The organism is Sphingobacterium cavernae (assembly GCF_008520265.1).
GTDB classification, from domain to species: Bacteria; Bacteroidota; Bacteroidia; order Sphingobacteriales; family Sphingobacteriaceae; genus Sphingobacterium; species Sphingobacterium cavernae.
Window position 1 is genome coordinate 57,672 of sequence record NZ_VIQM01000006.1, and the last position, 43,029, is coordinate 100,700.

Consider the following 43,029-nt stretch of genomic DNA (forward strand, 5'->3'; position numbering starts at 1 on the left):
ATTGAATTTGTATCCTGAATCAAACTCTACGAATACCAAAGTGCTGATAATAAATTTTGATAAATCGATAGAGTCATTTACGCTGCCATTATTGGCTTCATTGCGTCAAGCAGGTATTCCATCAGAATTGTATCCAACTGCTGCTAAGTTGAAAAAGCAAATGAGTTATGCGGATGCGAAACGAATTCCATTTGTGTTGTTGATAGGGGATGAAGAGAAAGAGTCTGGACTTCTGAGTTTGAAAAATATGGATTCTGGTGAGCAAGTAAAAATTACAGTACAGGATTTGATTCTACAATTAAGTTCCTAGCATATGTCGGCTTCAAATATTTTTTAAAAATTTATTGATAGAAAATATTTGAAGTTAGATTTTTTATCCATTTATGACAAAAATTACTTAATTCAGGAATTAAAAGTGTCCTAATTATCGATATAAATTACTAGATTTGTAATCGGTTAAGTAAGAAACAATACTTTAAAATGAGTTCAACACCTATAACAAAAGAGACATATCTAGAGTGGTATAAATCAATGCTACTCATGCGTAAATTTGAAGAGAAAGCAGGACAACTTTATGGACAACAAAAAATCCGTGGATTCTGTCATTTATACATTGGTCAAGAGGCTGTTGTAGCTGGTACTGTATCAGCGACAAGACCTGAAGACACATTTATCACATCATATAGAGATCACGCTCAAGCTTTAGCGAAAGGTGTATCTGCAAATGCATGTATGGCTGAACTTTATGGTAAAGCAACAGGATGTTCTAAAGGTAAAGGTGGATCAATGCACTTTTTTGATAAGTCAAAAGGTATGATGGGTGGTCACGGTATCGTGGGTGGTCAGATTCCATTAGGTGCTGGTTTAGCATTTGCTGAGAAGTATTTAGGTACGGACAATGTGAATGTATGTTTCATGGGTGATGGTGCTGTGCGTCAAGGTGCATTGAATGAAACTTTCAACATGGCTATGTTGTGGAAATTGCCTGTGATTTTTGTTTGTGAAAACAATGGTTACGCAATGGGTACTTCTGTACAACGTACTACAAACATGATGGATATTTATAAAATCGGTTTAGGTTTTGATATGCCATGTGCTCCTGTAGATGGTATGGATCCAGTAGCTGTACACAATGCGATGGACGAAGCTGTTCAACGTGCTCGTGCAGGTGAAGGACCTACATTCTTAGAAATTCGTACTTACCGTTACAAAGGTCACTCTATGTCTGACCCTGCTAAATACCGTACAAAAGAAGAATTAGAAGAGTACAAAGGTAGAGATCCATTATTAGCAACTAAAGCGGCTATTTTAGAGAACAAATATGCTGACGAAGCATGGTTTGCAGAAGTAGAGGCTGAAGTTAAGAAAGTGGTTGATGATTCTGTTAAATTTGCGGAAGAGTCTCCATATCCTTCAGTTGACGAATTGTACAAAGATATCTATGTACAAGAGGACTATCCATTTGTAATGGACTAATTCAAATAATTCAAGGTTTTTATAAAAGATTTAATCTACTATAATACATGGCTGAAGTAGTAAGAATGCCAAAAATGAGCGATACCATGACAGAAGGTGTAATCGCAAAATGGCACAAAAAAATTGGTGATAAAGTGAACTCTGGCGACCTTTTAGCAGAGGTAGAAACAGATAAAGCTACAATGGATCTAGAGTCTTATGATGAAGGTACATTGTTATATATAGGTCCAAAAGATGGTGAAGCAGTAGCAATTGATGCTATTATTGCAATCTTGGGCGAAGAAGGTGAGGATTTCCAAGCCTTATTAAGCGGTGGCGAAGCTGCTCCTGTTAAGGAAGAGAAGTCTAAGGCTAAGGCAGAAGAAACTTCTGCTCCAGTATCTTCGGGTCCTTCGGTTACTGCTGAAGATTTAGGTGTAACTGTTGTAACAATGCCTTTATTGAGCGACACGATGAAAGAAGGTGTTATCGCACAATGGAACTTCAAAGTAGGTGATACAATCAAATCTGACGATGCTATTGCAGATGTAGAGACTGATAAAGCGACAATGGAAGTAACAGCATATGCTGATGGTACTTTGTTGTATGTAGGTCTTGAAGCTGGCGAAGCAGCGAAGGTTAATGATATTATTGCTATCGTTGGTCCTGCGGGAACAGATATCACGCCATTATTGAATCAACCTGCAGCATCTTCAGCTCCTAAAGCAGAAGAGAAGGCTGAAGAAAAAGCCCCTGAAGCATCTACTACTTCTGCTCCAGCGACTACTACATCTTCATCTTCGGATGATTCAAGAGTTAAAGCTTCTCCTTTGGCACGTAAAATTGCTAAAGACAAAGGTATTAACTTGAATGATGTAAAAGGTTCAGCTGATGGTGGTCGTATTGTGAAAAAAGACGTGGAGAACTTTGTTCCAGCGGCTAAATCAGCTCCTGCTCCAGCGCAAGAAGCAGCTAAATCTGAGACTAAAACTATTAGCTTACCAACTTTCGTTGGCGAGGAAAAATATACAGAGGTTGGTGTTTCGCAAATGCGTAAAACAATTGCTCGTCGCTTAGGTGAGTCATTGTTTACTGCACCTCACTTCTACTTGACTGTAAGTATCGATATGGATAATGCTATCGCTGCGCGTGCTCAAATCAATGAGGTAGCTCCAGTGAAAGTATCTTTCAATGATTTAGTTATCAAAGCGGTTGCTGTTTCATTGAAACAACATCCTGCCGTAAACTCTTCATGGCAAGGTGACAAAATCAGATTCAACCAACATACTAACATCGGTGTTGCTATGGCGGTAGAAGATGGCTTGTTGGTTCCTGTTGTACGTTTTGCAGATGGTAAATCATTATCACACATCTCAGCAGAGGTTAAAGATTTCGCTGGTAAAGCGAAAGCTAAAAAATTAACTCCAGCAGATTGGGAAGGTTCAACATTTACGGTATCTAACTTAGGTATGTTTGGTATTGATGAATTTACTTCAATTATCAATTCTCCTGATGGTGCAATCCTATCTGTAGGTGCGATCCAACAAGTCCCTGTAGTGAAAAACGGTGCAGTTGTACCAGGTAATGTAATGAAATTGACATTGGGTTGTGACCACCGCGTAGTGGATGGTGCAACTGGAGCACAGTTCTTACAAACATTAAAAGGATTATTAGAAGCTCCAATTCGTTTATTAGCGTAAAAAGATTGTTGCTTAACATAAAAAGAAGCCACTTTATAAAATAAAGTGGCTTCTTTTTTGGTTTTTAATTTAGATTCCTTTTATATTTAGTTGAATTCAAAAATCGTATCAGAAGCGTGAATAGATTAGTAAGGTTAGTAACATTTTTTGTAAGTACAATTTTTATTATTTCGTGTAAATCCGAAGCAAAGAAGCAAGAAGAAGTTAGGCAGAAACAATCCGAACTGGATAGTATTGCTTTGATTTATGATGCTAAAAATTTTGATCCTCGTGTAGATGAGTATATGCAGAAATTGCATAAACGTTCTGGATTCAATGGCAATGTATTGATTGCAAAAAAGGGTAAGATTATTTATCAAAACTCCTTCGGTTGGGCGGACTACCTGCACAAGGATAGTTTACATATAGATTCTCGGTTTGAATTGGCATCGGTGAGCAAACCAATGACTGCTTTAGCTGTTTTACAATTAATAGAAAAGGAAAAAGTCGGTATAGATCAATTGGTAAGTGATTTCTTTCCAGGATTTCCATATGAAGGTGTAACTGTTAGGCAGTTGTTGACACATCGCTCTGGACTACCAAATTACGTCTATTTTGTAGATAAGATTTGGCCTGATCGTAAGAAGGGCATGTCTAGCATGGACGCTATCAATTTGATGATTGAGCATAAACCTGCGAGATATGGGAAACCAGATGGAAGATTTCACTATAATAATTCCAATTATATGTTGTTGGGTGCCATCGTAGAGAAAGTATCTGGTCAAGATTTCGATGCGTATATGCAGGAAAATGTATTTAAGCCCGCGGGCATGAAGAATACAGCAGCATTGTCACGTGTAAAATACGATAAAATCCCGACGGATGTAATAGGGCATGATCGTGTGTGGCGTAGATCGGTGGTGCAGGATTATTTGGATGGACCATTAGGAGATAAAGGTATCTACAGTACGGTGAAAGATATGTTCCTGCTTGACAAGGCTTTGAAAGAAGGTCGATTATTGGGCAAAGAACTTTTGGATTCGGCTTATGTACCGCGTTCTGATGCTAAGAGAGGCGTATTTAGTTACGGTTACGGCTGGCGAATGTTTACTTCTGGTAAGGAAAAAATAGTTTATCATACGGGTTGGTGGCATGGCTTTAAAAATCTCTACGTGAGAGATTTAACGAATGATGTGACTATCGTGCTATTGTCAAATATGGTTAATGGAAGTATAAATCAACTGGATGAGTTGTATAAAATTCTAGAAATGCCTATATTAAGACAAAATGCATATGACGCTAATGGTGGATTTGTAGAACATTGATATTATAAATTTTAAGTATATGAAAAAGACATTGATTTTAGGTGCTAGCACAAATACGGCAAGATATTCTTATTTAGTAGCAAATAAATTAGTTAGAAAAGGGTATCCAATCGTCAATGTCGGTAGAAAGGTAGGTGAGGTTGCTGGTGTAGCTATTCAGCCTGCAGAGGAAATTCATACTGATATTGATACAATTACTCTATATGTAGGGCCAAAAAATCAGGAGCCTTATTACGATTATATTCTAAATACAAAGCCAAAGCGTGTAATCTTTAATCCTGGAACTGAGAACCCTGAACTTTCAGCAAAACTGAAAGAGGCGGGAATAGAGCCAGTAGAAGCGTGTACATTGGTCATGTTAAATACAGGACAATATTAATAGCTAGCATTATACTTGCTATTGCAAAAGGTATAACTGAGAAAATCAGTTATACCTTTTTTTATGCATAGTAGTTTTCGATCTCGGAGTTTAATAGCGCAAACTCCTTAATTCCCGATATTTATATAGTTTATCTTTTGGGTAATTTTATTAGCTTTTTAGTTAATTCTAAATCGTAATTTTAATCAACCAATTAAGTTTAGAGATTTACTATACCAATAAATTATGAGGAACTTAATAAGTATACTGTTGGCGCTAACAATTTTCAGTTGTGTAGATGTTCATGCCCAATCAGTTAGAAGAATATATGTTAGTAAAGATGGAAATGATAAAAATAGTGGAACTGTTGAGAAACCTTTAGGTACGATCCACAAAGGAATTTGTCAGGTAAGCTTCTCAAAATAGACAAGAAAGGAGACCAGTTTCGGTCTCCTTTCAATTATATGTTGGTTAGTCTAGCCTAAAATTTATACGTAATACCAGCACCTACCACTTGCTTTACCTGAAGTTTTGGTCCTTCGCCAGTTTTAACTCCATTTTCAAATGTTGGTATTTTTGTATTGTCATCGTAGATCAATTGTACACCTACGTTTACGGTAATGAATTTATTTGCTTTCATAAAGTTAGCTGTAATCTATATCGACATTTTGTGGGTTTTCAAGATAATTGGATTATAATCGCAAAATGTTTTCGACAGCAACGTTTTCCATGATGTCTTTCTTATAATAGGCATCTAATGATGCACCAAATTCAAACCTTGAATTTTACCCGCATCAAAGCCATATAATGTTTCGTCAATTTGATCATTTGTTACGAAAACGAAACGTGCAGAAGCTGGGGATAAATTAATCTTAAAATTATCAGACTCTTTATACGCCATACCAGGACCGAAACTTAAGTATGCCGGTGCTAATCATGCGGAAGTCAATTCGCCATTTCCATCTGCATCATATTTATAACCTTTGGCAAATTGCGTGTTGAAGTTCATGAAAAACGTATACAACCATTTTTCCGTCAATTGATGACCTAATAAGGAGTTGACAGCAAATCTATCATCATTCTTACGCCAATCTGTTTCTTTTTGAAAAGTTTGACCATATGCTGCTAATACTTTATTATCCCAACTCCATTTATCTTTCTTGTAATTGAAGTCGTAATTGAAAATCACATTCCCAGCAAATGAGTTTACACCACCTGCAGCCCAGGTGGTAAATGAGCTTTGATTAATAAGGAATGTGTTCTCGCCTTTTATAGTCCAATTTTTCGCTGAATCTTCTTGTGCGAAAGCAATAATACTAGTAAGTGACGCTTAATAGTGTGAAAAGAATTTTTTTCATTGACGTTAAAATTTTCGGCAAAAGTAGGTATTCAGTAAGCTAGATTACTTATTATCACCATATAATTCTTTTTGGTTTGTAGTGCTACGTTTACAAATTGTACACCTGCAAATTTTGAATTGCTTAATAAATCAATTGCTATACTATCAATAATTAGGTTGTTGACTTAGAATGTTAAATATTTAGAATTAAAGAAAAAATAATGTACTAATTATTTGATAGTTATAAAAATCTTTGTACTTTTGCAGTCCCTTATTGGGGAAAGTATGTCTTGAGCGAAGCCCTACTGCTTCGATGGACTTTAATTAATTTAATTTATAACATGTCAGGAATTATTGGTAAAAAAGTAGGAATGACCAGCCTGTTCAACGCTGATGGGAAGAACATCCCATGTACAGTAATCGAGGCTGGGCCGTGCGTGGTAACGCAGATACGTACGGTAGAGAGTGATGGCTATTCGGCTATTCAACTTGGCTATGACGAGGCTAAGGAGAAGAATACATCAGCTCCTCTAAAAGGACACTTTGCGAAAGCAGGAGTGACTCCTAAGCGTAAACTAGTTGAATTCAAAACTTTCGAAGATGAAAAACAACTAGGTGACATCGTGGATGTAACTTTATTCGAAGAAGGCGAGTACGTTGATGTAGTTGGTACTTCTAAAGGTAAAGGTTTTCAAGGTGTAATGAAGCGTCACGGATTTGGTGGTGTAGGTGGTGCGACTCACGGTCAGCACAACAGACTACGTGCTCCAGGTTCTATTGGTGCGGCTTCATGGCCTTCGCGTGTATTCAAAGGAATGCGCATGGCAGGTCGTATGGGTGGTGATCGTGTAAAAGTTCAAAACTTACAAGTATTGAAAGTTTATGCTGAGCAAAACCTTATCGTTGTTAGTGGCTCTATCCCAGGAGCTAAAGGTTCTTACGTAATCTTAGACAAATAGTAGAGATGGAAGTTAATGTATTAAATTTATCAGGTAAAGAAACAGGTGCCAAGGTGCAGCTTCCTGAGTCAGTATTCGGTGTACAACCTAACGACCATGCGATCTATTTAGATGTGAAACAATACTTAGCGAACCAACGCCAAGGTACTCACAAGTCTAAACAACGTAATGAAATCGCGGGTTCTACTCGTAAATTACACAAACAAAAAGGTACTGGTGGTGCTCGTGCGGGTTCTATCAAATCTCCATTGTTTAATGGTGGTGGTCGTGTATTCGGTCCTCAACCACGTGACTACTCGTTCAAATTGAACAAAAAATTAAAACAAGTAGCTCGTAAATCAGCGTTGTCTTACAAAGCACAAGAAAACAATGTTGTAGTTTTAGATGCAGTTAATTTTGACACGATCAAAACTAAAAACTATGTAGCTTTAGTAAACGCATTAAATGTAGCTGACGAAAAAACTTTATTAGTTTTGCCAGACTACAATAACAATGTTTATTTATCAAGCAGAAACTTAAAGAAAGCAAAAGTAATCGTAGCAGCTGAGTTAAATACATATGATGTATTAAACGCTACTAAATTATTATTGACTACTGATTCTGTTAAAACTTTGGAGGAAGCATTAGCTAAGTAATATGGAAATTATTAAAAAACCTATCTTAACTGAGAAAGCTTCATTATTAACGGAAAAATTAAACCGTTATGCTTTCAAAGTAGATCATAGAGCAAACAAAATTCAGATTAAATCTGCTATCGAAGAAATGTTTGGTGTAACTGTAGTTGCAGTAAATACTTCAGTAGTAGCTGGTAAAGCAAAAAGCCGTTACACTAAAGCAGGATTCGTTTCTGGAAGAGCTCCTAAGTATAAAAAAGCCATCATCACAATTAAAGATGGTGAAACTATTGACTTTTACAGTGTTATATAAATAAAAAATGGCAGTTAAAAGATTCAAACCGGTTACCCCTGGTACGCGTTTCAGAGTAGGCGCTGACTATTCTGACGTTACTACAAACGTTCCTGAAAAATCGTTAGTAGTAGGCGCGAACAAAAGATCAGGTGGTCGTAATAAAACTGGTAAAATGACTATGCGTTATATCGGTGGCGGACACAAGAAAGTTTACCGTATTATAGATTTCAAACGCGATAAAAAAGAAATCCCAGCAACAGTAGCTACTATCGAGTACGATCCAAACCGTACAGCACGTATTGCATTATTGCACTACGCGGATGGTGAAAAACGTTACATCATCGCTCCTACAGGATTACAAGTTGGTATGACTGTAATTGCAGGTGAAAAAGTTGCTCCAGAAGTAGGTAATACATTACCATTAGCAAACATTCCATTGGGTTCTATCATCCACAACATTGAATTGAATCCTGGTCAAGGTGGTTCAATCGCTCGTTCGGCTGGTACTTATGCTCAATTGTCTGCTCGTGACGGTAAATATGCTATTATCAAATTGCCATCAGGTGAAGTTCGCATGATCTTATTGACTTGTGTTGCGACCATTGGTTCAGTATCAAATGCTGAAAAAGCTAACCAAGTGTTAGGTAAAGCTGGTCGTAAGCGTCACTTAGGTCGTCGTCCTCGCGTTCGTGGTGTTGCGATGAACCCTGTTGATCACCCTATGGGTGGTGGTGAAGGCCGTACATCAGGAGGTCATCCACGTTCACGTACAGGTGTGTTAGCTAAAGGTTTCAAAACACGCTACAAAAAGAAAACATCGAATCGTTACATCATTGAAAGAAGGAAAAAATAATGGCTCGTTCAATTAAAAAAGGTCCTTACATCGATCACAACTTAGAAAGAAAAGTTCTTTCTCAGAATGAAACAAACAAAAAATCGGTAATCAAAACTTGGTCTCGTAGATCAATGATTTCACCTGATTTTGTAGGCCATACCTTCGCAGTGCACAACGGGAATAAATTTATTCCAGTTTATGTAACAGAAAATATGGTTGGTCACAAGCTTGGTGAATTTGCGCCTACGCGTACATTCAAAGGCCACGCAGAAAAGAAAAAATAATAGGTAATGGAAGCAACAAAAAAACTTAAGAAGTCTGTACTAATCAGACAACGCAAAGAGCAGGCAAAAGCTCAAACAGGAGGAGCTTCTACTGCCAAATTATTGAATTGCCCTACTTCACCACGTAAAATGCGTTTAGTAGTGGATCTGATCCGTGGCGAGAAAGTAGAGAACGCTCTTTACATTCTTAAACATTCAAGCAAAGAGGCAGCAGCTCGCGTAGAGAAAGTGTTATTATCTGCAATCAAAAACTGGGAATCTAGTAACGAAGGTGCATCTGTCGCTGACAGCGCTCTTTTCGTCAAAGAAGTATCAGTAGGTGGTGGTCGTCAATTAAAAAGATTACGTCCAGCTCCTCAAGGTCGTGGATACAGAGTGCGCAAACGCTCAAACCACGTAACATTGGTAGTAGATAGTTTAAATAACGTTAACAACTAATTTATTATAGAATGGGACAAAAAGCAAATCCAATAGGTAGCAGATTAGGTATCATCAAAGGATGGGATTCTAACTGGTTCGGCGGAAAGAACTATTCCGATAAATTAGTTGAAGACCATAAAATCAGAAAATATCTTTCTGTACGTATCGCAAAAGGTGGCGTAGCTAAAGTTGTTATCGAAAGAACTTTAAAACGCATCACTGTAACTATTCACACGGCTCGTCCAGGAATCGTTATTGGTAAAGGTGGTCAAGAAGTAGACAAGATCAAAGAAGAGTTGAAAAAACTGACTAAAAAAGATGTTCAAATCAACATTTTCGAGATCAAACGTCCAGAGCTAGATGCTAAATTAGTAGCTGAAGGTGTAGCTAAGCAATTAGAAGCACGTATTTCATTCCGTCGTGCAATGAAAACTTCTATCGCTTCTACAATGCGTATGGGCGCAGAAGGTATCAAAATCATGTGTTCAGGCCGTTTAGGTGGTGCTGAGATGGCTCGTACTGAGCAATACAAAGAAGGAAGAACTCCTCTACACACATTGCGTGCTGATATCGACTACGCTTTAGCAGAAGCATTAACTACTTACGGTAAAATTGGTATCAAAGTATGGATCTGTAAAGGTGAAGTATACGGTAAACGTGACTTATCTCCTAACATTGGTCAAACTTCTAACACGAAAACTCGTGGCGGTAACGAAGGCGGTGCTGATCGTCGTGACAACCGTGGCGGTAATAACCGTGGTGGTCGTCGTGATAACAACAACCGTGGTGGAAACCGTGGCGGAAACAACCGTGGTGCTAAAAAAGATTAATTAATAACAAGATTTAAAAATGTCCCGACGTCAGGTCGGGATTAAAAAAATACGAACATGTTACAGCCAAAAAGAACGAAGTTCAGAAAGATGCAAAAAGGCCGCATGAAAGGTAATGCTTCTCGTGGAGCAGAATTAGCTTTCGGTTCTTTCGGTATCAAATCAATGGAAGAAGCATGGATCACTAGCCGTCAAATCGAGGCAGCTCGTATCGCGGTAACACGTTTTATGAAACGTGAAGGTCAAGTATGGATCCGTATCTTCCCTGACAAACCGGTTACTAAAAAGCCTGCAGAGGTACGTATGGGTAAAGGTAAAGGTGCTCCCGAGTATTGGGTAGCAGTTGTTCGCCCAGGCCGTATGTTATTCGAAGCAGAAGGTGTATCTTTAGAAATTGCTAAAGAAGCTTTACGCCTTGCAGCTCAAAAATTACCGGTACAAACTAAGTTTGTAATACGTAGAGATTACGTAGAAGCATAAAAATCGTTGGTAATGTCAATAGTTTAGCCTCTCGACCGTTACTCGAGAGGCATCATACAAACAGAATTGATAACCCAGCATTAAAACTGAACAAAATGAAAAATTCAGAAATCGTAGAATTAACAACAGAAGCTTTAACAGCTAAATTAGCTGAAGAAAAAGCGGCGTTAAACAAATTAAAATTTGCACATGCTGTTTCTGCTTTAGAAAACCCTAACGTTTTAAAAGCAGCTCGCAAAAATATCGCTAAAATCTCAACTGAGGTTTCTAAGCGTAAAAATGCAGCAAAATCTGAAACAGCCTCTGAGGCATAAATTCAAGTCGAAAATGGAAAGAAATTTAAGAAAAACAAGAATCGGCTTAGTAGTTAGCAACAAGATGGACAAGTCTATCGTAGTATCTGTTGAACGTAAAGTAAAACACCCTATCTACGGTAAATTCGTTAAGAAAACTACTAAATTCAAAGCTCATGACGAAACTAATACCTGCGGTATCGGCGATACGGTATTAATCATGGAAACTCGTCCGCTGAGTAAAACAAAGAACTGGAGATTAGTTGAAATAATAGAAAGAGCTAAATAACATGGTACAACAAGAATCAAGACTAAATGTAGCTGACAACAGCGGTGCTAAAGAAGTTTTAGTAATCCGTGTGTTGGGTGGCACGCGCAAGCGTTACGCATCAATCGGAGATAAGATTGTTGTATCTGTAAAGAGCGCTATGCCTTCAGGAAACGTTAAAAAAGGATCAGTTTCTAAAGCGGTTGTAGTACGTACGAAAAAAGAAATCCGTCGTAAAGATGGTTCTTACATTCGTTTCGATGACAATGCTGCAGTATTATTAAATAATAATGATGAACCACGTGGAACACGTATCTTCGGCCCTGTGGCTCGTGAATTACGTGAGAAACAGTTCATGAAGATTGTATCACTAGCACCGGAGGTTTTATAATTATGGCTTACAAAAAAACAACAACAACTCACAAAATCAAACTTAAAAAAGGTGATTTAGTGAAAGTTATCGCTGGTAACTCTAAAGGTGTTCAAGGAAAAGTATTGCAAATTTTAGTGGATGCAAACAGAGCTATCGTAGAAGGCGCTAACATCGTAAAAAAACACACTAAACCAAGTGCAGCTAATCCTCAAGGTGGTATTATCGAGAAAGAAGCTGCTATCAACATCTCAAACTTAGCTTTGATCGATCCTAAAACAGGAGCTCCGACTCGTGTAGGTCGTAAAGTGAATGCAGATGGCAAAATTGTTCGTTACGCTAAAAAATCAGGGGAGGAAATTAAATAATGACTTACGTACCAAGATTAAAAGCAAAATATGCGGAGGAAATCCGTACTGCGCTTAAAGAAAAATTCCAGTATAAAAGCGTTATGCAAGTTCCAAAACTTGAGAAAATAGTTGTTTCACAAGGTGTAGGAGCTGCTACTGCAGACAAAAAATTAATCGATAACGCTATCGCTGAATTAACTTTGATCACTGGTCAGCAAGCAGTTGCTACCAAATCAAAAAAGGATATCTCTAACTTCAAACTTCGTAAAGGAATGCCAGTTGGTGCTCGTGTAACATTACGCGACAACAATATGTACGAATTCTTAGACCGTTTGATCGCAGTATCTTTGCCTCGTATCCGCGATTTCCGTGGTATCAATGACAAAGGTTTTGACGGAAGAGGTAACTACAACTTAGGTATCACAGAGCAAATCATCTTCCCAGAGATCAACATTGACAAAATCAATAAAATCTCAGGTATGGATATCACATTCGTGACTTCTGCTGGAAACGATATCGAAGCGTTGGAGTTATTAAAACAATTCGGTTTACCATTCAAAAATCAAAATTCGAACAACAATGGCTAAAGAAGGATTAAAAGCACGCGAAGTAAAACGTCAAAAATTAGTTGCTAAATACGCAGCTAAACGTGCAGCTCTTAAAGAAGCTGGAGACTACGCAGCATTAGATAAATTACCTAAAAATGCTTCACCAGTTCGTTTACACAATCGTTGTAAATTAACAGGTCGTCCTAAAGGATATATGCGTCAATTTGGTATCTCTCGTGTTACTTTCCGTGAGATGGCACTTGATGGTAAAATCCCAGGGGTTACAAAAGCTTCTTGGTAATCAAGAAAAAATAACTATTTTTGCCCGGATAAGTCTGAAATAAGACTTATCAGGGCTTTTGCATTGCAATTTAATTTTTAACAGACAGTAGGTCTTGTGCTCAAATGAGTATTGGAAACCATTGTCACAATATTTTTACATAATGAATACAGATCCAATAGCGGATTACCTTACACGAGTAAGGAATGCCATTAAGGCCAACCACAGGGTTGTTGAAATTCCTGCATCGAACCTAAAAAAAGAAATCACAAAAGTTCTTTTTGACAAAGGTTACATTGCTAATTACAAATTCGTAGAAGAAGGACCTCAAGGTTCTATCAAAATTGCGTTGAAGTATAACCCAATTAGCAAAGTACCGGCTATTCGCACTTTGACACGTGTGAGTAAACCTGGTTTAAGAAAGTATGCAAGTGTTGACAACATGCCTCGCGTTTTGAACGGTTTGGGTATCGCTATCTTGTCTACATCGAAAGGTGTGATGACAGATAAAGAAGCTCGCTTACAAAATGTAGGTGGTGAGGTTTTATGTTACGTTTATTAATCTAGGAAAAAAACACAAAGAAATGTCAAGAATTGGAAAAGCACCTATCGCTATTCCCGCGGGAGTAACGGTGACTGTATCAGATAAGAATCTGGTAACAGTAAAAGGTCCTAAAGGTGAACTATCACAACAAGTAGACAGCGACATTACAATCAAAGAAGAAGATGGCAACATCCTTGTAACTCGTCCTACTGAACAAAAGAAACACAAAGCATTACACGGTTTATACCGTTCACTATTAAACAATATGGTGATTGGTGTAACTGAAGGTTACAAAACTACACAAGAGTTAGTCGGTGTAGGTTACCGTGCTGCAAACACTGGTAATACATTAGAGTTAACTCTAGGTTTCTCTCACCAGATCGTTTTCGTATTGCCAAAGGAAATTACAGTTACAACTACTGCTGAAAAAGGTAAGAACCCTACTATCACATTAGAATCAGTTGACAAACAGTTAATTGGTCAAATAGCAGCGAAAATCCGCAGCTTCCGTGCTCCAGAGCCTTACAAAGGTAAAGGTATCAAGTTCGCGGGTGAAGTTTTAAGAAGAAAAGCAGGTAAATCAGCTAAAAAATAATAACCATGGCAGGAAGTAAAACATCTCGCAGAGAGCGAATCAAACAAGGAATTAGAAAAAACCTTGCTGGCACAACTGAGCGTCCACGTTTATCAGTTTTTAGATCTAACAAAGGTATCTACGCACAAGTTATCGACGATACTACAGGCAAAACTTTAGCTGCAGCTTCAAGCTTATCTAAAGATTTCGTAGCATCAGGTAATAAAGTAGATCAATCTAAAGCTGTTGGTAAATTAGTAGCTGAGAAAGCTGTTGCAGCAGGTATTAATAAAGTAGTTTTTGACCGTAATGGGTACTTATACCACGGCCGTGTTAAATCATTGGCAGAGGGTGCTCGCGAAGGCGGTTTAGACTTTTAATCAAAGAAGATAATGGCATTAAGCAATATTAAAAGAGTAAAATCAAGCGAAATTGAATTAAAAGATCGCTTAGTAAGCATCCAACGCGTAGCAAAAGTTACTAAAGGTGGTCGTACTTTTAGTTTCTCAGCTATCGTAGTTGTCGGTGATGAAAACGGTATCGTAGGTTACGGTTTAGGTAAAGCTAAAGAGGTTACTGAAGCGATCACTAAAGGTATCGATGATGCAAAGAAAAATTTGGTAAAAGTTCCTATTATCAATGGAACTGTACCTCACGAGCAATATGGTAAATTCTCAGGTGGTTCGGTATTAATCAAACCAGCTGTAGGTGGTACTGGAGTATTAGCAGGTGGCGCGATGCGTGCTGTATTAGAATCTGCTGGTATCAAAGACGTATTAGCTAAATCATTAGGATCATCAAACCCACACAACGTAGTGAAAGCAACTATCACAGCATTGGGAAGCATGCGTGATGCATATACAGTAGCTCAACACCGCGGTGTCGATTTAAATAAAGTATTTAACGGTTAATTATCATGGCAAAAATCAAAATTACCCAGATAAAGAGCGTTATCGACAGAAGCGAGCGCCAAAAGAAAACTATTGAGGCATTAGGGTTGAAAAAAATCAATGACTCTGTAGAAGTAGAAGCTACAGCAGCTATTATCGGAATGGTACGTAAAGTAAACCATTTGGTAGCTGTAGAAGCTATCTAATAAGCAAAAAATACTATATGGAAAGAATTTCGGTTCTTTCCATTAGTTGTTTATTAATATTATTTGTTAATCGTTGTTTCCTGTATAGTGAAAGCGAAGGGGCAACACAATCTTAGTTTAAAAAATGAACTTAAGTAATTTAAAACCAGCAGCTGGTTCAACAAAAAACAGAAAACGTATTGGTCGTGGTCAAGGTTCTGGTCGTGGTGGTACATCTACACGTGGTCACAAAGGTGCTGGCTCACGTTCAGGTCACTCTACTAAAATCGGTTTCGAAGGTGGTCAAATGCCTTTGCAACGTCGCGTACCTAAATTCGGTTTCAAAAATGCTAACCGCGTAGAATACAATGGTGTGAACTTAGACGTATTAGAAGCTTTAATCGTAAAACATAACTTAACTGTTATTGATTTCGATACATTAAAAGCTCATGGTTTAGCTTCTAAAAATGACCTAGTAAAAGTATTGGGTCGTGGTGAGTTAAAATCTAAAGTTGAAGTTAAAGCGCATGCATTCTCAGCGTCGGCTCAAAAAGCAATCGAAGCTGCAGGTGGTTCTATCGTAAAACTTTAATACATGAAAAAACTAATCACAACCTTAACCAATATATGGAAGATAGAAGATTTACGTAACCGTATTTTGAATACGATACTATTTCTTCTAATTTATCGTATTGGATGTCACGTGGTATTGCCAGGTGTTAATCCAGATGCGTTAGCTAGTGCTGGAGAAAAGGAAGGTCTTTTGGGAATGATCAATATGTTCTCAGGAGGATCTTTTTCACGTTCGGCAATATTTGCTCTTGGTGTAATGCCTTACATCTCGGCTTCTATCGTTGTACAATTATTGGGGATTGCAGTTCCTGCCTTTCAGAAAATGCAAAAGGAAGGTGAGTCTGGTCGTAAAAAAATGACTCAGATAACGCGTTACCTAACAGTAGCGATCACATTGGTGCAAGCTATAGCTTATGTGAAGACTCAAATTGATGCTTCTGCTAAGACTATAGAAGATCCCATGTTCACTATTCTAGCTGCTATTGTATTGTCAGCAGGTACTTTGTTTGTGATGTGGTTGGGTGAGAAAATCACCGATAAAGGTATTGGTAATGGTATCTCATTGATTATCATGGCTGGTATTATCGCACAATTACCAGGAGGCATCATTGCTGAGTGGGGTTCTCGTATGAGTCCTAGTGGTGGTGGTATTATTCCATTTATCGTTGAGTTTATTGCTTTATTCTTTGTTGTGATCTTTACTATATTGATCGTACAGGGAGTTCGCAAGATACCAGTGCAATATGCGAAGAAAATTGTAGGTAATAAACAAGTAGGTGGTGTACGTCAGTACATTCCTTTGAAAGTAAACGCAGCGGGTGTAATGCCTATTATCTTTGCGCAAGCGATCATGTTTTTGCCTATGTCATTGGCACAATTTTTCCCTAGTCTTCAATCTGACTTTTTGACTTCGTTGACTGATTTTACTTCAATAGCGTATAATGTGACATTCGCAGTGTTAATCATTGCATTTACATTTTTCTATACAGCTATCATGGTGAATCCGCAACAAATGTCTGAAGACATGAAGAAGAACGGTGGATTCGTACCAGGTATCAAGCCAGGATACGATACGAATTTATTCATTGATAATGTAATTTCTCGTATCACTTTCCCAGGTGCAATTTTTATAGCTATCATAGCAATATTACCAGCTATCGCAAGTGCTGCAGGAGTTAATAATAACTTCGCACATTTTTATGGTGGTACTTCGCTATTGATTTTGGTAGGTGTAGTTTTAGATACACTTCAGCAAATCGAGTCTCATTTATTAATGCGTCATTATGATGGATTGATGAAAACAGGACGCGTGAAAGGCCGTTCGGCTGTTGGAGTAGAGGGGTATGATCAATCAGCTATTTAATTCTTTAGATGTCTAAAGTAATTTATAAAACAGAAGAACAAATCGAGCAAATTCGAGAGTCAGCAAATGTACTCTCGAATTTACTTGCTGAAATCGCTAAGGTAATAAAACCTGGTGTCACGACTATTTCATTAGATAAGTTAGCATATGACTATATCAAAGATCACGGTGGTACACCTGCGTTTTTAAATTATCACGGTTTTCCTTATTCCCTATGTATTTCTGTTAATGATCAAATCGTTCATGGTTTCCCTAGTGACTATGTCATCAAAGATGGTGATTTAGTTTCTGTTGATGGGGGGGTAAATCTTAACGGTTTTATTTCAGATTCAGCGTATACATTTGGTGTAGGTGAAATCTCAGAAGAAGCTCAATTACTATTAGACGTAACGAAAGCTTCTTTGCAAAAAGGAGTCGAACAGGCTGTGGCTGGCAAACGTGTGGGGGATATTTCGTCAGCAATTCAAGAATATGTACAACCTTACAATTTCGGAATCGTAAAAGAATTAGTAGGTCATGGTGTAGGTGTCAACTTGCACGAAAAACCTGAAGTTCCAAATTACGGTAAAAGAGGTGCAGGTCCAAAATTAGAGTCAGGCTTGGTAATATGTATTGAACCAATGATCAATGCAGGCAAAGCAGGAGTAAAATTTTGGGACGATGGTTGGACGGTGAGTACAGTGGATGGCAAGTTGTCTGCACACTTTGAGCAGATGGTTGCGATTCGCAAAGGCGCACCAGATGTGTTGTTGAATTTTGATGAGATCGAAAAAGTTTTAAATAAAAAGTAGTTGGTATTCAGTATTTTTTATTTATCTTTGCACTCCTGTTAAGTGCAGGTTGTTACAACGTAAATTAGAATTGATATATGGCTAAACAAGCCTCAATAGAACAAGACGGAGTTATCAGAGAAGCATTATCTAATGCTATGTTTCGTGTGGAGTTAGAAAATGGGCATGAGATCATTGCGCATATTTCGGGTAAAATGCGTATGCACTACATCAAAATTCTTCCAGGAGACAAAGTAAAATTAGAGATGTCACCTTATGATTTAACAAAAGGTAGAATAACATATCGTTATAAATAAGATAGCGCTCTGTAAGGAGCTTTAACAATTTTATTACAATGAAAGTAAGAGCATCAGTAAAAAAACGTAGCGCGGACTGTAAAATCATCCGTCGTAAAGGAAAGATTTTTGTGATCAACAAAAAGAACCCTAAATTCAAACAACGTCAGGGATAATTAATTTAACAAAATCGCTTAAAAAATTATATGGCAAGGATATCAGGTATAGATTTACCTAAAAACAAAAGAGGTGTTATTGGCCTTACCTACATTTTCGGTGTTGGTCGTGCCACTGCTGCTTATATCTTAGAAAAAGCAGGTATCAGTGAAGACGTTAAAGTTTCAGAGTGGAACGATGATCAATTAGCAGCTATTCGTACTATCATCAATGATGAGATTAAAGTAGAAGGTGCTTTGCGTTCAGAGGTTCAATTGAACATCAAACGTTTGATGGATATTGGTTGTTACCGTGGCCTACGTCACCGTAAACATTTACCAGTTCGTGGTCAACGTACTAAAAACAACACACGTACACGTAAAGGTAAACGTAAGACAGTTGCAAACAAGAAAAAAGCTACTAAATAATAAGTAAGAAATGGCTAAAAGTAAAAAAGTTACTAAAAAACGTATCGTTGTTATCGAGCCTGTAGGACAAGCTCATATCAATGCTACTTTTAACAACATTATTATTACTTTGACAAACAATTCAGGTCAAACTATTTCATGGTCATCAGCTGGTAAAATGGGCTTTAGAGGTTCTAAAAAGAATACTCCATATGCTGCAGGTCAAGCTGCTTCTGACTGTGGTAAAGTTGCACATGACTTAGGATTACGTAAAGTTGAAGTTTTCGTTAAAGGACCAGGTGCAGGTCGTGAATCAGCGATCCGTACATTACAAACTGTAGGTATTGATGTAACTACTATCAAAGATATTACACCACTTCCTCACAACGGTTGTCGTCCTCCAAAACGCAGAAGAGTTTAATAATAGTATTGTTTAAGATAAGATTCGTCAGCTAAAGGCTGATTGATACTTCAAACAGAGAAAGAAATGGCAAGATATACAGGACCTAAGTCCAAAATTGCACGTAAATTCAGAGAGCCTATTTTCGGCCCTGATAAAGCGTTAGAGAAAAAAAATTATCCTCCTGGACAACACGGTCCATCTAAAAGAAGAGGTAAACAATCTGAATATGCTGTTCAGTTGTTAGAAAAACAAAAAGCGAAATACACTTACGGTGTATTAGAGCGTCAATTCGCTAACTTATTCGCTAAAGCATCTGCAAAACAAGGTATCACAGGTGAGATCTTCTTGAAATTATTAGAAGCTCGTTTAGATAATGTTGTTTACCGTTTAGGAATTGCTCCTACACGTTCAGCTGCTCGTCAATTAGTTTCACACAAGCACATTACTGTTAACGGCGAAGTTGTTAACATTCCATCATATAGCATCCGTCCAGGTGATGTTATCGCTGTACGTGAGCGTTCTCAAACTTTAGAAGCTATCACTACTTCAGTAGCTGGTAGAACAATCAACAAATACGGTTGGTTAGAGTGGGATGCAAAAACTCTTACTGGTAAATTCTTAAGCTACCCAGAAAGAGCTGATATCCCTGAGAATATCAAAGAAAACTTAATCGTAGAGTTGTACTCTAAATAATAATTAATAGATATATGCATAATCTGTATAAGATTATGCATATCCTATTAAGATATACATTGTTAAAAAATATTAAAATATTATAAATGGCAATTTTAGCATTTCAAAGACCGGATAAAGTGATCATGCAGAAATCTACGGATTTTGATGGTACTTTCGAATTTCGTCCATTAGAGCCAGGTTTTGGTGTAACAATTGGTAATGCTTTGCGCCGTATTTTATTGTCCTCTTTAGAAGGATATGCAATTACGTCGATTAGATTTTCAGGTGTCTCTCACGAATTCTCTACTATTAAAGGTGTAGCAGAAGACGTAACTGAAATCATCTTGAACTTGAAACAAGTACGTTTCAAAAAATCAGGTGAGCAAGGTGACAACGAGAAGATCTTTGTAGTTATCAATGGTCAAGAACAATTCAAAGCTGGTGATATCACTAAGTTTTCGAACAACTTTACTGTTTTGAACCCTGACTTCGTAATCTGTAACATGGAAAGCTCAGTAACTATTGAGGTTGAATTGTCAGTTGCAAAAGGTCGTGGTTACGTAAATGCGGAAGAGAATAAAGTGACTGATGGTCCTGTAGGTGTAATCGCTATTGATTCTATCTACACTCCGATTAAGAATGTGAAATATACCATTGAAAACTACCGTGTAGAGCAAAAGACTGACTACGAAAAATTGTTGTTAGACATCTCTACAGATGGTTCTATTCACCCAGAAGATGCTTTGAAAGAAGCAGCTCGTATCTTAATTCAACACTTCATGTTGTTCTCTGACGAAAATATGTTGTTAGAGTCTCAAACTAAAGAAGAAACTAAAGTTGTAGACGAGGAAATCTTACACATGCGTAAGATCTTGAAAACAGAATTAGTAGATTTAGATCTTTCTGTTCGTGCATTGAACTGTTTGAAAGCTGCAGATATTCGCAGTCTAGCTGAGTTAGTAACTTACGACGTAGCTGACATGTTGAAATTCCGCAACTTCGGTAAAAAATCATTAAGCGAAATCCAAGAGTTGGTAAAATCTAAAGGTTTATCATTCGGAATGAACTTGTCTAAATTTAAATTAGACGAAGATTAATAATAATTAAATAATTAAGCGACCTGTTGCATAATTCCCCTGAAGGAGAATTTGGAACAAAGATTAAAGAGCAAAGATTTCGTCTTTTATCATTTATCTTTGATCCTTAATCCAAAAAAGGACGGTATGCGCAAAAACAAAAACTAAAATGAGACACGGAAAAAAAGTAAATCACTTAGGCCGCACTGACAGTCACCGTAAGGCGATGTTAGCTAACATGGCGACGTCATTGATCAAACACAAACGTATTACTACTACTTTGGCTAAAGCTAAAGCATTGCGTAAATATGTTGAGCCATTGATTACTAAATCAAAAACTGACACGACTCACTCTCGTCGTACAGTATTCGCTTACTTAAAAGATAAAGATGCTGTTACTATATTGTTCCGTGAAGTATCTGAAAAAGTTGCTACACGTCCAGGTGGTTACACTCGTATCATTAAATTAGAAAACCGTTTAGGTGACAACGCTGAGATGGCATTCATCGAGCTTGTAGATTACAACGAAGTTTATGGCAAAACTGCTCAAGCTGAGAAAAAATCTACTCGTCGTCGTGGTTCTTCTAAGAAAAAAGCTACTGAAACTGTTGAAGCTACTGAAGAAGTAAAAGCTGAAGAAACAGCTGCTACAGAAGAAGCTCCAGCTACAGAAGAGAAAAAAGACTAATTTATAAGTCTTAATCTTATAAATAAAGCCTATCATCATTGATGATAGGCTTTAATGTTATACAGGAGTTCTATTTTTTGACAAAATCTTTTACCCAAGTTAGCATTTTTGTATGCTGTTCTGGATACGTCCAATGTCCAGTTTCTTGGATTAAATAAAGCTCTTTCGGTGCATTTATTTGGTTGTATGCCGCATAGTAGGACGTCGGTGGACAAGTTTCATCGTTATATCCCCAAGTGTAAAAACCAGGAACTGTAATCATCTTCGAAAAATTAACAACGTCATAATAAGCTGAAGTTTCAACCTTTTGTTTTGTTGGTATTTGTGAAGGATTATTAGATGTGAACATATGCGGCCAGCCACCAGCTCTATTGTGCATGTAACCCGTCAGATCGCATAACGCTGGATATAGCGACACAAGACCTTTCACTTTTTTGTTTAGAGCGGCAGTTGTTATAGACAATGCTCCTCCTTGACTACCTCCCCAAAGTATAATGTTTGAATTGTCAACTTCGGCTAATGAAGCAAGCACATCTACCGCTCTACTGCAACCGATGTATACTCTTTTGTAATAGTAATTGTCTTTATTGTCCAGATTGATAGTTGGATACCCTCGAAGTGCCCCTGCTGAAAGATCGTTATATAGGCTTACATCATTCGTAACTGCTATTCCATGGATTCCAACTTGTAAGGTTACAAAGCCTTGCTCTGCTTGATCGATCATTCCATTGTACGGTCTAATACCAGCACCTGGGACGTGTAAAATGGCAGGATATTTACCTGACTTTTTAGGTGTTGTTAGTATACCATACATTTGACTATTGTCAATATTTCTATAGCTAATGTGATAGACGTTTGTATTTGCAGTACATTTCTCAGGTAATAATGTGTATTTCACGTCTAATGGTATTCTATCTGATTTTTCCAATTCTGATTGCCAAAATGCCGAAAAATCGTTCGGTAGTTTTTGTGTGGGTCTGATTTTTTCTGGTGCAACGGCAGCTGTTGCTATTCCTCGGTAATCGATACCGTCCACGTTAACTTTTACCTCACAACGAATAAATCCAGGGGTATCAAGAGATAGTTGTTTACCGACCTCAACGTTTTCTTTATCAATTTTGATTGTACCTTTTTGATCGGCAGTCATTTTCTCTAGTCCAATTGTGTAACTAGCAGTCACGTTTTTCATTGGCACATGATTCTTAATTATCGTGGTTGTAAATTTGATTTTTTCACCCGGCGCATAGGTCCAATCTGCTTTATTTGGTGTCACAAGCACTTGTATAACTTGATTGTTTCGCGATTGGCTAATTCCCTTAAAATATAGACCACAACAGAATACAGAAAGTAATAGATAAGTTAGGATGTTTTTGATTTTCATAGATTTATGATTAATTTAAGTTTGCTTATAAGTAGTGATTTAAATATCAATATTTTATTGTTGCTAAATTTATTGTTTTAATATTTTTACATTCTAGTAAAGCATGTGATATCAGAATTGAGCTCAATCTTATTAATTGTTTTTTAATATAATAATGTAAAAATAGCAGATAAAGTACCCCAATTTCTTCGTACTTGAGTATATTTGCTAGCAATGTTATTTTAATATTGAAATTGCCATAAAAGACATAAAAAATGAATTTATTTAATGTTTACCCGATCAATCCAATAAACATTGTGAAGGCACAAGGATCAACTGTTTGGGATTCGGAAGGTAATGAATATCTTGACCTATATGGAGGTCACGCTGTTATTTCTATTGGACATACACATCCTCATTATGTGCAGCGTATCACGGAACAATTAAATAATATTGGATTCTATTCAAATTCTATAGAGATTCCTATTCAGCAGCAGTTAGCGGCGCGATTAGGCGAGGTATCAGGTAAAGTAGATTACACATTATTCTTATGTAATTCAGGAGCTGAGGCGAATGAAAATGCATTGAAATTGGCTTCTTTTCACACTGGTCGTAAGAAAGTAATCGCTTTTACAAAGGCATTTCACGGACGTACGTCATTAGCTGTAGCGGCTACAGACAATCCAGCAATTGTTTCACCCGTTAATGAAACAGACAATGTCGTATTTCTTCCATTCAACGACGAAGATGCTTTAACAAATGCTTTTGCTGAATTTGGAAATGAAATAGCAGCAGTTATTATTGAAGGTATTCAAGGTGTAGGCGGGATTCGTGAGGCATCGGTTTCATTTTTGAAACTAATCCGTTCATTGTGTGACCAATACGGATCAGTATATATCGCAGACTCAGTACAGTGTGGTTATGGACGTACAGGACAATTTTACTCGCACGATTATTCCGGTGTTGAGGCAGATATTTATTCGATGGCCAAAGGAATGGGTAATGGTTTCCCAATCGGCGGTATTGCTATTGCTCCAAAATTCAAAGCTTCATACGGACTACTAGGTACTACATTTGGTGGCAATCATTTGGCTTGTGCAGCAGCAGTAGCTGTATTAGATATTATTAAACAAGATGATTTGTTAGCAAATGCAGCTTCTGTGGGTTCATATTTGATCGAAGAACTAAAGAAGTTTGATAAGGTAGAAGAGGTAAGGGGCCGTGGCTTGATGATTGGTATTGACTTACCTGTGGAGTTAGCGAATGTGAAGAAAGATTTATTAGTGAAAAATAGAATTTTCACTGGAGAAGCTAAGCCTAATGTGATTCGTATTTTACCTGCATTGAATATCACAAAGGCGATTGCAGATCAATTTTTAACAGCTTTGGACGAACGTCTGAAAGCGCAATAATATATATTCATAGATAACGATATCAATGAAAAAATTCTTTTCAGTAGCGGATGTTGATAGTTTAGATGCTATCGTCAAAGAAGCTTTAGAATTAAAAGCAAATCCTAATGCAAATGAGGAATTAGGTAAACATAAAATGTTGGGCTTGGTATTTTTGAACCCAAGTTTACGTACACGTCTTAGTACTCAAAAAGCGGCTATGAATCTTGGCATGAACGTGATGGTCATGAACATGGACAAAGATGGTTGGGCTTTGGAAACTCAAGATGGTGTGGTGATGAACGGCACCACAGTGGAACACATTCGTGAAGCTGCTGCAGTAATGGGAGAGTACTGCAACATTTTAGGTTTACGTTCGTTTCCTTCGTTAAAAGATAAAGAAGCGGATTACACCGAAGATTTATTCAATAAGTTTATCAAATTCTGTGGTGTACCTGTAGTATCCTTAGAAAGTGCAACACGTCACCCATTGCAAAGTTTGACAGACTTGATCACGATTACGGAACACAAAAAAGTAGCTAAACCAAAAGTTGTATTGGCTTGGGCACCGCACATTAAGGCATTGCCTCAAGCTGTGCCTAATTCATTCGCAGAATGGATGTCGAAAGCGCAGGAGCAAGGTTTGGTTGATTTTACGGTGGCGCATCCTGCTGGATACGAGTTGTCAGAAGAATTTACTACTGGAGCGACTATTACCAATAATTTGGATGAAGCATTGACAGGTGCTGATTTTGTGTATGTGAAAAACTGGTCTTCTTACAAAGAGTACGGTCAAGTGTATCCAGTGTCTGAAAATTGGATGTTGGATAATCAAAAGTTGACATTGACCAATGATGCCAAAGTGATGCACTGTCTTCCGGTACGTCGTGATTTAGAATTGTCATCTGAGATATTGGATGGTCCAAATTCATTAGTCATTAAAGAAGCAAGCAACCGTGTTTGGGCGGCACAAGTTGTATTGAAAAGAATATTAGAAAGTCTAAATAAATAAGCAGAAAATATGTCGAATAGTACATTGAATATTATTAAGATCGGTGGAAATGTAATTGATGATGATATTCAATTAGAAACTTTCTTGGAGAAATTCGCTTCCATACCTGGGAAAAAGGTATTGGTGCATGGAGGAGGAAAGATAGCTACGCGTTTGGCGACAAAATTGGGACTCGAGGCACAGATGGTGGAAGGTCGTCGCATTACGGACAAAGATATGTTGGATGTCGTGACGATGGTGTATGCTGGTCTTACCAACAAGAATATTGTGGCTACGCTACAAAAATATAAATGTGATGCAATTGGATTAAGTGGAGCGGATGGTAATGTCATCAAAGCTGTAAAACGTCCTGTTAAGGAAATTGATTATGGTTTTGCGGGTGATATTTTAGCAGATTCTGTTAATTCATTGGCTATTAAAAAGTTTTTGGATGCTGGATTTACACCAATTTTTTCAGCTATCACACATAATGGATCAGGGCAATTGTTAAATACGAATGCCGATACCATTGCGGCAGCGTTGTCCACAGCCATGTCTGATCATTATGAGACATCCTTGATCTACTGTTTTGAAAAAAATGGTGTTTTATTGGATGTGAATGATGAGAATTCGGTAATTGAAAATATTACAGCTAAAGATTTTACAAAATACAAAGAGCGTGGAATTATCAGTGATGGTATGATTCCTAAGCTACAAAATGCATTTGATGCAATTAATAAAGGTGTCAAATCCGTTTATATTGGTAATGCATCAAATTTACATTTGTTTCAACAACAAAAATTCGGAACTTGCCTAATCAACAAGTAATTTAATCAACAGACCTAAATCATGAGTAAGATAACAATAATAGGATCGGGTAATATTGGATTTTCGCTGGCTAAGGGCTTAGTAAAATCTAATATTTACAAGGCGGAAGATATTGTCCTTACGCGAAGAACTTTGGCTTCTTTATCGGAAGAAGAAGCATTGGGATTCGGTGTGAGTGCAGATAATCCAACAGCTATTCAAGGTGCAGAAATCATCGTTTTGGCAGTATTGCCGCAACAGATTAAGAAGGTGATGGAAGATATCGCGCCCACTGTTCAGCCAAATCAAATTATTGTTTCTGTCGCATCAGGCGTTTCGTGTCAAGATGTGAAAGAAATTTTGGGTCAAGATAAAATTGTAGTTCGTGCTATGCCGAATACGGCCATAGCTATTGGACAGTCAATGACTTGTATTGCTACGCAGAATGCAAGTGCAGAAGCCGTTGGAACAGTTGAAAAATTGTTCGAAGCAGTCGGTTCTGTTGTGGTTATTGAAGAGGATTTGATGACATCAGCAACAGCTCTGTGTGCGTGTGGTATTGCATTTTTCTTGCGAGCGATTCGTGCGGCTTCGCAGGGAGGCGTGGAAATTGGCTTTCATGCACACGATGCACTTAAAATGGCTATTCAAACCGCTAAAGGCGCAGCAGATTTGTTGTTGCAAACACATAACCATCCCGAAAGTGAAATCGACAAGGTTACCTCGCCTAAAGGATGTACCATAGCTGGACTAAATGAAATGGAACATAACGGACTGAGTTCAGCGTTTATTAAAGGAATCAAATTGTCAGCGAAAAAAGCTGGCGGACTATATAATGAATAAGCATATAGATCAACTTATTGAAGATAGTAAATCTCTATTGGCACAGCTGATAGAGATTCCTTCTTTTAGTAGGGAAGAGGATCAGACTGCTGATTGCATCAGTACGTTTCTTATCGAAAGAGGAATTTCGAATAATCAAGTTGGAAATAATGTGATCGCTTACAATAAGTATTTTGATGAATCAAAACCAACAATCTTATTAAATTCTCACCACGATACCGTAAAGCCAAATCCTGGTTACACCAAAGATCCTTTCAAAGCAATTGTCGAAGACGGGAAACTATATGGCTTGGGATCTAATGATGCAGGCGGTTGTTTAGTTTCATTAATTGCTGCTTTTGTACATTATTATCAAGATAAAAATTTAGCTTATAATTTGTGTTTAATTGCTTCCGCAGAAGAAGAAATAACGGGTAAAAATGGTATTGAGGAAGCTTATAAGCATGTTGTAGATTGTGATTTTGCGATTGTAGGTGAACCAACCTTATTGGATTTGGCCGTAGCGGAGAAAGGTTTAATGGTGTTAGATTGTACGGCGCACGGCGAATCTGGGCATGCTGCACGTGAAGAAGGAGTCAACGCAATTTACAATGCTATTGAAGATATTAATTGGTTCAATACCTATAAATTTCCGAAGGAATCAGAATTCTTAGGTCCTGTTAAAATGTCTGTTACGGTTATCAATGCTGGTTCGCAGCATAATGTCGTTCCAGCAGAATGTAAGTTTGTGGTGGATGTACGTACGACAGATGTATATTCGAATGTAGAAGTTCTTGAAATCATTCAGTCTCATGTAAAATCTGCTGTTCAGGCACGTTCTACCCGTTTGAATCCTTCTAATATAGCTATTGAGCATCCAATTGTTCAAGCAGGGTTAAGCTTAGGGAAAAAGTTGTATGGAAGTCCTACAATGAGTGATCAAGCTTTATTGCCGATTCCATCAATTAAAGTTGGTCCAGGGTTTTCTGCGCGTTCGCATACTGCCGATGAGTTTATTCATATGCAGGAAATAGAAGAAGGGATAAAGTTTTATATTGAATTGTTAGGTAAAGTTCTATATAATTAAAAAAGGAAGTCTGATGACTTCCTTTTTTAATTATCTTAATTTCTTGACATCTCTTTCAGCCTTCTCAAAATCTCGTTCTAATTCCTTTAATTTAATTTGTTGTTTACTGATTTTGATAATTTCTTTTTCTCTATCAATATCTGAAATTCGGTTTCTGCGGATTTTTTTATCAAGGGCATCTTCCATTTTCTCAATTTTAGAAGCCTGCTTTTTTATATTGCTTTCTAACTTGTTTGCTTTTTTTAATGCCTTGTCATATTTTTTAGCCGCTTTCTCACGAGCTTTTTGCTGTTTTTCAAGTTTCTTAGCTTGCTTTTCGACTTGTTTCTGACGTTTTTGTAACTCTTTTTCTGCTTTTAATCTTTCTTTTTCGGCTTTTTGTGCGGCCTTCTCCGCTTCCAAATTTGCTTTCAAAAGAGCTTGTTCTTGTAGACGTTTTTGTTCTTCTGTAAGTAAAGTAGGGGCAATCGTGTCTGGCTTAGTTGATTCGATAGATGTAGTTGTGTTGACAGGTTGTTGCGCTTTCGTAATACCTGCAAATGCAACTAATACAGTAAGTGCTATGATTTTTATTGTTTTCATCATTCTTATATGTATATTTTGACTAATGAAACAGTCAAAAAGTTTAACACAAATATAAAAAACAAAAAAGAGTAGCATATGCAATTATGCTACTCTTTCAATTTTATTGTAGAGGAATCGCTATTATACTAGTTGTTCTAACAAACCTGTTAAACTAACACGCTCACCTATTATGCGGCTTAAATCAGCGATTGCAACGCGTTCTTGCTCCATCGAATCACGGTGACGAATAGTTACCATATTGTCTTCTAGAGATTGGTGATCTACTGTGATACAGTATGGCGTTCCGATAGCATCTTGACGACGGTAACGCTTACCAATCGCATCCTTCTCATCGTATTGAATATTGTAATCCAATTTCAATTTAGCCATGATTTCACGCGCTTTCTCTGGAAGACCATCTTTCTTTGTCAATGGTAATACAGCCGCTTTCACAGGTGCAATTGCTGGGTGGAATTTTAATACAACACGTGAATCTTGTTTTTCTTCTGTCGAAAGATCTTCGTGAACCAAAGAATTGGCTAATACTGTCAAGAATAGACGATCCAAACCAATTGACGTCTCAACTACATAAGGAATATAGTTTTGATTGATCTCTGGATCGAAATATTGCATTTTCTTTTTCGAATATTCTTGATGTTGTTTTAAGTCGAAATCTGTGCGGGAGTGAATACCTTCAACTTCTTTGAAACCAAATGGGAATTCGTATTCGATATCTACAGCGGCATTCGCGTAATGCGCTAACTTAGCGTGATCGTGGTAACGGTATTTTACTGGATCTGCACCTAAAGCTAAATGCCATTTTAAGCGAGTTTCTTTCCATTTTGCGTACCATTCCATCTCAGTACCTGGACGTACGAAGAATTGCAACTCCATTTGTTCAAACTCGCGCATACGCATGATAAACTGACGCGCAATGACTTCATTACGGAAAGCTTTACCAATCTGAGCAATACCAAAAGGAATTTTCATTCTTCCTGTTTTCTGAACATTCAAGAAGTTTACGAAGATACCTTGCGCTGTTTCTGGGCGTAAATATACTTTCTCCGCTCCATCAGCCATCGCGCCCATTTGTGTATCAAACATCAAATTAAACTGGCGAACTTCAGTCCAATTTTTAGTGCCTGAAATTGGACATACGATGTTGTGATCTTCGATGATTGTTTTCAAACGCGCTAAATCGTCTGCATTCAATGCATCGTCTAAGTCTTGTTGTAATTGAGCTGCTTTATCTGTTTTACCGTCTTTTTCATAACGATCGATTTTATCTTCGATCAATTGATCTGCACGGTAACGTTTTTTTGAATCTTTATTATCGATCATTGGATCGTTGAATCCATCTACGTGCCCAGAAGCTTTCCAAGTCGTAGGGTGCATGAAAATTGCAGCGTCAATACCTACAATGTTTTCGTTCAATTGCACCATGGATTTCCACCAATATGTCTTCAGGTTGTTCTTTAGTTCTGAACCTAATTGTCCGTAATCATATACGGCACTCAAACCGTCATAAATCTCACTTGAAGGAAATACAAAACCGTATTCTTTAGCGTGTGATATAATGTTTTTGAAAAAGTCGTCTGTTTGTTTGCTCATAAGAAGCAAATATATAGAAAGGTTATCAAAGTGGCAAAAGTAAAGATTATTGGTAATTAGAATTAAGCAGTGCTATGAATTTCTTAACCACAAGAGGTGTATCTTCTGTCAAATCAATAAAATAGGTTAACTGCCAATATTGGGTTTTGATAGCTTGTTTGCTGTCGGGTTTATCCCATGATGGATAAATTCTGAAACCTCGTTTGCCATCATGTATGTACTTTAAAATTTTATTTTCGAGAAGGGCTTGTTTGGAGAAGATAAAGACTCCTTTTCTAGCGTCATCATTCGTCGCTATAATGTAAAAGTCGAACGGATCTGAATAATGAAAAGGTTCTGTAGTGCCATTTGCATTTCTCTTCCATAGAGTTACAAACTGACCAATTTTTTTAGGTGTTATTTTGGCTTTTCTGAACTTATAGTTTTGGGTTCCAATGGTAAAATTGAAACCCAAATATTCATCACACTCATCTTCTCTATGGAGATTGCAAATTTGTAAATCGAGATTTTTTAAAATCTTAACATCAAGAAATAGTAATTCTTCAATCATTAGATTTACTATGATCCAGTATATAAATCCAAAATCTGCTGTGAAGCGTTTTTATTATCTACTTTTTTGATAATGTGTTCGATAATTCCTTCTTCGTTAATGACAAAAGTCGTACGCGCAGTTCCCATATATTTCTTGCCGTACATATTTTTTTCTACCCATACGCCGTAATCATTGACGATTTTTTGGTCTTCGTCTGCTAATAAGTTGAAAGGCAATTCAAATTTTGCGATAAATTTTTGATGAGACTGTTCGCTGTCGATGCTTACACCCAACACTTCAAATCCTTTGCCTAATAAGAATTGGTAATTATCTCTGAAGTTACATGCTTCAGTAGTACATCCCGGTGTATTGTCTTTTGGGTAGAAATACAATATTACTTTCTTTCCCAAAAAATCTGATAGTTTTATGGTTTCGCCTGCTTGATTTTTAGCGATTATCTCTGGTGCTTTTGTTCCGGTTTCTAAATTTGCCATGTTTTTATAGTTTTATAGTGAACTTGTTATCTAGTTAACTTGAAATAGTGTGACCTTGATAACATCATCACTTCATCACCAGTTAACTAGTAATAAAAGTGACGTAGTCCTTATTCTTTGCTCTTTAAGTCTTTATTCTTTGCTCTATCTAATAAACCTTGCTTCGTAAATTCGTTCGTTATCTTTCCAATCTTTAACAATCAATTTGAAAGTATGTTCGCCTTTGGCTAATGAGGAATCAAAACGATGCCATACATGTTTGTTTTTTGAATCGTATTCCATCAATACCCATTTGTCATCGATGTAACCATTAAAGGATTGTATACCTGAAAAATTATCTGCAATCGTAAAATCAATTTTGCTTTGTGTAGAAACATTTTTCCCATTTACCAAATTTCGAGCAGTAATTGTAGGTGCGATAGTGTCAACAGCGACATAAAAATTACCAAAATTTCTGGTGTTTACCGTTACCCAGCCGTTTTCAAATTTTCCACCTTCTGAGGCACCATCTACCGAAGCGATTAGGGCTTTGCTTTCCAAATGTGTCGGAAGATTGATAGGCTTGATTGACAACGAATACGCAGAAAATAAAGGTGTCAACGTATTGTGGACTTTATGCAAAGCAGAATAACTATTTGGTAATTGTGGTGATTCTGTGTAGACAAAATCCAAGTTGCTATATAGCGCACCTTCAGGAATTTCAACTTTTATATTTTCAGTTGTAATTGTGTGTTTTGAATTGAATTCTAAAAGTTTTCCTTTCAAAGGTGTTGGAGAAGCATTCTCCATAACTTTATTGTCGATTTTAAAATTCAATTCACTGCAATTTCCAGCCACATCTTTTACCACATATTTGATATCGTATATTTTAGTTTGATCCAACTCAATAATGCCGTCATTATTCAAGGTTTTGAATATTTCTATTCGATTTCCAGGATCTTTAAAAGATTTTTGAACTTTTGCTTTTGTTTTTTTCCAGTGTGGATAATCGATATAGGAATGAATTCCTCTAGAAGTATTGAAATCTAATTCTTCAAACACAGCAGCTGAAATAAGTTTTCCGTCCACAAAAAGTTCAATGGAATATACGCCGTTTTGAAAACCACCAGCACGGTGTCTATCCACAGAATTGATACCAAACCCAAATTTCCCAAAAGTTGGAACAGGAGAGGTTTGCGCTAAGTTGTAACGTCCAGAACCAATACTTTTGACAGCATAATATTTACGAGGTGTAAACTCATTGAATAAGTTGTCATTTAGATTGTATAGCATTATTCCGTTAATCGTCGGATTGAATTTGTCCGCAAATCGTAAACCGAATAATTGTGGATTCAAGGGACGTTGTGTCTTTGTATCGCGAATTTCAAAATGCAGATGTGGTCCGCCTGAACCACCAGTATTTCCCGCATTACCAATAAATTGACCTTTGCTAAGTTTGACTTGGTCCGTGGTCAACGTTATATCCACATCAAAACGCTGTTGCTTATATTGTTCCGCTCGAACAATCTTAGTTAGCGCTTCATTGAATGTATCCATATGCAGGTACACCGAAGAGAAGCCATTGGGATGATCAATATATACGGAATTGCCACCACCACCAATCTGCACACGCACACGCGAAACAAAACCTTCGGCTGCTGCATGTAATGGAAGTCCTATTTTTTGCTGTGTGCGGTAATCATCGCCCGCATGAAAATGGGTACTTCTTAACTCCCCAAAAGTCCCTGAGGCATCCATAGCAATATTCAGTGGATTGCGAAAATAGCCTTGTGGATATGTTCGGGAAGTGATTATGTCTTTGTTTTGTGCATGAAGTGCTAAGCATGAACTTAGTATTCCAAACAGCAAACCTAATTTTTTCATGTTATTTAATTTGTGTTGTGAACATCAGTTTGTCACCAATGTATCCTTCAAATTTGTCGCCAATTTTGATTGGACCCACACCAACAGGTGTACCGGTATAGATCAAATCACCTTTGCGAAGGGTAATAAATTTGGATATATATACGATTAATGAATCAATATCAAAGATCATGTCTCCCGTATTGCCGGATTGTACGATTTCTTCATTTTTTTTCAAGGAGAAATTAATATTTGAAAGATTTTCAAATTCTTCCTTTGGAATTAGGTGACTCATTACCGCAGAGTGATCGAAAGCTTTCGCCAGTTCCCAGGGCAATCCTTTTTCTTTGTGTTTTGCTTGAATATCCCGTGCTGTGAAATCAATACCCAACCCAATAGCATCGTAGTATTTGTGTGCAAATTTTTTGGATACATGTTTTCCTTCATTGCAAATACGATAGACGATTTCGCATTCATAATGTACGTCCGAAGAAAATTCAGGATAATAAAAATCTTTATTGTCTTTTAACACCGCTGTATCCGGTTTCATAAAGATAACAGGGGTGTCCGGAACTGGATTATTTAATTCTTTAGCGTGATCTATGTAGTTTCTACCAATGGCAATTATTTTCATGGAATATTATGTTTTAATACAAATGTACGGAAAATGAAAGAAGTTGAATTGGATGTGTAATTCTATAAATTAAAAGTTCATTTTAAGATTTCAGATGTTATCTGAGAGGAGATATTCTAGAGCTAAAAATAGCAGCATACGATCTTCTGAGACAAAATAAGGGTATTTATTTTAGTAATGGCGTAACAGAATTTACCACAGGATATAGCAATATATTGACGCAGTATTACATGTTATCACTTTCGTATTTTCCTAGAAAATTTGGATTTAAATAGTTGGTTTAAAAAAATGTGTCTTTTTCTAAGTGAAATCAGTAGATTTATGAAAAAACATTCTTCCTATGAAATCTATTCTAATGAATTTGGTCATTTTTATTGTTTTTACTAATTTTTTGTATGCACAGACAAACAAAAATATTAGTCGTGCGCAGGAAACATTAGATTCTATTTATAAATATTATAGCATCCACGATAGTCAATTGTTACGAGAGCATTATCCTTATAAGGACGACTACAAAGCAGATTATTTGGGGGGTGGTGAAAATTCTAATAAAGCAAATCCGTATGCTTACTTGTGGCCTTACTCTGGATCCTTGTCTGCAACAGTTGCTTTGTATGAAAACACCAAAAGCAAACAAGTTTTAAAAAATATCGATACAAAAGTGTTAGTTGGTCTTGCTGAATATTTTGATACACGAAAGCCTGTTGGTTATGCGTCCTATGTGAATTCTGCACCCCAATCAGACCGATTTTATGATGATAATGTATGGTTAGGTATCGATTTTACAGATCTCTATCTCCTTACTAAAGAAAAGCAATACCTGGACAAAGCACTAGAAATTTGGGCTTTTGTAGAAAGTGGTATGGATGAAAAGCTAGGTGGCGGTATATATTGGTGCGAGCAACGTCAGGAATCGAAAAATACGTGTTCAAATGCACCGAGTGTTGTATATCTTGCTAAATTGTATGAGGCGACGAAGGAAAATAAATATTTGTCACAAGCAGAAGACTTGTATAAATGGACACAACAAAACCTGATTGATTGGACAGATCATGTGTATTTCGACAATATTAATTTGAAAGGCGAGGTCGATAAGAGAAAATATGCTTATAACACTGGACAAATGATTCAAGCAGGAGCATTATTATATAAATTAACACGAAATAAACAATATCTCACCGATGCACAAAATGCGGCTAAGGGGGGATTTAATCATTTCTTTTATGATGAAAAGGATAAAGATTCAGGAAAATCCTTAAAAATCCTTCAAACAAGTAATAATTGGTTTATTGCTGTGATGATGCGAGGATACGTAGAATTGTATCACGTCGATAAAAATAAACTGTATATAGATGCTTTTCAAAAGAATTTAGACCATGCTTGGAAGCATATGCGGGAAAGTAATGGGTTATTCAATAAGGATTGGTCAGGTTCAAAACAAGAAAAATCAAAATGGGTATTAGATCAATTTGCTATTGTAGAAATGTATAGTAAGATGGCCCAAGTAAAATAATATTATACTATTACGTTTATATTTAAACACAATGCTCAGCTATTCAGCTGGGCATTTTTTGTTGTTTAATCGAGAAATAAATAATATGTATAATGATTATTAAATATTGCAATATGTAAATAAATCTTTAGTTACAAACCAATTCTTTTTTGTTGCCGTTGTTACAATTTTTGATCCTTTTATATTCTTTCAATTGTGTTTCTGAAACTATTATCACTATACGCAAAACTGTTGCTAAAGAAGTGTTTAAACAATTAAATGATTAAAATACATCTATAAACTGTGGACTTCTCTATTAGATTTGCATTCTGAATTTTGTGGAAATAATCAAAATAGTTTTGCTAAATCGATTAAATTGATTTAATTAGTGTTAATTATAAACACATTAATCTGCAATATTCATAAACACTTATTACATGCTTTGCGGCTTGTATTAGGAAAATCAATTGACTAATTAAATTATATTATGTGGAATTTAGACAAACTTAAACTTGGTAAAGGTAGGTTGTGGGTTTTCACCTTCTCCTTACTTGCCATCGGTACAAATTCAGTGTATGGAAATAGGCTTTCGCTCGAAGAAGCTTATCATGAAGCTTTAAAACAGCAGACTGTAGAAGGTACGGTTGTAGATGCTTCAACAGGACAAGGTATTTCGGGTGTGACTATTACACTAAAAGGTTCGACTGTTTCTACCCAGACTGATAGTCAAGGGAAATTTTCCTTGCAGGCTCGCAATGGGGATATTTTGGTAACAAACATTTTGGGATTTCAATCTGAGGAACGAACTGTTACTGGCACAACAATTACCTTCCGTTTGATAACTGAGCAAGCAGATATTGAGGAAGTAGTTGTCGTAGGATATGGTACTATGCGGAAGTCAGATGTTACTGGGTCTATTTCAGTGGTAAAAGGTGAAGAAATGACCAAAGCCCAAAATTTTGGGGCATTAGATAACCTTAGAGGTAAGGCCGCAGGTGTTAATATTTTCTCTAATTCGGGACAACCCGGAGCGTATGGAGCCAAAGTATTAATTCGTGGTAATGCTACGATTAATGCCTCATCTAGTCCATTATATGTTGTGGATGGTGTAGTAATGGAAAACTTTCATCTTATGAATCCCAACGATATTGAGCGTATAGAAGTCTTGAAAGATGCTTCTTCCGCAGCAATATATGGTGCCAGAGGTGCGAATGGGGTTATACTTGTCACCACAAAACGTGGAGCTTCGGGTGGAGGTAAATCTATCAGCTATCAAGGTTCAGTAGGTGTAAGTTCTGTACAGCGATATATGAATGTTTTGAATAGTCAGCAATGGGTAGATGCATTTATGATTGGATTGGCCAATGAAAATAAATACCAAGCTGATTTTCTAAAAAATAGAGATCCGAATTGGACTCCATGGTCTTTAGATAAGAAAGATTGGTTTAATGATCCTAACTATTTTGACTCTAATGGAAATCCATTGTATGATACAAATTGGCAGAAAGAATCGAGTCGTAATGGATTATCGCACAATCATCAGATAAATATTCAACAAGGGGATGAAAAATCATCAGTTGGGGCATTTTTAAATTATACCGATCAGCAAGGTGTAATCAAAAATATGTTTAGTAAACGCGTCAGCGGTAAGCTAGCATATGACACAAAAGCTGTGGATTGGTTGTCGTCAAATGTTAACTTGATGGTTAACCATAGTTTGGCAAATTTTACTCCTGAAGATGGTGGAGGGCAAGATGCTAGACGTACTATGATTGAGATGCTTCCTTGGTTGCCTGTATACGAGCCATCTGGTCAATATACAAGTTCAACAAGTTCAACAATAAATAATGTTTTGGGGTTTGAGGGAATGGCAAATCCTGTTTCAATCTTAGAATTACAAAAAAGAAATCGTTACAATACTCAGATTTTTGGTAATGCAGCTTTGACATTTCACTTAGCTGAAGGATTAGATTTAAGAACGCAGTTTGGTGTTGATAACCAACGCAGAGATTATAAAGGTTACTCTTCGGTGTTGTTAAACAATATATCAAAGCCTAATGGCTGGGCGGAGATGCAATATGAAAATGTTTTCTATTGGCAACAAGAGAATTACTTAACCTATCAAAAAACAATTGACAAGCACAGAGTTAATTTGATGGGGGGATTGTCTTGGCAAGCTAGAACATCACAGTATTCGCAATCACGAACCGAAGGTTTTGATGATGACTTCTATGAATGGAATAATATGGGAGTTGGTAGAACCCCATCTTCTCCTAATTCCAATACAGACAAGTGGGCTATGAATTCCTATTTTGTAAGGGGAGCTTATACTTACAATGACAAATATTCTGCAACTGTAACTGGACGCTACGATGGATCCTCAAAATTTGGTAAAAATAATAAATATGCATTTTTCCCTTCTGCAGGTCTAGCGTGGAATGTCTCTAATGAGGACTTCATGGCTGACAATATCACAGTTAGTAATTTAAAAGTCCACACAAGCTATGGTCGTACGGGTAATTCTGAAATCGGTTCTTATAGCTCCACTGCTAATGTTTCTGCAGGTACAACATTATTGGACGGCGGAAGACAGCCTTTCTCATGGGTTTCATCTTTGGCTAATCCAGATTTGAGATGGGAGACCTCCGATCAATTTGATTTTGGTGTAGAGATTGGATTATTTTCTAACCGATTAAATTTTGATGTGTCGGTATACAACAAAAAAACAAAGGATTTATTGTTGCAAACACCTATTCCAAGAAGTACTGGTTATTCAAGTGTAATGAAGAATATTGGTTCGGTGCAGAATAGAGGTGTTGAGTTATTAATCAATGCTTATCCTATTAAAAATGAAAATTTAACCTGGAATACCATGTTGAATATGAGTTATAACCAGAATAAAGTATTGAAACTAGGAGATAAAGATGAGGATATCCAAAGATTGTGGTGGGTTGGTGGAGCAAACCAAATCATTCGTGTTGGAGAGAATCTAAATAGTTTCTATGGCTATAAGCGTGAAGGAATTTACACACAAGCTGATGTCGATGCAGGTCAAGCGACGCTAAGTCAGGTGGGAAGACCGAAACGTTCGGCAGATAAATATATCATTGGTAAAGGTACACCAGATTGGGCGGGTAGTTTTATAAATACACTTAACTACAAAGATTTCGACCTTACGGTGGATCTTCAATTTGTATATGGTGTCGAAACGATGCAACAATTCTATCACTCTACATACGATAGATTTGGAATTACCAATGGTCTTGTGGAGATTCTTACCGATGCATACAGTGAATCAAATCCTAATACGAGACAGCAGGCTATTTATTTGACTAATAGTGGTCATGCAGGACAAGATACAAATGTTGATGATGCATGGGTTGTTAACGGTTCTTATCTAAGATTTAACTTGATACAATTAGGTTATACTTTCAATTCAGAAATGTTGAATAAACTGAGGTTAGGTGGCATTAGAATATTTGCCTCTGCTAATAATCCATGGCTGATTACGTCAAAAGACTTTAAGGGTTATGATCCGGAAAGTACATCTCAAGTAGGTGACAACTTTGGACAGAATATTACGTTTTTCTCTTATCCTAGAGCTAAGACCTTCACATTAGGAGTAAATGTTAAATTTTAGAATACTATCATGAAAAGAAATAAATTAATAATCGCGTTGGGATTAGGATTAATTATAAGTACCTCATCATGTACAAAATTTCTTGATGAAGCTCCCTTATCCTCAATAATTAAAGAAACATATTATAAAACAGAGTTACAGGCTGTAGGTAATATCAATTCTCTTTACAGAAGAGGCGCACCTACACGCTATTCTTCTGCTGGAAGTGCATATTTAGGTCCTCAAGCATCTATAAATAGCATGCTGACAGGTTATTTTACGAATAGTTACGAAGGACAAGAGTTAGTCTGCAAATATGCTCGAGAATTGACAAGACAAGGCAACGTCAGTATGATTTCAGGGACAATGGATGGTGTTTGGAATTCTGCATATGAAGTTATAAATACAGCAAATGGTGCAATTAAGTATATACCAGAAATTGCTTTTGAAGACCTCAATAAGCAAAAGCAATTAGTAGCTGAAGCCAAATTTTTTAGAGCATACAACTATTTTTATTTGGTAAAGACTTTTGGGGATGTTCCATTAGTAACTGAACCCACCGAAAATTTGGAAAATCTGGATGCATCGCGTACAGAAATTGCGAAGGTATATGAACTAATAGAGAGCGATTTGAATGAAGCTGTCACAGTTTTGCCAGCTAAAACATTTGCTAATAACAACCATCGCATTTCTAAATACGTAGCGGCTATGACTTTAGCAAATGTGTATTTACAACAAGGTAAAAATTCGCAAGCTGCAGAAATGGCTAAAGTTGTGATTAATTCACCTCATGGAATGATCCCAAATGCTGATTTGGAATCAAATAGTGCTTATAACCAACTTCGCAAAACGGATAATTTGAATGAAGTGATATATGCTATGGAATTTGATGGGGCTATTTCGACAAGTTCATGGTGGCCAACTTATGCATTTAGTTCATCAGCAGTATCCGTATTTTCTACTTATTCTATTTTCGAACGTGTGTATGGTCCTACGAGTAGGTTCTTAAATGTTTATGCTGCAGATGATTTGCGTATAAAGCCTAATCAGTTCTTCCATTGGAGTTATACAAGGCCAGACGACCCTACAAAAAAATGGACTTCCACAGAAGCGGGCGTATGGTATTATTACGATGAAGATGCCTTGTTGAATTCTGGTAGAGGTACTAAAGATTGGAATTTTTACAGGTATCCAGAAGCATTATTAATAGCTGCTGAAGCAATAGTAGCTGCTGGATCTGTCAATGCGGAAGCTGCGGGCTACTTGGCGAATGTGAAAGCCCGTGCAAATACGAAAGGTAAAACTGTTGCTACTTTTACTTCTGAGTTATTAGCTCTTTCGAAGGAAAAGTTTATAGAAGAATGTTGGAATGAGCGTTTGAGAGAATTTCCATTGGAATTCAAAATGTGGGATGATATCGTAAGAACTAAGAAGTTTCCTGTGATCTCGCCAACCTTAAAAGGAGAAATAACTTGGGTCAACCTTATTGGCGCACAGAATGGTTCTGGAGCGACTTTCAAAGAATCGGATCTATTGTGGCCAATATCAAATGATGAGTTGCAAAGAAATCCTAACTTAACACAAAATCCAGGTTATAATTAAGCAATCCATTCATTAGAAATCGATATACCCCCCAAAATTGTTAATCACTTTTTGGGGGTATTTTTATGCAATATGTGCAATTTTACTCATTTCTGTTGGAATGAGTTTTTTCGGTTTAAGCTAAAACGTTTTCCTGAAATAATTCATATATTGGGGAGACCAATTGGAAAACTGATGAAAAGAAGAACCGCCATAAAGCAACTTTTTATTCTTGCAGGAGGCATAGCGATCGCGACGTCATGTACTGGAAATCGAAATAAAGCAACTATTGCGCTATCTAATGTTGATTTCTCAAAAGATGATGAAGATTTATTAGGCGAACTTGTCGAATCCATTATTCCTGAAACAGATTCTCCCGGAGCAAAGACATTGAATCTGCATTTATTTGTCATGAAAATGGTAGATGATTGTCATCCTCCTGAGGACCAAACTGCTTTTGTAGATGGATTGAAAAAGTCAAAGATCTTAAAAGGCAAGTCGCAGCAAGAAATTCAACACTATTTATCTGCTTTGGATAAAGAAGATAAGTTTCTCTCAATTTTGAAAAGACGTACCATTATGGGCTACCAAAATTCAGAATATGTAATGAAAAACAAGATAATTTATGAATTAGTGCCAGGAAGGTACGACGGCGCAGTAAAAGTTGGTAGTTAATATGGCATTCCTAAATATAGATTCGCAAAAAAATAGAACTTACGATGCAATAGTGATTGGGTCGGGAATAAGTGGTGGATGGTCTACCAAAGAATTGTGTGAACGCGGACTTAAAACGCTTGTGCTCGAGCGTGGACGTGATGTGCAGCACATCAAAGATTATCCGACGACCAATATGTATCCTTGGGAGTTTGAACATCGCAATGAATTACCTTATCAAGTAAAGCAAGATAATCCTATTGTAAGCAAATGTTACGCTTTTCACGAAGATGCAGCACATTTTTTTGTCAAGGATGCCGAGCATCCGTACATCCAAGAAAAACCATTTGATTGGATTCGAGGCTATCAAGTTGGCGGAAAGTCATTGCTTTGGGCGCGACAAACTCAACGTTGGTCGGATTTCGATTTTGAAGGTCCTTTGCGCGATGGATTTGCTGTGGACTGGCCGATTCGGTATGCAGATTTGAAACCATGGTACGATCATGTCGAACGATTTGCAGGCATCGCTGGAGATAAAGACGGTTTGCCCGAATTACCAGATGGTGAGTTTTTGCCAGGCTATCCATTAAATATTGTAGAAAAATATTTCAAACAAGCTGTAGAAAAGAAATACAAAAGTCGCAAAGTCATTTCAGCTAGATGTGCACATATTTCTAAACCCGAACCAATACATATTCAACAAGGCCGTACGCAATGCCAAAATAGAACATTGTGTCAACGTGGCTGTCCTTTTGGTGGGTATTTTAGTTCTAATGCTTCTACCTTGCCTTGGGCAGCAAAGACAGGTAATCTGACGCTAAGACCTGACTCAGTCGTGCATTCTATTATATACGATGAGCAAAAGGGAAAAGCTATAGGTGTGAAAGTCATCGATAGAAATACCAAAGAAGAAATTGACTTCTTCGCAAAAGTTATTTTTGTGAATGCAGCTGCTATCAATACCAATTTGATTTTATTGAATTCTACATCCAATAGATTTCCGAATGGATTAGGGAATGATAGCGAAACATTGGGTAAATATGTGGCTTTTCATAATTATAGCGCACGAATATATGCAGAATATGAAGGACTTATAGACTACAAAGTCGAAGGGCGTAATCCTGCTGGTGGAGCTTATATTCCGCGCTTCAGAAATTTACATAAGCAAGAAACAGATTATTTACGAGGTTATGCGGCAGGGTTTGGCGCGTATCGTTCTTCTTATTCGGACTTATCAGGTATTGGTGATGATCTTAAAAATTCGATTCTTAATCCCAAACTAGGAAATTGGGGAGTGGGATCACATATGATGGGAGAGACTATTCCAAAAGCGTCCAACTTCGTAGCATTAGATGCGAATCAGAAAGATGACTGGGGTATTCCTTTACTAAAAATCTCAATTGATTATGATGAGAATGATGCGAAGATGAAAAAGGATTATCTCGATACAATGGAAGAAATGTTTGTAAGCGCTGGATTTACAAATATTCGACGAGATGATAGATGGCAAGCTCCAGGATTGGATATCCACGAAATGGGTGGAGTACGAATGGGGCTAGATCCTAAAACTTCCATGCTTAATAAATGGAACCAAGTGCATGCTGTTCCCAATGTCTTCGTTACAGATGGCGCTGCGATGACTTCCACTTCGACTCAAAATCCTTCTCTTACATATATGGCTTTTTCTGTGCGATCTGTAGATTTTGCTGTGAAAGAATTAAAGAAACAAAACATTTAGAGATCTATTTTGTGTGCCCAGCATGGGCAATAACTCTAGGGTGTAAGTCCCGAATACGCCTTTACAGTGGGAAGTGTTAGCTTATGACAAGGGTGTCCACTGCGAGGTGGAATCTGAAGGAAGTCTGAGGCAAAACTTCGGTCCGACGAACAGAAACTACATACAAGGCCGCAAGTGCTGGGTGAGGCTGCAACACAAGCCAAAGCCCTAAACTGTACGGAAACACTA

56 protein-coding genes (1 of these 56 cut by a window edge) are annotated in these 43,029 nt (G+C 37.1%); 45 read left to right on the plus strand and 11 right to left on the minus strand.

The window, feature by feature from the left end:
* The 6 genes from hisS to FLS47_RS00305 all read left to right on the plus strand — a co-directional run.
* Positions 1-310, plus strand: partial view of a histidine--tRNA ligase gene (gene hisS / locus FLS47_RS00280; protein ID WP_149912405.1) — the end only. The gene continues 1,073 nt to the left of window position 1, outside the view; 310 of the gene's 1,383 nt are visible here — the last part of the coding sequence; its start codon lies off the left edge, out of view; it ends in the stop codon at positions 308-310.
* A gap of 170 nt (positions 311-480) precedes the next feature.
* On the plus strand, positions 481-1,476 hold the full coding sequence (gene pdhA, locus FLS47_RS00285; protein WP_149912406.1) for a pyruvate dehydrogenase (acetyl-transferring) E1 component subunit alpha: 996 nt from the start codon (positions 481-483) through the stop codon (positions 1,474-1,476).
* 47 nt (positions 1,477-1,523) lie between these two features.
* Positions 1,524-3,155 carry a pyruvate dehydrogenase complex dihydrolipoamide acetyltransferase gene (locus tag FLS47_RS00290; RefSeq protein WP_149912407.1) on the plus strand — a complete coding sequence of 544 codons (1,632 nt, stop codon included), beginning with the start codon at positions 1,524-1,526 and terminating at the stop codon, positions 3,153-3,155.
* A 116-nt stretch (positions 3,156-3,271) separates the two neighbouring features.
* Positions 3,272-4,459, plus strand: a complete 1,188-nt coding sequence (locus tag FLS47_RS00295) for a serine hydrolase domain-containing protein (RefSeq protein ID WP_149912408.1) — start codon at positions 3,272-3,274, stop codon at positions 4,457-4,459.
* 19 nt (positions 4,460-4,478) lie between these two features.
* Positions 4,479-4,838 (plus strand): CoA-binding protein, encoded by a 360-nt coding sequence (locus FLS47_RS00300; protein ID WP_149912409.1) that lies wholly within the window; start codon positions 4,479-4,481, stop codon positions 4,836-4,838.
* A gap of 225 nt (positions 4,839-5,063) precedes the next feature.
* A complete protein-coding gene (locus tag FLS47_RS00305; RefSeq protein ID WP_149912410.1) occupies positions 5,064-5,243 on the plus strand; it encodes a hypothetical protein in 180 nt (59 codons plus the stop codon).
* A 55-nt stretch (positions 5,244-5,298) separates the two neighbouring features.
* Here FLS47_RS00305 and FLS47_RS18340 read toward each other — a convergent pair whose 3' ends face one another.
* The 3 genes from FLS47_RS18340 to FLS47_RS18350 form a co-directional block, all read right to left on the minus strand.
* Positions 5,299-5,457, minus strand: coding sequence for a hypothetical protein (locus FLS47_RS18340; RefSeq protein WP_223225063.1), 159 nt, complete (start codon positions 5,455-5,457; stop codon positions 5,299-5,301).
* Positions 5,458-5,571: 114 nt separating this feature from the next.
* The gene (locus tag FLS47_RS18345) at positions 5,572-5,718 is read right to left on the minus strand and encodes a hypothetical protein (protein WP_223225064.1); all 147 of its coding nucleotides are present in this window, start codon (positions 5,716-5,718) and stop codon (positions 5,572-5,574) included.
* Between the two features lie 33 nt (positions 5,719-5,751).
* On the minus strand, positions 5,752-6,132 hold the full coding sequence (locus FLS47_RS18350; RefSeq protein WP_394349491.1) for a DUF3078 domain-containing protein: 381 nt from the start codon (positions 6,130-6,132) through the stop codon (positions 5,752-5,754).
* 365 nt (positions 6,133-6,497) lie between these two features.
* On the opposite strand from FLS47_RS18350, the gene rplC reads away from it, so the two are divergent.
* The 29 genes from rplC to rplQ all read left to right on the plus strand — a co-directional run bounded on the left by rplC (position 6,498) and on the right by rplQ (position 21,582).
* Positions 6,498-7,115: a 50S ribosomal protein L3 gene (gene rplC, locus FLS47_RS00315; RefSeq protein WP_149912411.1), complete on the plus strand. Its 618-nt coding sequence runs from the start codon at positions 6,498-6,500 to the stop codon at positions 7,113-7,115.
* 5 nt (positions 7,116-7,120) lie between these two features.
* Complete coding sequence (gene rplD / locus FLS47_RS00320; protein ID WP_149912412.1) at positions 7,121-7,750, plus strand: 50S ribosomal protein L4; 630 nt, start codon at positions 7,121-7,123, stop codon at positions 7,748-7,750.
* Between the two features lies 1 nt (position 7,751).
* Positions 7,752-8,042 carry a 50S ribosomal protein L23 gene (rplW, locus tag FLS47_RS00325; RefSeq protein ID WP_149912413.1) on the plus strand — a complete coding sequence of 97 codons (291 nt, stop codon included), beginning with the start codon at positions 7,752-7,754 and terminating at the stop codon, positions 8,040-8,042.
* Between the two features lie 7 nt (positions 8,043-8,049).
* Positions 8,050-8,877 (plus strand): 50S ribosomal protein L2, encoded by an 828-nt coding sequence (gene rplB, locus FLS47_RS00330; protein ID WP_149912414.1) that lies wholly within the window; start codon positions 8,050-8,052, stop codon positions 8,875-8,877.
* A complete protein-coding gene (rpsS, locus tag FLS47_RS00335; protein ID WP_132777943.1) occupies positions 8,877-9,143 on the plus strand; it encodes a 30S ribosomal protein S19 in 267 nt (88 codons plus the stop codon). Before rplB ends, rpsS begins: the two co-directional genes overlap by 1 nt.
* A gap of 6 nt (positions 9,144-9,149) precedes the next feature.
* The gene (gene rplV, locus FLS47_RS00340; protein WP_149912415.1) at positions 9,150-9,581 is read left to right on the plus strand and encodes a 50S ribosomal protein L22; all 432 of its coding nucleotides are present in this window, start codon (positions 9,150-9,152) and stop codon (positions 9,579-9,581) included.
* An 11-nt stretch (positions 9,582-9,592) separates the two neighbouring features.
* The gene (gene rpsC / locus FLS47_RS00345) at positions 9,593-10,393 is read left to right on the plus strand and encodes a 30S ribosomal protein S3 (RefSeq protein WP_149912416.1); all 801 of its coding nucleotides are present in this window, start codon (positions 9,593-9,595) and stop codon (positions 10,391-10,393) included.
* A 57-nt stretch (positions 10,394-10,450) separates the two neighbouring features.
* Complete coding sequence (rplP, locus tag FLS47_RS00350) at positions 10,451-10,873, plus strand: 50S ribosomal protein L16 (RefSeq protein WP_149912417.1); 423 nt, start codon at positions 10,451-10,453, stop codon at positions 10,871-10,873.
* A 95-nt stretch (positions 10,874-10,968) separates the two neighbouring features.
* Positions 10,969-11,187: a 50S ribosomal protein L29 gene (gene rpmC, locus FLS47_RS00355; RefSeq protein ID WP_149912418.1), complete on the plus strand. Its 219-nt coding sequence runs from the start codon at positions 10,969-10,971 to the stop codon at positions 11,185-11,187.
* 13 nt (positions 11,188-11,200) lie between these two features.
* Entirely contained in the window at positions 11,201-11,455 is a 255-nt protein-coding gene (rpsQ, locus tag FLS47_RS00360; protein ID WP_046674872.1) for a 30S ribosomal protein S17, read from the plus strand.
* Between the two features lies 1 nt (position 11,456).
* Positions 11,457-11,825 carry a 50S ribosomal protein L14 gene (gene rplN, locus FLS47_RS00365; RefSeq protein WP_132777948.1) on the plus strand — a complete coding sequence of 123 codons (369 nt, stop codon included), beginning with the start codon at positions 11,457-11,459 and terminating at the stop codon, positions 11,823-11,825.
* A gap of 2 nt (positions 11,826-11,827) precedes the next feature.
* Entirely contained in the window at positions 11,828-12,172 is a 345-nt protein-coding gene (gene rplX / locus FLS47_RS00370) for a 50S ribosomal protein L24 (protein ID WP_149912419.1), read from the plus strand.
* Positions 12,172-12,741 (plus strand): 50S ribosomal protein L5, encoded by a 570-nt coding sequence (gene rplE, locus FLS47_RS00375; protein WP_149912420.1) that lies wholly within the window; start codon positions 12,172-12,174, stop codon positions 12,739-12,741. The genes rplX and rplE overlap by 1 nt, the downstream gene beginning before the upstream one ends.
* A complete protein-coding gene (gene rpsN, locus FLS47_RS00380) occupies positions 12,734-13,003 on the plus strand; it encodes a 30S ribosomal protein S14 (protein WP_149912421.1) in 270 nt (89 codons plus the stop codon). The genes rplE and rpsN overlap by 8 nt, the downstream gene beginning before the upstream one ends.
* Before the next feature lie 142 nt (positions 13,004-13,145).
* Positions 13,146-13,544, plus strand: coding sequence for a 30S ribosomal protein S8 (gene rpsH / locus FLS47_RS00385; protein WP_149912422.1), 399 nt, complete (start codon positions 13,146-13,148; stop codon positions 13,542-13,544).
* 22 nt (positions 13,545-13,566) lie between these two features.
* Complete coding sequence (gene rplF / locus FLS47_RS00390) at positions 13,567-14,121, plus strand: 50S ribosomal protein L6 (protein ID WP_149912423.1); 555 nt, start codon at positions 13,567-13,569, stop codon at positions 14,119-14,121.
* 5 nt (positions 14,122-14,126) lie between these two features.
* Positions 14,127-14,480, plus strand: coding sequence for a 50S ribosomal protein L18 (rplR, locus tag FLS47_RS00395; RefSeq protein WP_149912424.1), 354 nt, complete (start codon positions 14,127-14,129; stop codon positions 14,478-14,480).
* 12 nt (positions 14,481-14,492) lie between these two features.
* Positions 14,493-15,011 carry a 30S ribosomal protein S5 gene (rpsE, locus tag FLS47_RS00400; RefSeq protein ID WP_149912425.1) on the plus strand — a complete coding sequence of 173 codons (519 nt, stop codon included), beginning with the start codon at positions 14,493-14,495 and terminating at the stop codon, positions 15,009-15,011.
* Between the two features lie 5 nt (positions 15,012-15,016).
* Positions 15,017-15,196 (plus strand): 50S ribosomal protein L30, encoded by a 180-nt coding sequence (gene rpmD, locus FLS47_RS00405; protein WP_149912426.1) that lies wholly within the window; start codon positions 15,017-15,019, stop codon positions 15,194-15,196.
* A 124-nt stretch (positions 15,197-15,320) separates the two neighbouring features.
* Positions 15,321-15,767: a 50S ribosomal protein L15 gene (gene rplO, locus FLS47_RS00410; protein ID WP_149912427.1), complete on the plus strand. Its 447-nt coding sequence runs from the start codon at positions 15,321-15,323 to the stop codon at positions 15,765-15,767.
* Between the two features lie 3 nt (positions 15,768-15,770).
* The gene (gene secY, locus FLS47_RS00415) at positions 15,771-17,111 is read left to right on the plus strand and encodes a preprotein translocase subunit SecY (protein WP_149912428.1); all 1,341 of its coding nucleotides are present in this window, start codon (positions 15,771-15,773) and stop codon (positions 17,109-17,111) included.
* Between the two features lie 8 nt (positions 17,112-17,119).
* A complete protein-coding gene (gene map / locus FLS47_RS00420) occupies positions 17,120-17,902 on the plus strand; it encodes a type I methionyl aminopeptidase (protein WP_149912429.1) in 783 nt (260 codons plus the stop codon).
* Between the two features lie 77 nt (positions 17,903-17,979).
* On the plus strand, positions 17,980-18,198 hold the full coding sequence (infA, locus tag FLS47_RS00425) for a translation initiation factor IF-1 (protein WP_010599888.1): 219 nt from the start codon (positions 17,980-17,982) through the stop codon (positions 18,196-18,198).
* A gap of 38 nt (positions 18,199-18,236) precedes the next feature.
* Complete coding sequence (gene ykgO, locus FLS47_RS00430) at positions 18,237-18,353, plus strand: type B 50S ribosomal protein L36 (RefSeq protein WP_021071232.1); 117 nt, start codon at positions 18,237-18,239, stop codon at positions 18,351-18,353.
* Between the two features lie 30 nt (positions 18,354-18,383).
* Entirely contained in the window at positions 18,384-18,761 is a 378-nt protein-coding gene (rpsM, locus tag FLS47_RS00435; RefSeq protein ID WP_149912430.1) for a 30S ribosomal protein S13, read from the plus strand.
* Between the two features lie 10 nt (positions 18,762-18,771).
* Positions 18,772-19,161, plus strand: coding sequence for a 30S ribosomal protein S11 (gene rpsK / locus FLS47_RS00440; protein WP_149912431.1), 390 nt, complete (start codon positions 18,772-18,774; stop codon positions 19,159-19,161).
* Between the two features lie 66 nt (positions 19,162-19,227).
* Positions 19,228-19,836 (plus strand): 30S ribosomal protein S4, encoded by a 609-nt coding sequence (gene rpsD, locus FLS47_RS00445; RefSeq protein ID WP_149912432.1) that lies wholly within the window; start codon positions 19,228-19,230, stop codon positions 19,834-19,836.
* A gap of 86 nt (positions 19,837-19,922) precedes the next feature.
* On the plus strand, positions 19,923-20,915 hold the full coding sequence (locus FLS47_RS00450) for a DNA-directed RNA polymerase subunit alpha (RefSeq protein WP_149912433.1): 993 nt from the start codon (positions 19,923-19,925) through the stop codon (positions 20,913-20,915).
* 148 nt (positions 20,916-21,063) lie between these two features.
* Entirely contained in the window at positions 21,064-21,582 is a 519-nt protein-coding gene (gene rplQ, locus FLS47_RS00455; RefSeq protein ID WP_149912434.1) for a 50S ribosomal protein L17, read from the plus strand.
* Positions 21,583-21,652: 70 nt separating this feature from the next.
* On the opposite strand, the gene FLS47_RS00460 is transcribed toward rplQ, so the two are convergent.
* Entirely contained in the window at positions 21,653-22,963 is a 1,311-nt protein-coding gene (locus FLS47_RS00460) for an acetylxylan esterase (protein ID WP_223225065.1), read from the minus strand.
* Positions 22,964-23,217: 254 nt separating this feature from the next.
* Between FLS47_RS00460 and FLS47_RS00465 the strand changes: the two genes are divergently transcribed.
* Genes FLS47_RS00465 through FLS47_RS00485 form a run of 5 tightly spaced genes read left to right on the plus strand, consistent with a single transcriptional unit; the run spans position 23,218 to position 28,040 of the window.
* Positions 23,218-24,354: an aspartate aminotransferase family protein gene (locus tag FLS47_RS00465; RefSeq protein WP_149912435.1), complete on the plus strand. Its 1,137-nt coding sequence runs from the start codon at positions 23,218-23,220 to the stop codon at positions 24,352-24,354.
* A 25-nt stretch (positions 24,355-24,379) separates the two neighbouring features.
* Complete coding sequence (locus FLS47_RS00470; protein WP_149912436.1) at positions 24,380-25,345, plus strand: Rossmann-fold NAD(P)-binding domain-containing protein; 966 nt, start codon at positions 24,380-24,382, stop codon at positions 25,343-25,345.
* 9 nt (positions 25,346-25,354) lie between these two features.
* Complete coding sequence (gene argB / locus FLS47_RS00475; RefSeq protein ID WP_149912437.1) at positions 25,355-26,152, plus strand: acetylglutamate kinase; 798 nt, start codon at positions 25,355-25,357, stop codon at positions 26,150-26,152.
* Positions 26,153-26,173: 21 nt separating this feature from the next.
* Entirely contained in the window at positions 26,174-26,974 is an 801-nt protein-coding gene (gene proC, locus FLS47_RS00480; RefSeq protein WP_149912438.1) for a pyrroline-5-carboxylate reductase, read from the plus strand.
* Positions 26,967-28,040: a M20 family metallo-hydrolase gene (locus FLS47_RS00485; RefSeq protein ID WP_149912439.1), complete on the plus strand. Its 1,074-nt coding sequence runs from the start codon at positions 26,967-26,969 to the stop codon at positions 28,038-28,040. The genes proC and FLS47_RS00485 overlap by 8 nt, the downstream gene beginning before the upstream one ends.
* A gap of 30 nt (positions 28,041-28,070) precedes the next feature.
* On the opposite strand, the gene FLS47_RS00490 is transcribed toward FLS47_RS00485, so the two are convergent.
* The 6 genes from FLS47_RS00490 to FLS47_RS00515 form a co-directional block, all read right to left on the minus strand.
* On the minus strand, positions 28,071-28,625 hold the full coding sequence (locus FLS47_RS00490) for a hypothetical protein (protein WP_149912440.1): 555 nt from the start codon (positions 28,623-28,625) through the stop codon (positions 28,071-28,073).
* A 120-nt stretch (positions 28,626-28,745) separates the two neighbouring features.
* Positions 28,746-30,215, minus strand: coding sequence for a glycine--tRNA ligase (locus FLS47_RS00495; RefSeq protein ID WP_149912441.1), 1,470 nt, complete (start codon positions 30,213-30,215; stop codon positions 28,746-28,748).
* 46 nt (positions 30,216-30,261) lie between these two features.
* Positions 30,262-30,765 carry a MepB family protein gene (locus tag FLS47_RS00500; protein ID WP_149912442.1) on the minus strand — a complete coding sequence of 168 codons (504 nt, stop codon included), beginning with the start codon at positions 30,763-30,765 and terminating at the stop codon, positions 30,262-30,264.
* An 8-nt stretch (positions 30,766-30,773) separates the two neighbouring features.
* Complete coding sequence (gene bcp, locus FLS47_RS00505; protein WP_149912443.1) at positions 30,774-31,241, minus strand: thioredoxin-dependent thiol peroxidase; 468 nt, start codon at positions 31,239-31,241, stop codon at positions 30,774-30,776.
* Positions 31,242-31,385: 144 nt separating this feature from the next.
* Positions 31,386-33,104 (minus strand): M23 family metallopeptidase, encoded by a 1,719-nt coding sequence (locus FLS47_RS00510; RefSeq protein ID WP_149912444.1) that lies wholly within the window; start codon positions 33,102-33,104, stop codon positions 31,386-31,388.
* A gap of 1 nt (position 33,105) precedes the next feature.
* On the minus strand, positions 33,106-33,717 hold the full coding sequence (locus FLS47_RS00515) for a fumarylacetoacetate hydrolase family protein (protein ID WP_149912445.1): 612 nt from the start codon (positions 33,715-33,717) through the stop codon (positions 33,106-33,108).
* A 340-nt stretch (positions 33,718-34,057) separates the two neighbouring features.
* Here FLS47_RS00515 and FLS47_RS00520 point away from each other — a divergent pair, with 340 nt between their 5' ends.
* The 5 genes from FLS47_RS00520 to FLS47_RS00540 all read left to right on the plus strand — a co-directional run bounded on the left by FLS47_RS00520 (position 34,058) and on the right by FLS47_RS00540 (position 42,801).
* Positions 34,058-35,230, plus strand: coding sequence for a glycoside hydrolase family 76 protein (locus FLS47_RS00520; protein WP_149912446.1), 1,173 nt, complete (start codon positions 34,058-34,060; stop codon positions 35,228-35,230).
* A 466-nt stretch (positions 35,231-35,696) separates the two neighbouring features.
* Positions 35,697-38,849 carry a SusC/RagA family TonB-linked outer membrane protein gene (locus FLS47_RS00525; protein WP_149912447.1) on the plus strand — a complete coding sequence of 1,051 codons (3,153 nt, stop codon included), beginning with the start codon at positions 35,697-35,699 and terminating at the stop codon, positions 38,847-38,849.
* A gap of 9 nt (positions 38,850-38,858) precedes the next feature.
* Entirely contained in the window at positions 38,859-40,430 is a 1,572-nt protein-coding gene (locus FLS47_RS00530) for a RagB/SusD family nutrient uptake outer membrane protein (protein WP_149912448.1), read from the plus strand.
* Positions 40,431-40,604: 174 nt separating this feature from the next.
* Positions 40,605-41,084: a gluconate 2-dehydrogenase subunit 3 family protein gene (locus FLS47_RS00535; protein ID WP_149912449.1), complete on the plus strand. Its 480-nt coding sequence runs from the start codon at positions 40,605-40,607 to the stop codon at positions 41,082-41,084.
* Position 41,085: 1 nt separating this feature from the next.
* On the plus strand, positions 41,086-42,801 hold the full coding sequence (locus FLS47_RS00540; protein ID WP_149912450.1) for a GMC oxidoreductase: 1,716 nt from the start codon (positions 41,086-41,088) through the stop codon (positions 42,799-42,801).
* 35 nt (positions 42,802-42,836) lie between these two features.
* Here FLS47_RS00540 and FLS47_RS18355 read toward each other — a convergent pair.
* Positions 42,837-43,029, minus strand: a 193-nt coding sequence (locus tag FLS47_RS18355) for a hypothetical protein (RefSeq protein WP_223225066.1), incomplete at its 5' end; no start/stop codon positions are given.

Excerpts from the sequence above, each read along its gene's own strand:
- pdhA (WP_149912406.1), top strand. The coding sequence starts at position 481 with ATGAGTTCAACACCTATAACAAAAGAGACATATCTAGAGTGGTATAAA.
- FLS47_RS00290 (WP_149912407.1), top strand. The coding sequence starts at position 1,524 with ATGGCTGAAGTAGTAAGAATGCCAAAAATGAGCGATACCATGACAGAA.
- FLS47_RS00300 (WP_149912409.1), top strand. The coding sequence starts at position 4,479 with ATGAAAAAGACATTGATTTTAGGTGCTAGCACAAATACGGCAAGATAT.
- FLS47_RS00305 (WP_149912410.1), top strand. The coding sequence starts at position 5,064 with ATGAGGAACTTAATAAGTATACTGTTGGCGCTAACAATTTTCAGTTGT.
- FLS47_RS18340 (WP_223225063.1), bottom strand. The coding sequence starts at position 5,457 with ATGAAAGCAAATAAATTCATTACCGTAAACGTAGGTGTACAATTGATC.
- FLS47_RS18345 (WP_223225064.1), bottom strand. The coding sequence starts at position 5,718 with ATGGCGTATAAAGAGTCTGATAATTTTAAGATTAATTTATCCCCAGCT.
- rplC (WP_149912411.1), top strand. The coding sequence starts at position 6,498 with ATGTCAGGAATTATTGGTAAAAAAGTAGGAATGACCAGCCTGTTCAAC.
- rplD (WP_149912412.1), top strand. The coding sequence starts at position 7,121 with ATGGAAGTTAATGTATTAAATTTATCAGGTAAAGAAACAGGTGCCAAG.
- rplW (WP_149912413.1), top strand. The coding sequence starts at position 7,752 with ATGGAAATTATTAAAAAACCTATCTTAACTGAGAAAGCTTCATTATTA.
- rplB (WP_149912414.1), top strand. The coding sequence starts at position 8,050 with ATGGCAGTTAAAAGATTCAAACCGGTTACCCCTGGTACGCGTTTCAGA.
- rpsS (WP_132777943.1), top strand. The coding sequence starts at position 8,877 with ATGGCTCGTTCAATTAAAAAAGGTCCTTACATCGATCACAACTTAGAA.
- rplV (WP_149912415.1), top strand. The coding sequence starts at position 9,150 with ATGGAAGCAACAAAAAAACTTAAGAAGTCTGTACTAATCAGACAACGC.
- rpsC (WP_149912416.1), top strand. The coding sequence starts at position 9,593 with ATGGGACAAAAAGCAAATCCAATAGGTAGCAGATTAGGTATCATCAAA.
- rplP (WP_149912417.1), top strand. The coding sequence starts at position 10,451 with ATGTTACAGCCAAAAAGAACGAAGTTCAGAAAGATGCAAAAAGGCCGC.
- rpmC (WP_149912418.1), top strand. The coding sequence starts at position 10,969 with ATGAAAAATTCAGAAATCGTAGAATTAACAACAGAAGCTTTAACAGCT.
- rpsQ (WP_046674872.1), top strand. The coding sequence starts at position 11,201 with ATGGAAAGAAATTTAAGAAAAACAAGAATCGGCTTAGTAGTTAGCAAC.
- rplN (WP_132777948.1), top strand. The coding sequence starts at position 11,457 with ATGGTACAACAAGAATCAAGACTAAATGTAGCTGACAACAGCGGTGCT.
- rplX (WP_149912419.1), top strand. The coding sequence starts at position 11,828 with ATGGCTTACAAAAAAACAACAACAACTCACAAAATCAAACTTAAAAAA.
- rplE (WP_149912420.1), top strand. The coding sequence starts at position 12,172 with ATGACTTACGTACCAAGATTAAAAGCAAAATATGCGGAGGAAATCCGT.
- rpsN (WP_149912421.1), top strand. The coding sequence starts at position 12,734 with ATGGCTAAAGAAGGATTAAAAGCACGCGAAGTAAAACGTCAAAAATTA.
- rpsH (WP_149912422.1), top strand. The coding sequence starts at position 13,146 with ATGAATACAGATCCAATAGCGGATTACCTTACACGAGTAAGGAATGCC.
- rplF (WP_149912423.1), top strand. The coding sequence starts at position 13,567 with ATGTCAAGAATTGGAAAAGCACCTATCGCTATTCCCGCGGGAGTAACG.
- rplR (WP_149912424.1), top strand. The coding sequence starts at position 14,127 with ATGGCAGGAAGTAAAACATCTCGCAGAGAGCGAATCAAACAAGGAATT.
- rpsE (WP_149912425.1), top strand. The coding sequence starts at position 14,493 with ATGGCATTAAGCAATATTAAAAGAGTAAAATCAAGCGAAATTGAATTA.
- rpmD (WP_149912426.1), top strand. The coding sequence starts at position 15,017 with ATGGCAAAAATCAAAATTACCCAGATAAAGAGCGTTATCGACAGAAGC.
- rplO (WP_149912427.1), top strand. The coding sequence starts at position 15,321 with ATGAACTTAAGTAATTTAAAACCAGCAGCTGGTTCAACAAAAAACAGA.
- secY (WP_149912428.1), top strand. The coding sequence starts at position 15,771 with ATGAAAAAACTAATCACAACCTTAACCAATATATGGAAGATAGAAGAT.
- map (WP_149912429.1), top strand. The coding sequence starts at position 17,120 with ATGTCTAAAGTAATTTATAAAACAGAAGAACAAATCGAGCAAATTCGA.
- infA (WP_010599888.1), top strand. The coding sequence starts at position 17,980 with ATGGCTAAACAAGCCTCAATAGAACAAGACGGAGTTATCAGAGAAGCA.
- ykgO (WP_021071232.1), top strand. The coding sequence starts at position 18,237 with ATGAAAGTAAGAGCATCAGTAAAAAAACGTAGCGCGGACTGTAAAATC.
- rpsM (WP_149912430.1), top strand. The coding sequence starts at position 18,384 with ATGGCAAGGATATCAGGTATAGATTTACCTAAAAACAAAAGAGGTGTT.
- rpsK (WP_149912431.1), top strand. The coding sequence starts at position 18,772 with ATGGCTAAAAGTAAAAAAGTTACTAAAAAACGTATCGTTGTTATCGAG.
- rpsD (WP_149912432.1), top strand. The coding sequence starts at position 19,228 with ATGGCAAGATATACAGGACCTAAGTCCAAAATTGCACGTAAATTCAGA.
- FLS47_RS00450 (WP_149912433.1), top strand. The coding sequence starts at position 19,923 with ATGGCAATTTTAGCATTTCAAAGACCGGATAAAGTGATCATGCAGAAA.
- rplQ (WP_149912434.1), top strand. The coding sequence starts at position 21,064 with ATGAGACACGGAAAAAAAGTAAATCACTTAGGCCGCACTGACAGTCAC.
- FLS47_RS00460 (WP_223225065.1), bottom strand. The coding sequence starts at position 22,963 with ATGAAAATCAAAAACATCCTAACTTATCTATTACTTTCTGTATTCTGT.
- FLS47_RS00465 (WP_149912435.1), top strand. The coding sequence starts at position 23,218 with ATGAATTTATTTAATGTTTACCCGATCAATCCAATAAACATTGTGAAG.
- FLS47_RS00470 (WP_149912436.1), top strand. The coding sequence starts at position 24,380 with ATGAAAAAATTCTTTTCAGTAGCGGATGTTGATAGTTTAGATGCTATC.
- argB (WP_149912437.1), top strand. The coding sequence starts at position 25,355 with ATGTCGAATAGTACATTGAATATTATTAAGATCGGTGGAAATGTAATT.
- proC (WP_149912438.1), top strand. The coding sequence starts at position 26,174 with ATGAGTAAGATAACAATAATAGGATCGGGTAATATTGGATTTTCGCTG.
- FLS47_RS00485 (WP_149912439.1), top strand. The coding sequence starts at position 26,967 with ATGAATAAGCATATAGATCAACTTATTGAAGATAGTAAATCTCTATTG.
- FLS47_RS00490 (WP_149912440.1), bottom strand. The coding sequence starts at position 28,625 with ATGATGAAAACAATAAAAATCATAGCACTTACTGTATTAGTTGCATTT.
- FLS47_RS00495 (WP_149912441.1), bottom strand. The coding sequence starts at position 30,215 with ATGAGCAAACAAACAGACGACTTTTTCAAAAACATTATATCACACGCT.
- FLS47_RS00500 (WP_149912442.1), bottom strand. The coding sequence starts at position 30,765 with ATGATTGAAGAATTACTATTTCTTGATGTTAAGATTTTAAAAAATCTC.
- bcp (WP_149912443.1), bottom strand. The coding sequence starts at position 31,241 with ATGGCAAATTTAGAAACCGGAACAAAAGCACCAGAGATAATCGCTAAA.
- FLS47_RS00510 (WP_149912444.1), bottom strand. The coding sequence starts at position 33,104 with ATGAAAAAATTAGGTTTGCTGTTTGGAATACTAAGTTCATGCTTAGCA.
- FLS47_RS00515 (WP_149912445.1), bottom strand. The coding sequence starts at position 33,717 with ATGAAAATAATTGCCATTGGTAGAAACTACATAGATCACGCTAAAGAA.
- FLS47_RS00520 (WP_149912446.1), top strand. The coding sequence starts at position 34,058 with ATGAAATCTATTCTAATGAATTTGGTCATTTTTATTGTTTTTACTAAT.
- FLS47_RS00525 (WP_149912447.1), top strand. The coding sequence starts at position 35,697 with ATGTGGAATTTAGACAAACTTAAACTTGGTAAAGGTAGGTTGTGGGTT.
- FLS47_RS00530 (WP_149912448.1), top strand. The coding sequence starts at position 38,859 with ATGAAAAGAAATAAATTAATAATCGCGTTGGGATTAGGATTAATTATA.
- FLS47_RS00535 (WP_149912449.1), top strand. The coding sequence starts at position 40,605 with ATGAAAAGAAGAACCGCCATAAAGCAACTTTTTATTCTTGCAGGAGGC.
- FLS47_RS00540 (WP_149912450.1), top strand. The coding sequence starts at position 41,086 with ATGGCATTCCTAAATATAGATTCGCAAAAAAATAGAACTTACGATGCA.